Consider the following 57,023-nt stretch of genomic DNA (forward strand, 5'->3'; position numbering starts at 1 on the left):
GAGGCAGGATGCCGAATTTGCCGGGAAGTCCGCCGGAGCTTGAGGCTGAGTGATAGTTTGGCCTGCGAGGGTTTCCGGAGCGAGCTGAAGCCAAGCAGGCCTAGAAGCCAAACTGGGGATACGCCAGGACCTCGTGTCGTTGACAGGGCGCCGGCAAATATGCTATACTAACCTTGCCATTACTGGAGGGGTGTCCGAGGGGTTTAAGGAGCTGGTCTTGAAAACCAGTGATGCCCGGGAGGGCACCGTGGGTTCGAATCCCACCCCCTCCGCCAAGGAAAGCGTGGAGAGATGGCCGAGTAGGTCGAAGGCGGTCGCCTGCTAAGCGATTGTACAGGTGTTAAGCCTGTACCGTGGGTTCGAATCCCACTCTCTCCGCCATTTTTAAAACCGGGAAACCTCCTGCCCTTCGGGGTAGGAGGTTTCTAAATGATGTCCTAGAGAATATCCGCGGGGGGGACAAAAGGGAGGGGAAGCAGAGCAGTCCCCTCATCCTTGACTTATGCGTCCATATCTGCTACAATAAACACTGCCGGTTATACCGGCGGATAAAGACACGCGCCCGTAGCTCAACAGGATAGAGTAACTGGCTACGAACCAGGTGGCTGGGGGTTCGAGTCCCTCCGGGCGCGCCATTTTTTATATGAAGGCCAGGTGCGTCCGTAGCTCAGGCGGATAGAGCAGCGGTTTCCTAAACCGCGTGTCGGGGGTTCGAGTCCCTCCGGGCGCACCAGCTTTTTTAAGGCCTTGCCCGCGGGCGAGGTGGCAACCGGGCGGAGAGGAGCAGTTTAAGAGCCGTTGGACCACCGCACTTACATGCAGATGGCCCTGGAGGAAGCCAGGAAGGCCCTCCGGGAAGGGGAAGTGCCGGTGGGCGCCGTGGTGGTACAGGATGGAGAAGTCATCGCCCGCGCCTATAACCGGCGGGAAACGACCCAGGATCCTACCGCCCATGCCGAGATACTGGCCCTGCGCCAGGCAGCTCAGAGGTTAAGAAGCTGGCGCTTGGAGGGTGCCACCTTGTATGTGACTCTGGAGCCCTGTCCCATGTGCGCCGGGGCGGCCGTCCAGGCAAGGCTCAAGCGCCTGGTCTACGGTGCTCCCGATATCAGGGCCGGGGCGGTAGATTCAGTACTCAACCTGGTAGAGCACCCCCATTTCAATCACCGGGTAGAGGTTGTATCTGGTATCTGCGAGGAAGAATGCCGCCTCATCTTACAGGAGTTCTTTGCCAAGTTGAGGCGAGAAGGCATGACGCGGAGAGATGGCCGAGTTGGTTGAAGGCGCTCGACTCGAAATCGAGTAGGCGGCTGATGAGGTCGCCTCGTGGGTTCGAATCCCACTCTCTCCGCCACCAGTGTTCAAAGTGAATACCTGTATTTCAGGAGCAGCCTGCGGGATTTGAAGCTTGGCTAGGAATGTTGCCCTGCGGAGAGATGGCTGAGCTGGCTGAAGGCACTCGCCTGGAAAGCGAGTAGACGGGTGAAAAACCTGTCTCGTGGGTTCGAATCCCACTCTCTCCGCCATTTTTTATTTTAGCCAGATGGACCGTGCTAGACGGGGAGGTAGCGGTGCCCTGTAACCCGCAATCCGCTATAGCGGGGTCGAAGTCCCACTGGCGGGCCCGGTCTGTGGGGACTGCCCGGTGTAAGGGACGAGGAGAGCCGGGTCCTGCGCGGCGAGAACTCATGAACCCCGTCAGGTCCGGAAGGAAGCAGCGGTAAGTGAGCCCTCTCGGGTGCCGCAGGAGTGCCTGGCTGGAGTTACCTGCTCCGGTAACGCCCGGAGGCCGCGGTTCAACAGTGGGTGCACGGTCATCTGATAAATACTTGACGGCCAGGGAAGTGAGAGATTATTCTTTGCACGAGAGAATAATCTCTTTTTTAGTATTTAATGGTGGTGGATAGGATGCCCCAGTACCAGGCCCTTTATCGGCAGTGGCGACCCCAGACCTTTGGAGAAGTAGTGGGGCAGGACCATATCACCGTTACTTTGCGCAACGCCGTGCGGACCGGGAGGTTGGTGCACGCCTATTTATTTTGCGGTCCCCGGGGAACGGGAAAGACCAGCACGGCTAAAATACTGGCTAAAGCCGTCAACTGCCTCGAGCCCAAGGATGGCGAACCATGCAACCTGTGCCCCAACTGCCGGCGGATATCCCAGGGCCTCTCCCTGGATGTGCTGGAAATCGATGCTGCCTCCAACCGCGGCATCGACGAAATCCGGCAGTTAAAGGAGAGGGTGCAGTTTGGCCCCGTAGAAGGCAATTATAAAGTGTACATCATTGACGAAGTGCACATGCTCACTACCGAGGCCTTTAATGCCTTGCTGAAAACCCTGGAAGAACCGCCCCGCCATGTCATCTTTATCCTGGCTACCACCGAACCCCGCAAAGTATTGCCCACCATCATATCCCGCTGCCAGCGCTTCGATTTTCAGCCCTTAAGAGGGCATATCATCGCCCGGCGCCTGCAGGAAGTGGCCGCCGCCAACGGCGTCAGTGTAGAACCTGCGGCTTTAACCCTGCTGGCCCGCAAGGCGGCTGGCGGCCTACGTGATGCCCTGGGCTTCCTGGACCAGATCCTGGCTGGCGGCCGGGAGCGGGTGACGGCCGATGAGGCCGCAGCCCTTTTGGGTGTTCCCCGTCAAGACCTGCTGCAGGAAATGGTCGCCTCTCTCTTGGCTGGCGACGCCGGCCAGATCCTGCGTCTGGTGGATGTTGCCTTAAGGGAAGGGGTGGAGCCCCGGCTGGTACTGGAGGATTTGCTGGACTGGTGCCGTAATCTCCTGCTGTTAAACTTGGACCCCCAGGCGGCGGAGCTGACCGGGCTACCAGAGGATGCCCTGGAGAATATGCGGGCGTCGGCCGGCAGCGTCGACGGAGCCAGGCTTTTCAGGATCATGGAAAGGCTGCAGGGAGCGACGGCCGAATTGCGCTCCAGCACCCAACCCCGCATAGCCCTGGAAATGGCCCTGGTGGGAGTGGTGCTGGAGGAGGAAGGGGTGGATGCCCGCCTGAGGCAACTGGAGGAGCGGGTTAAGGAGCTGGAGGAGCGTTTGGCCTGCGTCGAACACCCACCGAAGGCGGTCCCCGGAGAACGCCCACCGGGGCGGGAAAGAGTGGAGCGCCCGCCCGGGGCCCGGCAGGAGGGCGCGGCCGGACCTGAAGCCTCGGAGGGAAGTAAACCGGCGGCCCGCCGGGAGAGGCAAGGGGCAGCAGCAAGCGCCGTTGCCCGGAGGGAGGTGGAGGCGGCCAGGGCCGAGACGGCGGCTGCCGGGGCCCTCACCCTGGAAGAGGTACAGCGCCTGTGGCCCGAGGTATTGCAGGCAGCGCGAAGAAAAAGCATCCAGCTGCAGGCCTACCTGAAGGGCGGCAGGCCGACCGGTCTGTATAACGGCCGCCTGGTCCTCGCCTTTAAGTCGGCCTTCCATAAGAATATGGTGGAGCAGCCCGCCCACAAAAAAGCCACGGAAGAGGCTTTGCAGGCCGTCCTCGGTCAACCCGTGGAGGTTGTCCTGGTAGACGAAGCCCCATCCCGGCCGGAAGGCAAGATTACCGACGAGATGATCCAGAAGCTGGTGGATTACTTTGGCCCCGATAAAGTCGAGATAAAGGATTGAAGGACGGCAGGCGGGCCCTTAGCTCGCTGTTGCGGTGGTCAATGAATCAAGGAGGGGGAAAATGAACCTGGGTAACATGAACAAAATGATGAAGCAGATGCAGAAAATGCAGAGCCAGCTGGCCAAGGTCCAGGAAGAACTGGCCGAACGCACGGTGGAGGCAACGGCCGGTGGGGGTGCGGTCCGCGTGGTGGTGAACGGCCGCCAGGAGATCGTGAGCCTCGCTATCAGCCCCGAGGCGGTGGACCCGGAAGACGTGGAAATGCTGCAGGACCTCATCGTGGCCGCAGTCAACGAAGGGCTCCGTCGTTCCCAGGAAATGGTAGCGGGGGAGATGGCCAAGATTACGGGCCAGTTTAAACTGCCGGGTCTTTTCTGAGGATGGCGGGAGAGGGTAGATCATGCTGTACTATGCAGAGCCGGTAGCCCGGCTCATTGCCGAATTAAACAAGCTCCCGGGAGTAGGGCCTAAGACCGCCCAGCGCCTGGCCTTCCATATTCTGTACAGCCCTCCGGAGGAGGTTCGGGCTCTGGCCGAAGCCATCCTGGCTGCCAAGGAGAGGACGCGGTACTGTTCCCTGTGTGGCAACCTTACGGAGGAAGATCCCTGCTTCCTGTGCCGCGACGACAGCCGGGACCCTTCGGTGATCTGTGTGGTGGAGGAGCCCCGGGACCTGGTGGCCCTGGAGAGGACGAGGCAATTTCGCGGACGCTATCACGTGCTCCACGGAGCCATTTCTCCCATGGAGGGCATCGGGCCGGAGAAGCTCCGCATCAAAGAACTCCTGGACCGCCTCAAGGACGGTACGGTTAAAGAAGTGGTGTTGGCCACCAACGCCGACGTGGAAGGGGAAGCCACGGCCCTTTACCTGGCCAAAATCCTAAAGCCCCTGGGATTAAAGGTTACCCGGCTGGCCTACGGTATTCCGGTGGGCGGGGACCTGGAGTATGCCGATGAAGTAACCTTGGCCCGGGCCTTTGCCGGCCGGCGGGAAATGGACTAGATCAGGCAAGAATTGGCCACCCCCTGCATATGCTATTTCCAGGAGTATGCAAGGGAGGTGGCTTTTATGCCCTCTTCCTCCAAAGAACTGCCGGCAGACGTAGAAGTCTTGGTGGTCGCCTTAAAGGAGGCCCAGCAGGAGTGGATGGAGGCCCAGAACCTTTTTTCCGAAGTAACCGAACCGGATCTCGTAGACCAAGCCATTTATCGATTGCAGGCGGCCGAACGCAAGTTTATGTACCTCTACAAGGAGGTACAGCAGAAATGGATGGGTGGTGGCTGAAAACATGGGAGCGGCGGATGGCGTCCAATTAATTCTGGCCTTACTTTTCCTGGCTTTCCTGATATATCTGGTAGGGCGGTTGCTCCTCACCCCCTTAAGGTTGATGGCGAAAATCGCCATTAATTCCCTCTTTGGCCTTCTCCTTTTATGGGCTTTTAACTTTGCGGGCAGCTATTTCAGCTTTACTATCCCCTTGAACTGGGTGACCGTCCTGGTAGCCGGGTTTCTGGGAATACCCGGGCTGCTAATGCTCATTTTTTTTCGCCTGGTCCTCTAATCCCGGTCCTCTAAGTTATATTTAACGCTGTAAGAGACAAGCCGGCCTGGGGCCGGTTCTTTTTGTTCCCTTTTCCAGGAGGTTCCTCCGGGGCTAAGAGTAAAGAAGACCACCTGCGCCTATACTAAATTTTGAAAGTGGAAAGGCGAGGAGGCAAGGACTTGGCGACGAAGCCCGTGCAAGGAGAACAGCGCGCCTTTATGACCGGCAACGAAGTTATAGCCTGGGCTGCCCTGGCCGCCGGGGCCGAGGTGATGTACGGCTATCCCATCACCCCCCAGAGCGAGATTATGCATTACTGGGCGCGTCTGGCCCCCAGGTACGGGCGCCGGTTCTTGCAGACGGAAGATGAGCTGGCGGCCGGTTTCACCACCCTGGGGGCGGTTTTGGCCGGCAAGGTGGCCTTCACCGCCACCGCCGGACCCGGCAACGTCCTCATGCAGGAACCCTTGTCCATGGCCGAGATGATGCGGCTGCCGGTGGTGGTAATCATAGCCCAGCGCGGCGGGCCCTCCACGGGGACGGTGATCTATTCCCAGCAGGAGTTCAACCTGACCTGTTTCGGGGGAAACGGCGAGGGCCTGCGGATCGTTTACTCCCCTTCCCACCACCAGGAACTCTTCGATTATACCCTCAAAGCCTTCCATACCGCCTGGAAATACCGCTTCCCCACCTTCATCCTGGGAGACGGTTACCAATCTAAAATGCGCGAGGCGGTGACCCTTTACGATCCGGCCGGGCGAGGCCTGGAAGTGGCGCCATCCCGGCCCCTGGTGGGCGTGCCGGGCACTCCGGGCCGGGACCGGCCTCCAGTCCATCTCCGCAACACATATAATCTGGAAGAAGAGCTCTATGAGGCTTTACAGGAAACCATTGAGGCCTATGACCGGGCAGCGCCGGAAATAGTGGAGTGGGAGGCCTATAGGGCAGAGGACGCCCAATACCTGGTGGTGGCCCACGGCGTGGTGGCCCGGGCCGTCCGCGAGGGAGTGAGGCGCCTCCGGGAAGCCGGCGTGAAGGCCGGTGCCTTTCGTCCCATTACCCTGCGTCCCTTCCCCCAAAGGGAATTAAGGGAGATGGCTTCGCAGGCTAAACTCGTCCTGGTCATGGAGTCTTCTTACGGTCAACTGGAACGGGAGGTCAGGGCCCAGCTTTACGGACTTACCGTGCCCTTAAGGGGCTACCGCCGTCCGGGGCTGGGCATTACTCCTGAAGAAGTAGTTAGGGAGGTGCAAAGGTATGCTTCCCGCTCGGCTGCCCCAGATGCCTGAGGTCTGGCGCTTAGAAAGCAAACCCCACAAGTTCTGCCCGGGCTGCGGCCACGGGATAGTACTTAAATGCCTGGGGGAAGCCGTAGGGGAACTGAGGCTGGCAGATAGAACGGTCTTCGCGTGCGACATAGGCTGTTCCCTGTTGGCCTGGGATTTCTTCAACCTGGATACGGTCCAAACCCACCACGGCCGCACCCTCCCAGTGCTGGCCGGCCTGAAGAGGGTACGGCCCGAACTGGTGGTCGTGGCTTATATGGGCGACGGCGGCGCTTATGCCATCGGGGCCCAGCACCTCGTGGCTTCGGCCGGCCGCGACGACCCCGTGACCGTCATCGTGGTCAATAACACCGTCTATGCCATGACCGGCGGCCAGATGGCCCCCACTACCCTGCCGGAAGAAAAAACGGAAACGAGCCCTTACGGCCGGAGGGTGGAGGAAAGCGGGCCTTCCCTCCGCGGCCCGGAGCTAGTGGCCAGTATAGCCTCCCCGGGGGCCTATGTGGCCCGCGGGAGCGTGGCACGGGTGAGGCAGTTGAAGGACTTCATCAAGAAGGGTCTCCGGGCCCAGGTGGAGGGAGGGCACCTCGCCTTCATTGAAGCCCTCTCCACCTGCCCCACCAACTGGCGTACCAATGCGCGGGAAACCTGGCGATTTTTGGAAGAAAAGATGCATAAGCATTTTCCCCTGGGCGAGTATTCCCCGGCCCAGACGGCGAGGGAGGAAGGTGCCGGTGCTCAACCCGCGAGGAAATCTTAAAATCGTTCTGGCCGGCGAAGGGGGTCAGGGTGTGCAGACGGTAGCCGAGATCATGGCCGAGGCCGCCTACCACAGCGGCTACCAGGCCCTCTACATTCCCAGCTTCGGGGTGGAACAGAGGGGCGGTGTTTCCCTGGCCTTTGTCCAGATCGGCCAGCACCCCATTGGAGCTCCCGTTTTTTACACGGCGGACCTGGCCGGGGCCTTCAGCCTCCGGGCCGTAAGGAAGGTCGGTCGCTACCTGGGGGAGGAAACCTGGCTGTTTTATGATGCCCACCTGGAGGAAGAAGTGAAGGAGCTGTATCCTTCCTTAGAACGCCGGGTAGCCATACCAGCCCTGGAAGTAGCCCGGGTAGAAATGCACCCCCGAGTGTTCAATGTCATTATTCTCGGTGCCCTCGGGGAGGTCACGGGACTCTTACCCCGGGAGGCGGTGGCGGAGGCCATGGAAAAGCAGCTGGGCCATAAATTCGCTCAGGACCCAAGTCTCAGGGAGATGAACTGCAGGGCCCTGGAGAGGGGGCGGGAGCTGTGTCGCCAAGCGCTGGCGGGTGAAGGGGCAGCCGGCGGCAGCCCGGCGGAAGACCGGCAAGGTGTGGCCGGGGAAAGGGGGGCGGAAAAACCGGCCGGCAGGCGGGACGGTTTGGTGCCTGGCTCCCTGGAAGCCATCATTACCGAAGATGGCCAGGGCCGCTTCTATCTCTACCCCGCCCTGTGCAAGGGGTGCGGCCTATGCATTGAAAAATGCCCGGTCCGGACCATCGGCTGGGCCCGGCAGCTGGGGGCCCTGGGCACACCCGTAGTGGAGCCGGGCCACGGCGAGCCCTGCATAGCATGCAGGCAATGCCAGCTGGTCTGCCCCGACTGCGCCATATGGATCGAGGGGAGGGATACGCGTAAGCTGTAGGACGGGGCGACCCGCAGCTTACACAAAAACCTGGAAAAAGGACTAACTTTGGCCTAGTATTGCGATTATTGTAAGTTTATCCTAAGGCAACTAGAACTTAGCAAAAGGAATCTATTGCAACTTTAGATAAACAGTGCTATGATAACATATGGCAGAATAAGTGATAAGTAATAAGTACTACTGCAGTCGCCGAACGGGGGAGCTCAAATGGGGGAAAGGGGAAAAGCCTAATTCCTGATACCGAGAAATTCATTCCTAAAATCGATAATGAAGAGCTGTCCCTTAAGGTTCACCGGGCATTACTGAAAATGCTGCGGGAAGGTCCTTTCGGGAAAAGAGGCAAGTTGCCGGCGGAAGATATCTTGGCCCGTCAACTGGGGGTCAGTAGAAACGTTTTAAGGGACGTCCTGGCCAGCCTGGAGGCCGAAGGATTTATTACCCGGCGGCGCGGCATCGGAACGATGATCAACCAATATGTTTTGGACGCGCCTTCGAGGCTGGATCTGGAGAAAGATTTTGAGGAAATGATAGAGGAGGCGGGATACCGGGCTTCCCTGGGGTTGGTGACCGGTGGCGTAATCCCTGCAGAGGAAGAGGTGGCTAAAGACCTCCACTTAGAAGTAGGGGAAAAGGTTCTGAAGGTAGAGAAGCTTTTACTAGCCGATGATCGGCCGGCCATTTACGTGTTAGACTACATACCCTACCGGTTGATCGAAGGGAACCCGTATACCCCGGAGGAGCTAAAAATACCGATATTTCGTTTCTTGAAAAGAAAGAGTCAAGTTAAAGTGGAAATCGTACTCATGGACGTAGAACCGCGGTTACCGGACGGTATAATCGCCGGGATGCTCGGGGTTGAACCTTCGGAACCCATAATGTACGTTCATGAGATAGGTTATAGTTGTACGCAGACTCCGGTCCTCTTATCCCAGGCTTACTATCGTAACGGCGTTTTCCGGCTAAGCATTCTAAGGAGAAACTACTTGGGATGATTACAGTGGACGTACGGCGGCGGAACACCTTTGACTGGGACAAGGAAAGGGAATATGCTTTAAAGGCTATCGCCATATCCCAGCGAGCCAGGGAACACGGTAATACTCCCTTCGGATGTCTGTTAGTCGATGCCCAGGGGAATATTCTCCTGGAGCAGGAAAATGTCGAGATTACAGAAAGGGATTGCACAGGTCACGCGGAGGCCGCCCTTATGCGTAAAGCCTCCCACCTGTATAGTAAAGATTTCCTCTGGGGATGCACCCTCTATTCTTCCGCGGAACCGTGTGCCATGTGCGCCGGAGCCATTTATTGGGGCAACGTGGGCAGAGTGGTGTATATCATCAGCGAAAAGCGCCTGCGGGAGCTTACCGGCAACCATCCTCAAAATCCCACCCTGGATCTACCTTGCCGCGAGGTCTTCGCTAGGGGGCAGAAGGATATTGTGGTAGTCGGGCCCCTTCCGGAGCTAGAGGAAGAAGCCATAAAAGTACATGAGGGGTACTGGAAGTGAAGGAACTTTTTTCAGCCTTGAGGGGGCGTGCTGGTAGACCCCATAAGAAGATTCAAAAATAAGTATCTTGCTTAGCAGGATTTAAAAAATTTGCGTCGAATAAATAAATATTAAACTTCGACCTTATCATAAAGGGAGTGGTGGGAGATCGACCAGTCAGTCAGGAGTTGGATAATGCAGGTGATCATTCTTTTGGGCGCCCTAGTGGGCGCTCTATTAGCTGGAGCGGTGCTCCTCCTCGCTGCCGGGGCGGACCCTTTTAAAGCCTACGGGGTCATGCTAAGCGGTCCTGTAAGCAGCGAATTCGGGATCACCGAAACCCTCGTTCGCGCTACTCCCTTACTCTTAGTCGGCCTGGGGATCGTCATTTCCTTCCGCGCCGGCATCCTTAACATCGGCGGTGAGGGACAGATACTTATGGGCGCCGTGGCTTCTTCTGCTGTGGCCCTGGCGCTGCCCCACTGGCCGGCAGTGGTGCTGCTACCCCTGGTTTTACTCGTCGGGTGCGTAGCGGGTGGCATTTGGGGAGGAATAGCAGGATGGCTTAAAGCGCGCCTTTCGGTCAACGAGATCCTGAGCACCGTCATGCTCAATTCCATTGCCTTACAGTTGTACACTTATCTCATCCGCGGTCCCCTAATCGATCCTCAAGAGGTGGCTTATGGTACGGGCGTACCCCAGACGGCGGTGTTGCCCGAACACATTTGGCTGGCTCGCCTGATACCGGGAACGCGGTTGCATACCGGCTTTATCCTGGCCATCCTTCTGGCGGTACTGGTGTATATCTTTCTCTGGCGTACGACCATAGGCTACCGTATGCGGGCCGTGGGAGCCGGCCCGGAGGCCGCACGCTACGGCGGAATTAGAGTCGAGTTCTACCTGGTACTCGCCATGGTCCTCTCTGGCGCCTTTGCCGGCCTGGCCGGGACGGTAGAGGTGCTGGGAGTGCATCACCGCTCCCTGGAAGCCCTGTCGGCGGGTTACGGCTTTAGCGGAATAGTCGCCGCACTCTTTGGCCGGTTGCACCCCTTAGGCACCATACCGGCATCCATTCTCATGGGGGCCCTTATACTTGGCGCGGACATGATGCAGCGGGCCGTCAGCGTACCGGCAGCCATCGTTATGGCCGTCCAGGGCCTGGTCATACTTTTCGTGGTATCCAGTGACCTCTTAATGCGTAAGCCGGAGTTGCTGGCGCGCCTTTGGCGCCGGAACGGTGCCCTCCGTTCCAAATCTACAGGGGAGGCAGGGACGAGCGCGTAATGGAGGATGTGGTCGTAAGTCAAGGACTACTCGTCGGGGTTCTAGCTACGGGGATCCGCCTGGCTACACCCTTTCTCCTGGCTGCCCTGGGCGAGATGTTCGTCCAGCGGTCGGGGGTGTTTAACCTGGGTGTAGAGGGTATTATGCTCATGGGGGCCTTCATGGGTTTTTTCCTGACCTTGCAGACGGGGAATGCCTACTGGGGCATCCTAATCAGCCTGCTGGTCGGCGCCTTGATGGGAGCGCTTATGGGTTTGGTCAGCGTAACCTTCAAGGCCGAACAGGGTATCAGCGGCATCGGACTGTATATGTTCGGGTGGGGGTGAAGGTCAGGATCAGCAGTCGGACAAGGTGCGCATTGCTATGGTATGTGCCAGTACAGTGGACGACATGGCTTGGAGCCAGTCCATGTATGAGGCTCTCAAAGCGGTACAACAAAGGATGGGTGAGGATAAAGTAGAGATAGCGGTGAGTGAAAGACTGGGTGATGCCGTGAATGCCGGCGCGGCCATAAGGCAGTATGCGAGCCAGGGTTTCGATATAGTAATTGCCCACGGTGCCCAGTACCAGAGTGTATTAAGGGAGATCGCGGCTGATTTTCCCAAGACAACCTTCGCCTACGGAACCGGATTCCAGACGGCACCCAATATTTTCGCCTATGATCCCCAGGCCCAGGAGGGCGGCTACTTACTAGGCATCCTGGCGGGGCATATGACTAAATCGGGTATCGTGGGCGTGGTAGGTCCTGTGGAATCCGGAGACGCCATTAAGTACAATTACGGGTTCCAGCAGGGTGTGCTGGCCGCCAACCCCAAGGCGCAGGTACGCATTGCTTATACAGGCTCCTTCAACGATATAGTGGGAGCGGGAGAACTGGCTAAGGTGCATATGGATGCCGGAGCCGATATTCTTACGGGATCTTCCCAGCAGTCGGTAGGTGCCATCAAGGCGGTGGCCGAGCGCAGCGGGAGGTACTGGCTGTCTACCGACATGGATCAGAGCAGCCTTGCGCCTGACACCGTCCTGGCGGCCCAGGTTTACAATTGGGAGAAGGTTGTCACTAAAATAATCGAACTGAGAAAACAAGGTGTCCTCGGCGGTGAGCATCTCATGCTGTCCTTTGCCGACGGGACCTTGGAACTTAAATACAACAGCAAGTTAGCCGATAAAATACCGCAAGAGGCTAAGGATGCGGTGGAAAAGGCAAAACAGGAAATTATCAACGGCAGCCTGAAAATAGAACTTCCGAAAGAGCAACCTGGGCAGGCACAGCAAAAGAAGTAAAGGGGAAGCCGGAATGGCACAAGAAATTAAACACCTGGAAATGCGGGGAATTACCAAGAGATTTCCCGGTGTGCTGGCTAACGACCATGTGGATTTGGAGATACGGGCAGGGGAGGTTTTAACCCTCCTGGGCGAGAACGGGGCCGGTAAAACAACTTTGATGAGCATTCTATACGGACTTTACCAGCCCGATGAAGGGGAAATTTTGGTGAACGGGAACCCCGTCAAGATAACCTCTCCCCGGGCGGCAATGGAATTGGGCATTGGGATGGTGCACCAGCATTTTATGCTGGTGCCCACCCTTACGGTGGCTGAAAATGTGGCCCTGGGCTCTCCCCCGCGCAAAGGCGCCTTTGTGGACCTCCAGAAGGTCAGCAGGGAAATTGAGGAAATTTCTAGGACCTATGGTTTAGGTATACAGCCGGATGCATATGTGTGGCAACTTAGCGTAGGGGAACAGCAGAGGGTGGAGATCGTCAAAGCCCTTTATCTGGGCGCCAGCCTTCTCATCCTTGACGAACCTACCGCCGTGCTAACCCCCCAGGAAGCCGGGGAACTTATAGCTCTGTTAAAAAACATGGCCCAGCAAGGCCGCCCTATCGTATTTATCAGTCATAAGCTCAACGAGGTTATGGCAGTGAGTGATAGGGTGGCCGTCCTGCGAGACGGCAGGGTGGTTGCTACCCTGCGTACGGCGGAGACCTCTGCCCAGGAGCTGGCCCGCCTGATGGTGGGGAGGGAGCTGACCTTTAGGCCTACCAAAAGCCAGTCGGCTCCCGGTGAGACGGTGTTAAGCCTGAAGGAAGTGTGGGCCTCCGGTGATAAGGGAACCCCCGCTCTAAGGGGATTGTCGTTGGACCTGAGACGGGGAGAGATAATGGGTATAGCGGGTGTCTCCGGCAACGGACAGAAGGAGTTGGCCGAGGTTATAAGCGGGTTAAGAAGAGTGGTTAAGGGGCAGATCCTGCTAAACGGTAGAGAGGTCACCAACTTTTCGCCGGAAAAAATGATTAAGGAAGGTCTGGGCTTCATACCCGAGGACCGGCTGCACGTGGGGACCATTCCCTCCTTTGCCGTGTGGGAAAACCTCATCCTGAAGGACCACGACCAGCCGCCCTATGCTCGGGGTATTTTCCTCCAGAAGCAAAGCATAAGGTCGCAGGCAGCGTCCTTAGTAGAGAGTTACGGGGTTAAAACACCTACCCTGGATACTCCAACCGGCCGCCTGTCCGGCGGTAACATCCAGCGGTTGATATTGGCCCGGGAGATTACCCGCCAACCTTCCGTCTTAGTGGCCGCCTACCCGACCCGCGGGCTGGATGTCGGGGCTACGGAATACGTCCACATGAAGCTCATGGAGGCCCGGGATAACGGTATGGGCGTGCTGCTGATCTCGGAAGACCTGGAGGAGATAATGAACCTCTCGGACCGAATTGCTGTGATTTACGAGGGCCGGATTATGCGGGTGATGACCGCAGAAGAGGCCGACGAACGCACCTTAGGCCTGCTCATGGCGGGCGTTGCCCAGGAGGCTTCCTAAAGGCCGGGCGCAGCGATAAAGGGTCTTACCCCGCGGCGGGACCGCTTCCGGCGGGGCCGGGCCCTAGGAAGAACAGGTATAAGAGGAAAAAGCTTGAGGTAAAAAGGCTGTCGACCGGGAAGGTCGGCGGCCTTTTTTATCGAATTCCTTATTCAAGGCAAGGTGAGCAATTTAGGACCCTGAAGAGGGGGTGGCTTATGTCTGCTCGTTTGGGCCTCGTGGCTCCCTACGGGGGGCTGGCTGAGCTCGCCCACGAAGTTTGCCGGGAGCTGGGCCTGCAGGCCACGGTGGCGGTCGGTGACCTGGCGGAAGGGGTCAGGGTGGCCCGCGATCTGGTGGCTCGAGGCATTGAGGTCATCGTCAGCCGGGGCGGTACTGCCACAGCCATCGGCCGGGAGCTTGACGTGCCCGTGGTAGAGATCGCCGTCAGCGCCTTCGACCTAGTGCGGGCCCTGGGCGCTGCACGCACTTACGGCAGCCGTATAGGGGTAGTGGGTTTCCGGAATGTTATTTACGGCTGCAAGAGCCTGGAAGAGATTTTGGGGGTGCGCATTCAGGAGATCGAGATTAAGACCGAGGAAGAGGCGCCGGCGGCCATTTCTGCGGCCCGCGAAGCAGGTATCCAGGTCATAGTGGGGGATGCGGTTTCGGTACGGTTAAGTAAAGAGCTGGGCCTCCACGCCATTCTAGTGACCTCGGGTAAGGAAGCCATAGGCCTGGCCCTGCGTGAAGCCGAAGAGCTGGCGGAAGTACGCCGGAAGGAGCGGGCCCGGGCGGAGCAGTTCAAGGTAATTCTGGACTTTACCTACGAGGGCATTATAGCTACCGACCCGGAAGGCCGGATTTCCCTGGTAAACCCGGCGGCGGAAAAGATCTTAGGCGTGGCGGAGGGCCATCTGGTGGGCCGTCCGGCCGGGGAGGTTTTGCCGGGGCTGGCCCTTCAGCAGGTGCAGAGCACGGGTAAGCCGCGGTTGGGCGAACTGCACCGGGCGGGCAGCTCGCTGGTAGTACAAAACGTGGTCCCGGTAATCGCCGACGGGGAGATTGTAGGAGCGGTGGCCACCTTTCAGGATGCGAGTCACCTCCAGGCGGTGGAAGCCAAAGTGCGCCAGGAACTGTATCTTAAGGGGCACGTAGCCCAATTTACCTTTGCCGACATGGTGACCGGGAGCCCGGCCATGCAGCGGGTGATTGCCCAGGCTCGGGAGTTCGCCGCCGTTGAAGGTACTATACTCATCACCGGGGAAACGGGGACCGGGAAGGAAATGCTCGCCCAGAGCATCCACAACGCCAGCCGGCGGAGGAACGGCCCTTTTGTAGCAGTGAATTGCGCCGCCGTGCCCGAGAGCTTGCTGGAAAGTGAACTGTTCGGCTACGAAGAAGGAGCCTTCACAGGGGCGCGCAAAGGAGGCAAGAAAGGCTACTTCGAGCTGGCCCACCGCGGCACCCTCTTTTTGGACGAAATAGGGGAACTGCCGCTTAATTTGCAAGCCCGGCTCCTGCGCGTGCTGCAGCAGAGGGCCGTAATGCGGGTGGGGGGCGACCGGGTCATACCGGTGGACGTGCGCATTATCGCCGCCACCCATCGGGACCTGGAAAAAGCCGTCCGGGAGGGAAGTTTCCGGCAGGACCTATATTACCGTTTGAATGTTTTGCGCCTGTCCCTGCCTCCCCTGCGGCAGAGGGGCGAGGATATCCCCCACCTGGTAGGGCGGCTGGTGGACAAAATCTGCCGGCGCACGGGCCGCCTTCCGCCGCGGATGGGGCCCGAGATCCTGCGGGTCTTTCAGCACTACCCCTGGCCGGGTAACGTTCGGGAGCTGGAGAATGTCCTTGAGCGGCTAGTGGTCCTGCGGAGCGGCCTGGAAGTAACCCCGGAAGATCTGGAAGATCTGTTGGATGCCCGTGGGGTTGTGGAGCAAGTAGATACAGAGGGCCTGAAATTGGAGGTGAGGGGAACCCTGAACGATATGGAGAAGGCCATTATATGTGCTGTCCTGGAGGAAACCGGGTACAACCGCCAAGCAACGTGCCGCCGGCTGGGCATTAGCCCGGCCACCCTTTGGCGCCGCATGAAGGCCTGGGGTATTGCAAAATGAAATATTACATTGCAATATGAAATATAAGGCCCGGATCCAAGAATTTTAAGGAACCGGGCCTTATATTTTATCCCTTAATTATTCAACTTGAAATTCCGCGCAGCCCGGATATTCCTGGGGCCACGGAAAAACGGGGTCTGGCACGCATCTTGCATCGGATAAGCCCGGACTGTGGTACCAGGAGCGAGGGCTTGTATGGAGCGTATTGCTATCATTGCCGACGATCTGACCGGAGCCAGCGACACGGGCATCCAATTTCGCAAATACGGTCTGGAAACCCTGGTCATTGTGGACTACCAGAATATTGACGGTGGGGATACAGGAAAACAAGTATGGTCCGTCAATGCCGACACCCGCTCTCTGTCGGCCGCAGAAGCCTACGGGCGGGTGTACTCCGTGGCTAAAAAATTAAAGGCCCTGGGCTTTAAACGGATTTATAAAAAGCTCGATTCCACCCTGCGGGGGCACCCGGGAACCGAACTGGAAGCGGTTATGGATGCCCTGGTGGCCGACGTGGCGGTAGTAGTACCCGCTTTTCCGGCCAACGGCAGGGTAATGGTCAAGGGCCGCCTTCGTTGGGGTTCCGCCGCCGCACCGGGGATAGCTGGAACTAAGGAGAGCGATGACCCGCAGCAGGGAAGTACCTGTGATGTGCCCGGCCTCCTGCAAGGGAGCATGGGGCGGCAAGTGGGGAGCATCCACCTGGAAACGGTACGGAGGGGAGAAGAAGAACTGGCCCGGGCCATGGAGGCCCTGCGGCAGGAAGGGAAGGAGGTACTGGTGCTGGATGCGGCTGAGGAGGAGGATCTGGCGGCGATTGCCCGGGCTTGCAGTACGTTAAAGGGCGAAATAGTGATAGCCGGGGCAGCGGGACTGGCCGCTCACCTGCCTGCCGCTTGGGGCTTGATACCTCCTGCCTCCCCGGCCGTCCTTCCCGGCGGCCTTACCCTCCTCGTGGCCGGGTCGCGGAACCCCGTTACGGCCGGGCAGGTCCAGCAGGTATTGGGAGGTTGCCGGGCCACCCTGGTGAAGGTGGCAACGGCAGCCGTGGCCGCGGGCCGAGGGGCCGAAGAGGTGGAGAAGGCGGTGGCGGCGGTCCAAACCCTCTTGTCGTCGGAGGGGCCTGCTCTCCTGGTCGTAGCGGTGGACAGCCTGTGGGAGGCCGGCGGCGCGGATAACGTGGAAACCGAGGGGGCCTCACCCCAGAGTAAGGCCGTTGCTGGGGTCCTGGCAGAAATTGCCCGCCGGGTGGTGGCAGGAGGGCGGGTGCGCAGTCTCGTAGTTACCGGGGGGGACACGGCCGTACATATCTGCCGGGCCTTGGGAGCCAGGGGCATTGACCTCGACACTGAACTGCTGCCGGGTATTCCCCTGGGGCGGCTCTTGGGGGGAATGGCCGACGACCTCCCCGTAGTGACTAAGGCGGGGGGCTTTGGTCCGCCGGACGCCTTTGTAAGGGTGGTGGAGTACCTACAGGATCCCGGTCTGGCGGTAATAAGCGGTAATAAAAGGACGAACCTCGAAAGGAGATGATGCTGAGTGACCAGGCCTATTATTGCTATCACCGTGGGAGATCCCTGCGGTATCGGCCCGGAAATAACCGCCAAGGCCCTGGCCTTGGCGGAAATATATGAGCGCTGCCGCCCCCTGGTAGTAGGCGATGCGGGCTTGATGTGCGAGGCAGCCAGGATTGCCGGTGTAAAACTGGAAGTCAGGCCCGTAGAGCATCCGGCCCAGGGGCGCTATGAGTACGGCGTTATGGATGTTCTAGACCTGCAAAATGTAGATTTAAGCCGCCTGGAATACGGCAAGGTTACTTCATTGGGAGGGGAGGCCAGCTTTCAATATATAGCCAAGGCCATCGAGCTGGCCCTGGCCGGGGAGGTGGATGCCGTCACCACCGGCCCCATCCATAAGGAAGCTATAAACCTGGCGGGCCACCACTACGCGGGGCATACAGAAATTTTTGCCGACCTCACCAAGACTAAGGATTACTGCATGATGCTAATCGACAAAAATTTCCGGGTTTCCCACGTGACCACCCATGTGGCCCTCAGCCAGGTGCCTTCCCTGGTAACCAAGGAACGGGTCCTCAAAGTAATCGAACTCACCCATGAAGCCCTCCTCAGAATGGGTATAGCCCAACCCCGCATAGCCGTGTCCGGCCTGAACCCCCATGCCGGCGATGGGGGCCTCTTCGGCCGGGAAGAGATCGAGGAGATCGGTCCCGCCGTGGAAGAGGCCTGCCGCAAGGGTATGGCTGTGGACGGGCCCCTCTCCCCGGATACGGTCTTCGTCAAGCTCCAGGGCGGCCAGTATGACGCCGTAGTGGCCATGTACCACGATCAGGGGCATATTCCCACTAAAATTGTGGGATTTCGCTACGACAATGCTACCGGCACCTGGGGGTCCGTGGCCGGGATAAACGTTACCCTGGGCCTGCCCATTATCCGGACCTCGGTGGACCACGGTACGGCCTTTGGCAAGGCAGGCAAGGGAACGGCTAATCCCGAAAGCATGGTCGACGCCATAAAGCTGGCCGCCGACCTGGCCTGCGGAGGAAGGCCGGCCGACTAAATAACAGCCGACGGGAGGTATAAAAATGAAGGCCGCCGTTGTAACCGAACCTTATAAAGTAGTCCTCCAGGACATTGATGACCCCGTGGTGGGTCAGCGGGACGTGCTAATCCGGGTTAAGGCCACCGGCATCTGCGGTTCCGACCTTCACCTCTATAAGGGAGCCCACGCTTTCCGCAAGTTGCCTGCCATTTTAGGCCACGAAGTAGCCGGTGAAGTGGTAGAGGTAGGCTCCAAGGTAACCCGCTTTAAGCCGGGCATGGCCGTCACCGTGTTGCCCCAGATCAGCTGCGGGAACTGTACGGCCTGCCGCAGGGGATACTTCAACATTTGTCCCCAGAAGACGGTGCCCGGGACCCCTGCCTGGCAGGGCACCTTTGCCGAATATTTTATAGCCCCGGAGGATGCAGTATATCCCCTGCCCGCCGGGGTGGACTACCTTGCCGGATCCCTGGCCGAGCCCCTGGCCGTGGCCGTCCATGCAGCCGGGAGGGCCGAGCTGAAGGGGAGGAAAAGGGTGGCCATTTTGGGTTCGGGCACCATCGGCCTCCTCGTCCTGGCCGTGGCCAAGCATTACGGGGTAAAGGAAATAATAGCCACCGACGCCTATGATTATAATTTAGGCGTGGCGCGGAAAATGGGCGCCACGGTTACCATTAACGCCCTCCGCGAAGACGTGGCGGCTAAAATCGACGAACTTACCTCAGGGGAAGGGGTGGAAGCCGTAATCGTAGCGGCCAGCGCACCCGGCATAATCGACCAGGCCGCTGCCATTGCTGCCCGGAGGGGCACCATCGCCTTAGTGGCTATGATTTCTCAAGCCATTCCGGTAATGACCTACACTTTTGTGTACAAAGAGCTGGAGTTGAAGGGTTCCCAGACGTACACGGCCAGCGATTTCGAGGCGGCCCTCGACCTTCTGGCAGCAGGTGCCGTTCCGGTGGCCGAAGTAGTAACCAAGACCGTTGACTTTAAGGATACGGCCAGGGCTTTAGAGATACTGGACAAGCGCCTGGAAGAAGCCGTCAAAATCGTCGTTACCCTTTAAGCGGTATGGAAAATAAAGACTCTGGAGGAGGCGAGCGGCATGGAAAAGATGAAGGGGCTGGTAAAGGTCAAACCGGAACCGGGGGCTGAACTTCTGCACGACTTGCCGGTGCCCGAAGTCAAGGGGGACGAGATCCTGGTCAAGGTAAAGTGCGCGGCTATCTGCGGCACCGACCTGCACATCTATGACTGGACACCCTACGCCCAGCAGCGGGTCAAGCCCCCCATGGTTTTCGGGCATGAATTCAGTGGGGAAGTAGTGGAAGTAGGTCCGGAAGTAAAAAAATTTAGAGTAGGGGACCGGGTGGCCGGAGAGACTCACATCGCCTGCGGCATGTGCTTCCAGTGCGAAACGGGGAACGCCCATATTTGCGAGAGCATGAAAATCATAGGCGTTCACACTGAGGGGTGCTTTGCCGACTATATTAAAATCCCGGCCGGCTGCGGCTGGAAGCTGGCGGATTCCGTTTCCTATGAAGTCGGGGCCCTCCTGGAACCCCTGGGCGTGGCCGTGCACAGCGTGCTGGCCGACGCCGTAAACGGCATGTCGGTGGTAATTTACGGCTGCGGGCCCATCGGGCTAATGGCCGTCAATGTGGCCAGTGCCTGCGGCGCCACCCGGGTCATTGCCGTGGAGCCGGTGGCCGAGAAGTTGGCCATCGCCAAAAAAATGGGCGCCACCCACACTCTGCAGCCGGGTAAGGATGATGTCATCGCAGGGATCTTAGACCTAACGGGAGGGAGGGGTGCAGATGTAATCGTAGAGTTATCCGGCAACGTACAGGCCATTAGCGAGTGCTTCCGGGGACTGCGCAAGGGAGGTCGGGTGACCCTGGCCGGCCTGCCCAACGGTCCGGTTACCCTGGATTTAGTCGACGGCGTGATTTATAAAGAAGCCAAAATCCTCGGGGTAACCGGCCGGAGGATGTACGACACGTGGTGGCAAATCGAAGCATTGCTGGGGGCCGGCAAGCTGAATTTGGAGCCCGTTATCGGGGGTATCTTCCCCTTGGAGCGGTACCAGGAGGCCTTTGCGGCCCTCCACGCAGGCAGGCCCGGCAAGATGCTTCTCACGATTTAAAGGCTTTAACAAGAAGGCAGTGGCCCGGCAAGGGCTAAACTAGAGGGAGGAGGTTGCAGTTCATGAAGAAGTACCTGAGCTGGATACTAGTTGCCCTGGTGCTCGGCCTTCTGGTGAGCGGCTGCGGCGGCGGCCAGGATACCCAACAGAGCGGGAACGGGGAGGGCGAGCCCATTGTATTAAAACTAGGCCATATCCAGACCCAGGAAGATTTGTGGCAGCTCGGGGCCGAGCGGTTCGCCCAATTGGTGGCCCAAAAAACCGGCGGGCAGGTCAAGATAGAGATTTATCCCAATTCCACCCTCGGTGGGGACCGGGACATGGCCGAGGGAATGCAGATGGGATCCGTAGATTTCGCCCTTATTGCCGGGGTATTGGGCAATTTCGAAAAGTCATTCCAAATATTGGAACTACCGTATCTCTTTGAAAACGAGGAGCACCTGCGCAAGGTCATCTACGGCCCGATAGGCCAGGAGCTTTTGGAAAGGTTGCGTACCAACGCCAACATCCGGGGCCTGGCCTTCTGGGAAAGGGGTTCCCGCCAGCTTACTTCCAACAAGCCCATCAACTCCATAGAGGACATTAAAGGGCTAAAAATCCGGGTGCCGGAAATACCCGCCATGGTAGAGGCCTGGAAGGCCATGGGGGCCAATCCGACTCCGATGGCCTGGTCCGAGGTGTACAGCGCCCTGGAGCAAAACGTAATAGAGGCCCAGGAAAATCCGATACCGTATATTTACGCCGGGAATATCCATGAGGTCCAAAAGTATCTGGCCATAACCAACCACAAGTACGAGTACGTTGTCTTGTGTATGAGCGAGCTGACCTACAACAAACTAACGCCGGAGCAGCGCCAGGCCATTGAGGAGGCGGCGGCTGAGGCCACCGAGTACGAAAACCAGCTGGTGAAGGAGAAGACCGAGGAATACCTGGAGGTCATGAAGTCCAAGGGCATGCAGGTAACCTATCCGGACATCGGGCCCTTTAAGGAGAAGGCCCAGACCGTCCACCGGAGCTATGCCGAGCAATTGGGCCTCGTGGACCTGTATGAAAGGATAGTCAATGCCAAGTAACCCCTGCCAAGTCTTAGCGCCGGGGTCCCCGGGAGGGGCCCCGGCTAAAATTAAGAAGGGTGAGCATGAGCTATGGGTGTCCCGCAATCCAGAGGGCCTTTAGCCGTCCTGGAGACGGCAGCCCGGGGGTTATCCCTCCTCCTGGGGGTCCTGATGCTGTTGATGGTCGTGGTAATCTTCGCCCAGGTTATAGCCAGATACGTGTTGCACAATTCCCTTTCCTGGTCGGAGGAGATCGGCCGCTATCTCTTCATCTGGATAACCTTTTTGGGTGCGGTGATAGGGGTCAAGGAAAGGCTGCACGTGGGGGTGGACGTAGTTGTAAATGCCGTGCCCCCCGGGGTCCGGAGAATCCCGGTACTGGTGGGCAATTTGCTCATGATTGTTTTCGTCGCCTATATGTTGCAGGGCAGCTTTAAGCTGCTGGAGCTCGGTCGGCACCAGGTCAGCCCGGCCACGAGCATTCCCATGCTGTACCCCTACCTGATCTTGCCCCTGGCGAGCATCCTCATGCTGGTTTATCTTCTCGTAAATGCGGTCCTCGACTGGATAAACGTGGGGGGCGGTAAGTCTTGACGGCCATTCTCTTTGGAGCCTTTATTGTGCTCATACTCCTGGGGGTTCCCATCTCCTTTGTCCTGGGTATTGCCGCCACCCTGGGATTGGTAGCGGCAGGGAATTACCCTATGCAGGTGGTTATCCAGCGCATGTTCGCCGCCGTAAATTCATTTCCCTTTATGGCCATTCCCTTTTTTATGGTGGCCGGGGAAGTGATGAGCCGCGGAGGCATTACCAAGAGGATCATAGATTTCGCCCTGGCTTTAGTCGGCAGATTTAAGGGCAGCCTGGCCCATGTCACCGCCGTGACGGGGGTAATCATGGGGGGGATATCGGGCTCGGGAGTGGCCGATACGGCGGCCATCGGCTCCCTCATGGTCCCGGAAATGGCGCGCAGGGGATATGACAAGGCCTTTTCGGCGGCACTGACGGCCGTGGCGGGAAGTATCGGGCTTATAATTCCTCCCAGCATTGCCCTTATCCTGTATGGGGTGACCGCCCAGGTTTCCATAGGGGATCTCTTCTTAACAGGCATAATACCCGGGGTGTTAATCGGACTGGGGCTTATGCTTGTTTCCTATATTGTTGCCAATCGCGAAAATTATCCTGTGGAAGAAGCCGTTTCGTGGAAAGAAAAGCTGGTCCGGTTTAAGGACGCCATATGGGCCCTCATGATGCCCGTTATTATCATCGGCGGTATAAGGGGCGGCATATTTACGGCTACGGAAGGCGGGGCAGTGGCGGCTGTTTACGCCATTGTAGTGAGCCTTTTTGTCTACCGGGAGATGACTTTGAAGGACCTGTTCGCCGCCCTGGTGGAGGCGGGGAAAAAGACGGCCATTATCGGCTTCCTCATCGCCACCTCTTCCTTGTTCAGCTGGATCCTGGCCAGCGAGCGCATTCCGGAGCAAATAACGTCCTTCATCGTTTCCCTGACGGACAACAAATACATGATTTTACTTTTAATCAATATTTTGCTGCTCCTGGTGGGAACGGTTTTGGACAGCGGGCCGGCCATCATCCTGCTGGTGCCCATCCTCGTCCCGGTGGCCAAGTCTTTGGGCATCGATCTGGTGCAGTTCGGGCTTATTATGGTAATCAACCTGACCATCGGCCTCCTGACGCCGCCGGTGGGGACTGCCCTGTATGTGGCCTGCAATATCAGCGGCCTGCCGCTGTTAACCTTAAGCCGGGCAGTGCTAAAATTCCTGGCGGTAATGCTGGTCGTCCTTTTCCTCATGACCTACGTACCGGCCCTCGCCCTCTTGCCCCTCCAGTTGGGTCAATAAAGGGAAGGGGCGGCCCTTAGCCTGGGGAAAAGTTGTAAAGCAAGGGAAAAAGAAACCCCACAGCCTCGAGGCAGCTGTGGGGTTTTGTCGTGTGCCCGGCATGGGCGTTAACCCGGTGGTGAAGGCAGGTGCAGGGGAGGCGACGGCCCAAGTGTAAGCATAGCTTCCGGACCATTCAAGCAGTAGGAAGGGAAAAACAATTGTGATATAATGAAAACAGTTACTGCGGCCGAGGGCTAAAGGAGTGACCGGTTTTGCCTCCTAGGTATCAGGATTGGCTTAAACAAGCAGAGCGCGATCTTAAGGCTGCCCAAGACAGCCTCCGGGCGGAGAACTATGAATGGGCTGTATTCCAAGCCATCCAAGCTGCAGAGAAGTCCCTAAAGGCTGTCCTTCTTTTTTGTGGTAGAGTGGTGCGGGGCCATTCCTTAAAACACCTTTACCACCAGCTAAAATCCGCCGCCGATCTTGGTATCCCGGAGGAGACGTTGGCTGAGCTGGACAGGCACTACATCACTACGAGATACCCGAACGGGTTTGCTGAGGGCTACCCGGGAGAATATTATAGCGAGGCGAAGGCCAGGGAGTGCATAAACTATGCCCGAGCGGTGGTGGAGAAGGCCGTATCGTTCCTATCGGAAACACCCCAACTATAAAGAGCTGGACACCTTTGTACAACAGCTTTGTGCGGAGCATAAACCTGAGCTGATACTGCTCTTTGGTTCAGGAGCGCGAGGAGACTATACCGAGGAAAGCGACCTCGATGTGTTAGTGGTTCTTGACAAATTGAAAGAAAATACTTGGCAGGAGGTATACAAGCATTCTCGGGGGACCGTACTGCCGGTGGTATGGCCGAAAGAGCGCCTACTACAAGAACTGAAGAACAACAATGATTTTTTGAGAACTGTGATAGAGGAAGGCATTTTTTTGGCCGGGGATAGAGATTGGTGGGACGGACTAAGGAAGGAATTTAAGAGTGAATACAGCGGATAAGGCGAAAAACCCCCCACAGCTTGCTTAAGGCTGTGGGGGGTTTACGCTTCTACCAGTAGCTATAACCTATGGCCCTCCATGGGGAGCTCGACAATACCTATCCCTGGGCCAGCTTCTGGTAGACGGCCAGCCTGGCCTTGGCCTCTTCCTCCGCCTGGGCAAAGAGCTCCTCGGCCTGGTCCGGGAACTGCTTCTTCAGGGCGGTGTAGCGGATTTCTCCCATGAGGAAGTCCCGGAAGCTCAAAGTCGGCGCTTTGGAGTCCAGGATGAAGGGGTTCTTCCCCTGGGCCGCCAGGGCGGGGTTGTAGCGGTACAGGGGCCAGTAACCGGCTTCTACCGCCCTCTTGCCCTCCCGCTGGCTCTTGCTCATATCGATGCCGTGGTTGATGCACGGCGCATAGGCGATGATGAGGGAGGGGCCGTCGTAGGCTTCGGCTTCCACCAGCGCCTTGATGAGCTGGTTGGGGTTGGCGCCCATACACACCGAGGCCACATAAACATAGCCGTAGGACATGGCCATGAGGCCCAGGTCCTTCTTCCTCGTCCTCTTGCCCGCGGCGGCAAACCGGGCCACGGCCGCCGAAGGTGTGGCCTTGGAGGACTGGCCACCGGTGTTGGAATACACTTCGGTGTCCAGGACCAAAATGTTTACGTTGGCCCCCGTGGCCAGCACGTGGTCCAGGCCGCCGTAGCCGATATCATAGGCCCAGCCGTCGCCGCCCACAATCCAGATAGATTTCTTGACCAGGTAGTCCTGGAGGTTTTGGATGACAGTGAGAAGCTCCTTGGCCTCCGGTCCGGCGGCCTCCAACTCGCGGGGCAGGAGTTCCTTAATCCGGTTGCCCGCTTCCCGGGAACGGGCGGCGTCTTCCTTTCCTTCCAGCCATGCGCGGCAGGCGGCCTTAAACTCGGGGCTAAAGGCCTCCGCCGCCAAGACCTTCTCCACCGCCCCGGCCAGCTCCTCTCGCCGCTTTTCCACGGCCAGGCTTATGCCGTAACCGAATTCGGCATTGTCCTCAAAGAGGGAATTGGCCCAGGCCGGGCCATGGCCTTGCCGGTTGACGGTGTAAGGACAGCTGGGAGCACTGCCGCCCCAGATGGAAGAGCACCCCGTGGCATTGGCGATGATCATGCGGTCCCCGAAGAGCTGGGTAATGAGTTTTACATAAGGCGTCTCGCCGCAGCCGGCACAGGCGCCGGAGAATTCCATGAGGGGCTTTAGGAACTGGCTGCCCCTGATGGTGGCCGGGTTGAAGTTGACCTTCACTTCCGGAAGGGCCTCGGCAAAGGCGTAGTTCTCGGCCTCCACGGCCAGGGCCTCTTCCAGCGGCACCATGGTGAGGGCCTTGGTCTTGGCCGGGCATACATCAACGCAGTTGCCGCATCCGGTGCAGTCCAGGGGTGAAACCTGGATGCGGAACATGAGGCCGGCAACTTCCTTACCAGTAGCCTTCTTGGTGACAAAGGTTTCCGGAGCCCCTTCCAGGTCTTCGGGGCGGGCCAGGTAAGGCCGGATGGCGGCATGGGGGCAGACCAGGGAGCACTGGTTGCACTGGATGCAGTGTTCCGCCTCCCACCGGGGCACGCTTACCGCTATACCACGCTTTTCATACTTGGTAGTACCGGTGGGGAAGAAGCCTCCGGGCGTAAAGGCGCTTACCGGGAGCTCGTCGCCCTTCAGGGCCAGCATGGGTCGCATTACTTTGCGGACGAACTCCGGTTCTTCTTCCCGGGTGGCCGCAGCCTGGGAAGCATCCTGCCTGCAGTTGAGCCAGCTTTCCGGGTAGCGGATCTCCACCAGGGCTTCGGCGGCCCGGTCTACCGCCGCCTGATTCATCTTGACAATCTTGTCGCCCTTACGGCCGTAGGTCTTCTCGATGGATTCCTTAATATAACGGAAGGCATCTTCCGGCGGTATGATATTGGCGATCTTGAAGAAGGCCGCCTGCATGATGACATTTATCCGGCCGCCCAGGCCTAGTTCCTGGGCTATCTTAACGGCGTCGATGTTGTAGAATTTGAGTTTCTTTTCGGCAATGGTCCGCTTCATGTCGGCCGGCAGCTTTTCCTCCATTTCCTCCGGGCTCCAGCTGGAGTTCAGGAGGAAAATGCCGCCCGGCTTAATACCCTCCAGGAGGTCGTAGCGCCCCACATAGGAGGGGTTGTGGCAGGCTATGAGGTCTGCCTGGTCGATGAGGTAGGCAGACTTAATGGGCGACCTGCCAAACCGCAGGTGGGAGATGGTTACCCCCCCGGATTTCTTGGAGTCGTAGACGAAATATCCCTGGGCGTACATGTCGGTATGGTCGCCGATAATCTTAATGGAATTCTTGTTGGCCCCCACCGTGCCGTCCGAGCCCAGACCGAAGAATTTGCAGCGGTAAAGCCCTTTCGGTGCCGTGTCGATATACTCCTTGATTTCCAGGGAGGTCCCGGTAACATCGTCGGTTATGCCCACGGTGAAATGATTTTGGGGCCGGTCGGCGGCCAGATTGTCGAAGACGGCCTTGACCATGGACGGGGAGAACTCCTTGGAGCCCAGACCATACCGGCCGCCGACCACCAGGATATTGTTCTTGCCTCTTTCCGCCAGGGCGGTGGTGACATCCTGGTAGAGGGGCTCGCCCAGAGCGCCCGGCTCCTTGGTGCGGTCCAGGACGGCAATGCGCCGGACGGTGGGCGGGAGAGCGTTTACAAAGTGCTCGGCAGAGAAAGGACGGTACAGCCGTACCTTAACAAGGCCCACCCTTTCTCCCCGCTCCACCAGGTAATCCACCGTTTCTTCCACCACATCGCAGGCCGAACCCATGCAGACGATGACGCGTTCGGCATCGGGGGCCCCATGGTAATCGAACAGCCGGTAGCGGCGCCCGGTCAATTCCCCGACCTTCCCCATAACCTCCTCGACGATCCCCGGCACTTTCAGGTAATAGGGGTTGGCGGCCTCCCGCCCCTGGAAGAAGATATCGGGATTCTGGGCGGTACCCGCCTGGTGGGGATGTTCGGGATTAAGGGCCCGGCGCCGGAAGGCCTCGATGGCTTGCCAATCCACTAGCTTGGCCATATCCTCGTAAGCGATGACCTCGATTTTCTGCACTTCATGGGAAGTGCGGAAACCGTCGAAAAAGTGGACGAAGGGGACGCTGGCCTTTAAGGTGGCCAGATGGGCCACCAAGGCCAAATCCATTACCTCCTGTACCGAAGCGGAAGAAAGGAGGGCAAAACCCGTTTGCCTGGTGGCCATCACGTCGGAATGGTCCCCGAAAATGGACAGGGCATGGGTGGCCACGGAGCGGGCGGCCACATGAAATACACAGGGCCACAGCTCGCCGGCAATTTTGTACATATTAGGGATCATGAGAAGCAACCCCTGGGAGGCGGTGAAGGTTGTAGTGAGGGCCCCACCGGCCAGGGACCCGTGAACCGCACCGGCGGCCCCGGCCTCCGACTGCATCTCCACTACCTTCAAGGGGCGACCGAAGATATTTTTGCGGCCTTGGGCGGCCCACTCATCGCACAACTCCGCCATGGGGGAGGAGGGAGTTATGGGATAAATGGCGGCTACTTCCGACAGGGCATAGGCCACGTGGGCGGCAGCCGTGTTGCCGTCGATGGTTAACTTGGGCATATATATTTCATCTCCCTTGCCTTAACTTAATAGAGAGTCCTCCTTACCCGCTCTTACTTTAACACTACCCTCCAGGATAGTCAACTCTCCGGTATACAACATACACGACCCCTATAACCTCAAAATTACCCGTCGGGCAGTTGCCGGTTTTTGCCGGGCATCCTTGGGCGGACTTCATCCGGCAGCCTCGCGGAGCAAGGCCCCTCCTCCAGTTGCGGCCCCGGCGTACCCGGTGCCCCCCTTTCTCCTTTCTGCGGCCCGGCCACCGGGCCCTGCTTCTTGCCCCTCCGGCGGGCCTCGGCCCGCTGTTCCGTTTTAGTGAACCCGCTCCCCAGGCCGGAAGCCCCCTGCTTGCGAGGCATACTATCTTAATTACAAACGGAGTACCTCGGCGTCGGCTGGTTGAGGCGTCTGCGGAAGGTTTGCGGCGTCCGGGGAAGAAAACCCACTGGTCTGACAACCAGATGGGCACACCTAATTATTGACAGGTTCCGGCTTCAATGGTATACTCAATTTAAAAATTACAAACCTTAAGGGGAGAACCGTTCCCCGGGCCGCCGCGGCAGCCTTCACGGTAAACACCTGGTGGAAGAAGGCCGGGGAAGGGGAAGGTGCGCACAAAGCCGATATACTACATAGGGGGAGGGGAAGAATTGCGCATTGTTTTTATAGGGCAGGCCCCCTTCGGGCGAGACTGCCTGCAAGCCCTTATTGACCAAGGCGAAAAAATTGTCGGAGTATTAACAATACCCGATAAACCCGACCAGAAAACCCCCAATCCGGTTAAGGAATTGGCCCTGGAGCGGGGGATACCTTTACTTCAGCCCCCCAGGCTTAAGGATCAGGAAGCCATCGCCTGGGTGGCGGATCTCCAGCCCGACCTTCTGGTGCTGGCCTATGTTACCCAATTTGTCCCCAAGGCCATGATCGACCTGGCGACCCACGGAGGAATAAACTTCCATCCTTCTCTGCTTCCCAAGTACCGGGGCGGGAGCGCCATGAACTGGGCCGTTATAGCCGGAGAAAAGGAAACCGGCGTGACCATCCACCAGATTGACGAAGGTGTGGATACCGGCCCCGTCATTCTGCAGGAGAGAGTCCCCATCGATCCCGACGACAGCGTGAAAACCCTTTACTTTGGCAAGATCTACCCCCTGGGCGTAAAACTGGTGGCGGAGGCCGTCCGCCTCATCCGGGAGGGCAAAGCCCGGCCGGTACCCCAGGACGAAAGCCAGGCCTCTTTCCAGCCGGTCATTAAGGAGGAGCACGTGGGCCTGGACTGGTCCCAGCCCACGCCAAAGCTTTATAATTTGATCCGCGGCTCCGACCCCACACCGGGCGCCTGGGCCGTGTTCCGGGGTGAAAAGCTAAAGATCTGGGAGGCCATGCCCTGGGAAGGCGGGGGCACGCCGGGCGAAGTCCTGGACGTCCGGGACGACGGCTTCGTAGTGGCCACCGGTGACGGCGCCCTACTGGTAAAGAGGGTGCAGTTTACAGGCACCGGCAAAATACCGGCCGCCGAATGGGCCAGGTCCCAGGGCCTACGGGCGGGCGATAAATTGGAGCCGGGGCGGGCTGAACTCCCGTTTAATTTGCCTTAATCTTAAGGCAGGACAATTAAATTAAAATACATAGAAGGGGTGGGGTTAGCGAATTAAGTACATTTTAACTGTTGTGAAACACTGCACAAATACGGGAGAGGAGGAACTGATATGGCTAAAATGGTTGAGATCCGCTGGCATGCCCGCGGCGGCCAGGGCGCAGTCTTGGCCTCCCGTTACCTGGCAGCCTCGGCCATACGGGAGAACCTGTATTTCCAGGCCTTCCCCCAGTTCGGTACCGAGAGAATGGGAGCTCCCATTGTAGCCTATACCCGCATAAGCGATGCTCCCATTAATTTACGCTGTGCCATCGAGCAGCCCGACATGGTGGTGGTACTGGACCCCACTTTGCTGAAGGCCGTGAAGGTGACCGCCAACCTCAAAGAAGGCGGGGCGGTTATTGCCAATTATCCGGGCACGGCCGCGGACCTGGCCCGGGAACTGGGAGTAGACGGCCAGTTCAAAGTCTACGCGGTGGATGCCTATAAGATTTCCAGCGAAGAGCTGGGCCGCCCCATTCCCAACACTCCGATGGTAGGGGCCCTGGCACGGGTCATGGGGCTCATTAAGCTGGAAAACATCCTGGCGGAGTTTGAAGAGCAATTCAGCCACCGCTTCAAACCCGAAATCGTGCAAAAAAATCTCAATGCCGTGCGCCGGGCTTATGAGGAGGTGCGGGGTTTATAATGGTCCAGATCAACAACGCCATCCGCAGGCTGGACAAAACGGCCTTTCCCGCGTGGTATGAGATTCCCCTGGGAGGAACCCTGGTTTCCGAGGGCTCCACGGAATACAAGACGGGGGGCTGGCGGACCAAGAGGCCCATCTGGGATCCCGAAGACTGCTCCCATTGCCTCATCTGCTGGATTTACTGCCCGGAAATGGCCATTCAAGTTAAGGACGGGAAAATCACCGGCATCGATACCACCCTTTGCAAGGGCTGCGGTATCTGTGCCCAGGAATGTCCCAGGGAAAAGGCCATGACCATGGCCGAAGGTGGGGATTACTAGGCCCTTGCCCCGGGGGACAACAAGCCGGGATAATCGGGAAGGAGGAACAAGGATGCGGAAAACCATCGGGTTGACCGGGGACGGCGCGGCCGCCGAGGCCATGCGCCAGATCGACCCGGATGTGGTGGCGGCCTATCCTATCACACCCCAGACCGAGATTGTAGAACGCTTTGCCGAGTTCGTGGCCGACGGTTCGGTGAAAACGGAGCTGGTGGCCGTGGAGAGCGAGCACAGCGCCATGAGCGCCTGCTGCGGCTCCTCGGCGGCTGGGGCCCGTACCATCACCTGTACATCCTCCCAGGGCCTGGCCCTCATGCACGAGGTCCTGTATATTGCCGCCGGCAATCGGCATCCCATAGTCTTGATCAATGTTAACCGCACCCTGTCGGCCCCCATTAACATCCACAACGACCAGAGCGACAGCCTGGGCTCCCGGGACTGCGGCTGGATCCAGCTCTACTGCGAGGGCGCCCAGGAAGTATACGATACCGTGATCCAGGCGGTACGGATCGCGGAGAATCCTTCGGTTCTGCTGCCCGTAATGGTTTGCCTGGACGGGTTTGTGGTCAGCCACAACGTGGAACCCATTAACGTCCTCGATGACCAGGAAGTCAAGGATTTTGTGGGCGAGTTCCGGCCGGCCTACAGCCTGTTGGATACGGAAAACCCCGTCTGCCTGGGCAACCTGACCTTGCCTGAGTATTTCTTCGAACATAAGTACTCCCAGGCTTACGCCTTAGAGCAGTCTAAGGGAGTCATAGAGGCCGTGGACAAAGAATTCGGCGCGAAGTTCGGCCGCAGTTACGGGATTGTGGAGGGCTACCGCCTGGAAGATGCGGAAATCGCCATCGTGACCCTGGGTTCCATGGTGGGCACGGCCCGCGCGGTGACCGATGAACTCCGCGGCCAGGGCGTGAAGGCCGGGGTCCTCAAGATCCGCTGTTACCGGCCCTTCCCCATAGAGGAGGTGGCTGCGGCCCTCAAGGGCGTCAAGGCGGCGGCGGTTATGGAGAAGGCCCTCTCTCCCGGCGCTCCGGGACCGGCCGTCTTCAGCGATGTGTTGGGCGCCCTTTATCATAAAGGAGTACAGGTCAACCTGATAAGTTACGTAGCCGGCCTCGGCGGGCGGGATGTACCGGCCCGGAGCATACGCAGGGTATACGAGCACCTGCAGAGGATCGCTTCGTCCGGCCAAGTAGACCGTATCCTCAACTACCTGGACCTGAGGGGGTGGCAATAATGGCGAGCCTTAGGGAACTCAGCCAGAAGGAAGTACTCTTCACCGGCGGCCACCGCCTGTGCGCCGGCTGCCCCGCGCCCATCGTAGTAAAGCAGGCCCTGCTGGCCGCGTCCCAGGCGCCCATTGTAGTCCAGCCCACCTGCTGCCTGGAGATTTCTTCGGCCGTCTTCCCCTATACGGCCTGGAAGACCCCCTATTATCACAATGCCTTCGAGAACGCGGCGGCGGTAGCCTCTGGCATCGAGGCGGCCGTCAAGGCCCTTAAGAAACGGGGCAAACTGGACCAGCAAAAAGAGTTCGCCATTATCGCCATCGGCGGCGACGGCGGCACCTACGATATCGGCTTCCAGGCCCTCTCGGGCATGCTGGAGCGGGGGCACCGGGTTCTCTACATCTGCTACGACAACGGAGCCTACATGAACACCGGTATCCAGCGTTCCGGCGCCACCCCCTACGGCGCCTGGACCACCACCAGCCACGTTGGGGAAGCCCAGAAGGGTAAACAACAGCACCGCAAGGACCTGGCCTGGATTGCCGCCGCCCACGGGGCCTACGTGGCCAATGCCTCCCTGCACAACTGGCGGGATTTTATGCGCAAAGTAGAGAAGGCCCTGAACTACGAGGGCTCCTCCTTTATTAACATCCAGGCTCCCTGCCCGCGCGGCTGGCGCTTCCCCGAAAACATGACCGTGGAAATCGCCCGCCTGGGTACCGAAACCTGCTTCTACCCCCTCTTTGAAGTGGAGGACCGTGGCCAGAAGTGGGTCATCAACTACACTCCCAAGAATAAGCTGCCCGTAACGGAGTACCTGAAGCCCCAGGGCCGCTTCGCCCACTTCTTCCAGAAGGGCAACGAATACCTTATCGAAGAATTCCAGGCGGAAGTGGACCGGCGCTGGGAGCACCTGCAGCGCCTGGCCAAGGTGAGCGCCGAGTAACGCCCGAAGGGGGAGGCTGCTGCCGCCCGCGGTGGCCTCCCCATCCTTTCTTGGTCTATTGGCTTGACCATAGGATAGGCGGATAGGGCGGCCGAGGCCCGAAGGGGCCCGGGGCTGAGGGAACCCCGGCTATGGGGACCCCCGTGACGCGGCCTTCCCGGAGGTCCGTAAGGGTCTTCCGGGCCAGGCCGGCAAGGACCGGCGAGTTTTAGTAAACTTATTAATCTTTTGAAGGGGTATGTAGTCAGGAGCGGGGACCTTTAGAAGACCCCGCCGGATTGGAGCGGGTGAATTCCCAGGAAGGAGGTCTGGCATGCTGGATCGCGACACCCTGTCTCAACTGGTGCGTATCGTGGGCGAGGGGAACGTACTGACCTCCGAAGTATCCTTGGCCACCTACATGTATGACGCAACCCTCCTTTACGGCAGGCCCGATGCTGTGGTCTTTGTCCAGAAGGCCGAAGAGATAGCGGCCATCCTGAAACTGGCCAACGCCAAAAAGATTCCCGTAACCCCCCGGGGGGCCGGCATGGGATTGAGCGGCGGCACCGTGCCCCACCGCGGGGGTATAGTTGTGGTCATGACCCGTATGAACCGCATCCTGGAAATCGACCCGGCTAACCGGGTGGCGGTGGTGGAGCCCGGGGTTACCAACATGGAGCTCCAGAAGGCCGTGGCCCCCTACGGGATGGTTTATATGCCCGACCCGGCCAGCCAGAAGGTCTCCACCATGGGAGGCAATTTCGGTGAAAACGCCGGCGGCATGCGGGGGATCAAGTACGGGGTTACCAAGGACCATATCCTGGGCGTGGAGCTCGTCTTGCCCACGGGCGACATCGTACAGATAGGAGGCAAATGGGAGCCCATTGCCCCGGAACTGAACCTGCTTTCCCTCCTCATCGGGTCCGAAGGTACTCTGGGCATAGCTACTAAGATAATCGTCCGCCTTACTCCCCAACCCCCGGCCATTAAGACCATGCTGGCCGTCTACAACACCCTGGAGGAAGCGGGGAATTCGGTATCCCAGATCATAGCCCACGGCATCATCCCGGCCACCCTGGAACTCATGGACAATAAGGTCATCCAGGCCGTGGAGGACTGGCTGCATATAGGCCTGCCCCTGGAGGCCGGCGCCGTGCTGCTGATTGAAGTGGATGGGTGGGAGGCCGGCCTGGACCGGCAGGCGGAAAAGATCATCGAGCTCTGCCGGGCCAACGGGGCTATTGAGGTGCAGCTGGCGAGAAATGCCGCCGAGCGGGATAATCTGTGGCTGGCCCGCAGGACGGCCATCGGGGCCATTGCGCGCCTGCGGCCCTCCTACGACCTGGAGGATGCCACCGTTCCCCGCACCAAACTGCCGGAGATGCTACGCCGGGTGGCGGCCGTGGCCGAAGAATATAACGTCCCCATCGGGATGCTGGCCCATGCCGGGGACGGGAACCTCCACCCCCTTGTGCTCTTTGATGAGAGGGACCGAGAGGAAATGGAGCGGGTCCACAAGACGAGGGGAGAGATCTTTAAGGCCGCCCTGGACCTGGGCGGGACCCTCTCCGGGGAGCACGGCATCGGCCTGGCCAAACTGGACTTTATGCCCCTGGCCTTTACGGAGGCCGATCTGGATTTCATGCGGCGGGAACGCCGGGCCTTTGACCCCAATGGCATCCTTAACGCCGGAAAATTCATACCCGAGGCTTAAGTTTGGCAAGACCGGGGGGTTAAAAGCATGGAGGCCAAACTCATTAAGGAACTGGCAAACTTTCTGGGACAAGAGCACGTCATAGAGGACCCGGCCGTGCGCCGGCAGGCCTCCCTGGGAGGGGATTATTTACCCGACGTGGTGGTCTACCCGGGCAACAACGAGGAGGTAGCCCGGGTGGTGCGCCTGGCCAACGAGGAGGGCGTGGCCGTCATTCCCTGGGGAGCCGGATTGCAGGCCTGGCGCGGGCTCCTTCCTTACAGGGGCGGCATAGCATTGAGGCTCACCCGGCTGCAGAAGATTATCGAATTCGACCAGGATAATCAAACGGCATGGGTAGAGACGGGGCTGTCCCTGGCGTCTTTAAACGAGGCCTTCCAGAAAGGAGGCCTCTTTTTACCCCTTGATCCCCTGGAGGGCGAAGCCTGCACCCTGGGCGGGTGTATTGCCGCCAATGCTTCGGGCCCCCGCAAATTGGCCTACGGCACCACCAAGGACTATCTCCTGGGGCTGGAAATTGTTTCCCCTACCGGGGAAATCGTCCACACCGGGGGGAAGACGGTCAAGAATGTCCAGGATTACGACAACACCCGTTTCCTGGCCGGCTCCTGGGGTTCCCTGGGAGTGGTTACCAAGGCCATACTTAAGCTGAAGCCTTTACCGGAAAAGGAAGTCTCCCTTTGCCTGGGCTTTCCTCGCCTGGAAGAAGCCTGCGAGGCGGCCTTCAACCTGCGCCAGGACCTGGGTCCCGTAGCCCTGGAACTAATGGACGCCGCTATTATGGAAGCCCTGCAGGGAAGCGGCCATCCCCTGCCGGTACGGGGCGAGGCCTGCCTCCTGGTGGCCTTTGCCGGTTTTACGGAGGCGGTGGATTGGCAGGTAGGAGAAGTGCGGACTAAGTACGGGGCAAGGGCCGAACTGGCGGTGGCCGGAGAGGATGATGCCGCGGCCCTCTGGGAAGCCAGGCGCCAAGCATGGAGGGTCATGGCCGGCGGGGAGGGGGCCATCTTGGGCAGCGCTTCCCTGCCCTTTACCGCTACCGGGAAATTTATCCGGGAAGCCCGTTCTCTGCTCGACTCGGGGCAGCAGAAGGTCGCCCTGGTGGCCCACTTCGGTAACGGCCATGTCCACGTTTTTCTCAAGCACTCGCCGGCCGACTACGGAGCAGTTCGGGAGGTACTCGGCCGGCTGCAGGATTTGGCGGCGGGAGCCGGAGGCCTTTTCCTCGTGGAAAACATTAATGATTTGACCATGGTCCGCCGGTGGGTGGAGGCCCGCGGTCCGGCCCTCATCCCCCTCCTCCGGAGGATTAAAGAAGCCTTGGACCCCCGCCGGGTCTTAACACCCAATAGCAAAGTGCTGGCCTATGTGCTGGACGCTGCCGAGGCTACTGAAACTGCGGGGTAGGAAAGGAGAGGCGAGGATGGTTAGAGCTCTGCGCGACATGAGGGAAGAAGTGGTGCGCTGCAACAAGTGCGGGTTTTGCCAGGAGGTTTGCCCCACTTATAAGGCTACTGGGGAAGAATTCTCCGTGGCCCGCGGCCGTAACCGCCTAATCCGCCTGTCCCTGGAAGGCACCTTTGATCTTACCCGTAGCCCCGAGATTAACCACCACATCTATTCCTGCCTCCTCTGCGGGGCCTGCGTCAATGCCTGCCCCTCTTCCGTCCTTACGGATACCCTCGTAAAAGCGGCCCGGGCGGAAATCACCAGGGCCAAGGGGCAGCCCTTCCCCCTGCGCCTGGCCTTAAGGGGCGTCCTGGCCGACCAGCGCCGTTTAAGCCTGGGGGCCAAGGCCCTCCGCTTCTACCAGCGGAGCGGCGCCCGCTGGCTGGCCCGCCAGATAGGTTTCCTCAAGTTGCTGGGCGCCCTGGGCAAGGCCGAGGGGCTCCTGCCGGACGTGCCCGCCTATACCCTGCGGCAGCGCCTGCCCCAGCTCCTCAAGCCGCCGGCTCGTCCCCGGCACACGGTGGCCTACTTCATCGGGTGCGTAATCAACAATTTTTTCCCCGCTATAGGCGAGGCTACCCTCCGGGTGCTGCAGCACAACGGTTGCGAAGTGGTAGTACCCCCCACCGGTTGCTGCGGGATACCCCACGAGGCTTACGGTGACACGGAGACTCTTTTACGCCTGGCCAGGCAGAACTTGGAGGTATTCAGGCGATATCAGGTGGAAGCCATCCTAACCGACTGCGCTTCCTGTGCCCACGGGCTCCAAAATTACGCCGAGCTGTTGGGAGAAGATCCCCACTACGGTCCCCTGGCCCGGGAGATGGCCGCTAAAGTAAGGGATGCCTTGGCGTACCTGACGGAAATAGGCATAAGAAAGGAAATGGGCAGCCTGGATATTACGGTTACCTATCACGATCCCTGCCACGCAATACGCGGGCTCAAGATCAAGCAGCAGCCTCGGGAAATCCTAAGGAGCATTCCGGGCGTCCGCTTCGTAGAAATGAACGAAGCCGACTGGTGCTGCGGCGGGGCGGGCTCCTACAACGTTACCCATTATGACCTGTCCCGCCGGATACTGGAGCGCAAAATGAACAATTTCCGCAGTACCGGTGCCCAGTACCTGGCCACCGCCTGCCCGGCCTGCCTCCTCCAACTGGCCCACGGCCTAAGGGTCCAGGGCCTGCCGGGCAAAGCCGTTCACGTTATCCAGCTGCTGGACCAGGCCTACCAGAAAGCTTAAAACCTTAAACAAAGACATATCCCATCCCCCGGCCGAATAGGATTATCCAGGAGGTGCGGGGGATGTTTATTCTTTTGCGGCGAAGGGCCTTCCGGCAGGTACTTGCCGGTCTTTTGCTCTTTTTTGCGGGCATGTTGGCCGGAGGGTATCTGGCCGACCGGCCGCCCCTGGCCGTATTGGTGGGCCGGGCCAGGAGGTTGCTGCCCATCTACAGCGTGGCGACTACGGAGAAAAAAGTGGCCCTTTCCTTTGATGCCACCTGGGGAGCCGAGTACACGCCCAGGATCCTGGAAATCCTGCGGCAGCACAACGTAAAGACCACCTTTTTCCTCACCAACATCTGGCTTAACAAATACCCCGACGTAGCCAAGAAAATTGCCGCCGAGGGCCATGAAATCGGCCTCCACTCGGCCACCCATCCCCACTTTACTTCCCTATCGGAAGAGGAGATGGAGCAGGAGCTCCGGGAAAACCACCGCATGGTAGAGGAAATTACCGGCTACAAACCGGAGCTCTTCCGGCCGCCCTTTGGCGACTACAACGACACTGTCATCCGCGTGGTCCAGCGCCTCGGGTATAAGGCCATCCAGTGGGATGTGGACTCCCTGGACTGGCAGGAACACTTGTCGGCCGACGACATTTACCGGCGGGTAGTGGAGGGCATTAAACCCGGCTCCATCGTTCTTTTCCATAACAACGGGAGGTACACGGCGGACGTCCTGGGCCCCCTCCTGGAGAAGCTCAAAGCCGACGGTTATCAGGTGGTGCCGGTGTCCCAAATGTTAATTAAGGGCGACTACTACGTGGACCATGCCGGCGTGCAGCGGCCGGCACAATAAGCGCAGCATCCCGGCCAAGGCCGGTCCTGCGGGGCTCACAGAGCGAGCGGAGCTAAATCGCTCCCGGGCGAAAAGTGGGGACACGCTAAGGGAAAATTGCCTTGGAGGCCCTATTTTATCGTGCTATAATAAGCACCAAAGGACCAAAGAGACGGGAGTTTAACAAAGTGGGACTTAAAGGTCGCCGCCGGGCGCCCCTGTGGGAGGCCATGAAAGCATATCTGGAGCAAGGATTGGCTTCCTGGCACACGCCGGGACACGGGGGCGGCCGGGCAACCTGGCGGGACTTTTACCGCCGCCTGGGGCCGGAGGTCTTCCAGATGGATTTGACCGAGGTTCCCGGCCTGGACAACCTCCAGGAGCCCCGGGGCGTCATCAGGGAAGCTCAGGAGCGGGCGGCAGCCTTCTTCGGGGCGGGCTCCACCTTTTTCCTGGTCAACGGTGCGAGCGCCGGGATCGCGGCCGTCTTCCTGGCCACCTGCCGTCCGGGGGACGTGGTCCTCATGCCCCGGTATGCCCACCGCTCCGCCTTTGCCGGCCTGATTTTAAGCGGTGCGCGGCCTGTCTACCTGGAAACCGCCTGGCTCCCCGGCCTGGGCATGGTTTTAGGGGTCGAGGCGGCGGCGGTAAAGAAAGCCCTGGAGGATAATCCCCGGGCCAAACTCCTTTTGCTGGTACACCCCACTTACGAGGGATTGGTGCCGCCAACCTGGAGCCTGGTGGAGCTGGCCCACGGGCGGGGGGTAAGGGTGCTGGTGGATGCCGCCCACGGAGCCCACTTCGGCCTTGACCCCCGGCTGCCCCCTTCGCCCCTGGCCTTGGGGGCCGACTATGTGGTCCACGGCACCCACAAGACCCTGGGGGCCTTTACCCAGGCGGCCATGCTCCACCTGCGGCCGGGGATGGAGGGCCGCGAAGTTGAGCAGGCCCTCGGCCTTCTGCAGACCACCAGCCCTTCCTACCTGCTCCTGGCTTCCCTGGATGCGGCGCGCTTCTGGGCGGAAGCGAGGGGAAGGAGAGATTGGGCCTGGGCCGTGGATAGGGCCCTGGAGTTGCGCCAAGGATTGAAGAACCTCGGCCTCCCGTGTCTGGAACTGGAGGATGTGCCGTCCGCGGCCGTGGCCGGCCTGGATGTCACCAGGCTGGTCGTTGCCGCGGCGCCCCTGGGCATGACGGGACCGGAGTTGGACCGGGCCCTCCGGGAGCGGGGCCAGGAGATGGAGTTGGCGGCCGATAAATATATCGTCGGGATCCTTACGCCGGCCCAGGGGCAGGCCGCCGTAAAGGGGCTCATCCGCGCCCTGGAACAGATCAAGAAGGATGCCCGCCGGGCGTCCGGCCGCCCGGCCGGGGCCACGCCCGCGGTGCCGAAGGCAGGGCCCTGGCCCCTACCGCCGGTGGCCCTAACGCCCCGAGAGGCCTTTCAGGCCGCCCACCGCAGCCTGCCCCTTGAGGAGGCGGTGGGGCGGGTGGCGGCCGAGCTGGTAGCACCCTGCCCGCCGGGGGTGGCTCTGGTGGTGCCGGGGGAAGTGCTGACGCCGGAAACCATCGAAAGGCTGGCCCTCCTGAGGGGGCCGAGAACCGAGATACGGGTAGTGGACGCATGAAGGGCATTTTCATCACCTTTGAAGGGCCGGACGGCTCCGGGAAGACCACCCAGATGGGGCTCCTGGCCAGGCATCTTGGGCTTAGAGGCCTGAGGGTACTGTGTACGAGGGAGCCGGGGGGTACCCCCATGGCCGAAGCCATACGCCAGCTTTTGTTATCGTCGTGGCCGGAGCAAGTGCTGGGAATTACCGAGGTCTTTCTGTACGCCGCCAGCCGGGCCCAGCATGTCCGGGGCAAGATACTGCCGGCCCTGGAGGCCGGACGGGTAGTGCTTTCTGACCGCTTTGTGGATTCCTCCCTGGCTTACCAGGGGTTCGGACGGGGACTGGACCCCGAACTCGTGCGCCAGGTCAACGACCTGGCTACCGGAGGATTAACCCCCCACCTCACCCTCCTTCTGGACCTGCCGCCGGAAGAGGGTTTGCGGCGGAGCAGGGGCGAGGGAAGGCATGGCGACCCGGACCGCTTTGAACAGGAAGACCTGGACTTTCACCGGCGGGTGAGGGAGGGCTACCTGGAACTCGCCCGCCGGGAGCCCGGACGCTTCAAAATTATTGATGCTACGGGCCCTCAGGATGAGGTGTTCCGGCAGGTCTGGGAGGCGGTGGAGCCCCTCCTCTGAGGGCCCTTAAAGGGTCGGGAAAACCGGCCGGACTCGGGGACGGCAGGGGGCGGCCAGCAGGCCTCCTCGGGCCTTCCGAGGGTTAAAAGCGTTTTTTAGGAGCTGAAGCCCGGTGACAGTGCAGGAACGGCTGGAGCGGGCCCTGGCAGCCGGACGCCTGAGCCATGCCTACCTTCTGGTGGGCGGCGAGGCAGAAGAAAAATTAAGAACGGTGCGGCAGATTGCGGCGGCTTTAAACTGCGCCCACCGGGAGGGGGGGAGGGCCTGCGGCCGCTGTCTTTCCTGCCGCCAGCTGGAGGCCGGCTGTCACCCCGACTACCACTTTATAGAACCCCGCGGTGCCAGTATTAAAATCGACCAGGTGCGGAAACTAGAAGGAGAGCTCCGCCTCAAGGCCTTCCAGGGAGGAGCCCAGGTGGTGGTGTTCCACCCGGCGGAAAGCCTCACCCTGGAAGCGGCCAACTGTCTGCTCAAAATCCTGGAGGAGCCGCCGGGGGGCGTTTATTTCTTCCTCCTGGCCGCCCAACCAGCCCTCCTCCTCCCCACCATTGTGTCCCGCTGCCAGGTTTTATCTTGCGGCGGGGAACAGAGGGGGGAGGCCGGGGTCCGAACCCTGTGGGAGGAAGTGCTGGCCTCCGATCTGGGCCGGCTGATGACGTCCGTCCTCCCGCGGCTGGAAAAGGAAGAAGACGTGCTGTCCGCGGTGGATGGACTCATGGTGGCCTGCCGGGAGCAGCTGGTGTGGCAGCTCACCGGGGAAGAGGGGCTGCTCCTGGAGGCAGGCCGGATTCCCGCCCACCTGGTGGGGATTTCCCTGCCCCCGGCCGCCCTCTGGAGGTGCTACCGCCACCTCCGGCGGACCCGTACCTTTTTGGAACAGAACGCCAACCGCCACCTGGCCCTGGAGGTGCTCCTCCTCAACCTCCACCGCGAGGTGCATTCTCTGTAGGGCCGCCGAAAGGTTTCCCAAAGACCCGGTTCTTGCCGGGTGCGTGGCCGGAAAAGGGCCGGGGCGATACCGCCCCCGGGGGGTTATCTTAGGGTGAGAAAGAAGGGAAAGCAAGATTGTCCACGGTTGTGGGAGTACGCTTCAAGAAGGCGGGGAAAATCTATTACTTTGATCCCAACAACTTGGAGCTTAAAATAGGGGACAAGGTTATTGTGGAAACAGCCCGGGGACTGGAATACGGCGAAGTAGTGGTCGGTCCCCGGGAAGTGCCGGAGGAAACGGTGGTCCAACCCTTAAAACCGGTAATCCGGAAGGCCACCCCGGCCGACGAGGCCCAGGTGGACTTCAACCGCCGGCGGGAGAAAGAGGCCTTTGCCATCTGCCAGCAGAAAATCGCCGAGCACGGTCTGCCCATGAAATTAATCGATGTGGAATTTACCTTCGACGTGAGCAAGATCATCTTCTACTTCACAGCCGAAGGGAGGGTGGATTTTCGCGAGCTGGTGCGGGATCTGGCTTCCGTCTTTCGCACCCGCATCGAGTTGCGCCAGATAGGGGTGAGGGACGAGGCCAAAATGCTGGGGGGCCTCGGCTGCTGCGGGAGGGAGATCTGCTGCGCCTCCTTTTTGGGGGAATTCGAGCCGGTTTCCATCCGCATGGCCAAAGACCAGTGTCTCTCCCTAAACCCCGCCAAGATCTCCGGAGTGTGCGGGCGCCTCATGTGCTGCCTGCGCTTCGAAAACAATATTTATGAAGAGGCCAAGCCCCTCTTCCCCGAAGTGGGCGACCGGGTGAGGACGCCCGCAGGGGAGGGCAAAGTAACGGGCCTCAACATCTTGAGGGGCAAGGTGGCCGTGGAACTGCCCGAACGGGGGGTTATGGAATTCCGGCGGGAGGAAGTGGAGAACCTTGAATGAAGAACGGGAAATCCGGGTGGCGGAAGACCAGGGGGGCGAAAGCCTGGTCGCGGCCCTGGCGGCCTTGGAGCTCAAAGTGATGGAGGTCCAGCGGGAGATAAGGCGGCTCCGGAACTACGCCCGGGGCCTGGAAGAAGAAAACCAGCGCCTGCGGACCATGATGGCCGAAACCGTCTTCGGCGGGCAAGGGCAAGAAAGGCTGCGCCTTTTCTACGACCAGGGATATCACGTTTGCCCGGCCCAGTTCGGCCGGGTGCGGGGGAGCCAGGGCTGCCTTTTTTGTCTCAGCTTTCTGGAAAAGAGGGGTTGAAAAGGTGGCGGGCTGTCTTTTCCTGGTGGGAACTCCCCTGGGGAATCTCGAGGACGTCACCCTGAGGGCCCTCAGGATTCTAAAGGAAGTGGACCTGATAGCCGCTGAGGATACCCGCCATACCCGGAAGCTGCTGAACCATTACGGCATCGCCACTCCCCTGACCAGCTATCATCAGCACAACCAAGGGCCCAAGGGCGAGGCCCTTCTGCGCCTCCTCCGGGAGGGTAAGAAAATAGCCCTGGTGACGGATGCCGGTATGCCGGGTATCGCCGATCCCGGGGAAGAACTGGTCCGGCAGGCTGCGGAGGCCGGAGTGGAGATAGCCGTTGTCCCCGGGCCCAGTGCCGTCATTGCGGCCCTGGCCGTATCTGGCCTTTCTACCCGGCGTTTCCTTTTCGAAGGCTTCCTACCACGGAGAAGAGGGGAAAGGAGAGAGAGGCTGGAGGAGCTGGCCCACGAAGAAAGAACCCTGGTCTTCTTCGAGGCGCCCCACCGGTTGGTGGAGACCCTGGAGGATATGGTCGAGGTTCTCGGACGGCAACGCAAAGTGGCCGTGGGGAGGGAACTGACCAAGAAATTTGAAACGGTCCTGCGCAGCAGCCTGGAGGGTGCCCTGGAGCATTTTCAACAAGAGCCGCCCAGGGGCGAGCTAACCCTGGTGGTGGAAGGCGCGCCGCCCCACCGGCCGGTCTTCGTACCCCGGGAAGCGGCCCTCCTGGTGGAGGCTCTGGAAAAAGCAGGGCGACCGCGCAGGCAAGCCCTGGCCGAAGTAGCCAGGTTCTACGGTCGCCCTCGCCGGGAGATTTACCAAGCCTCTCTGGCCGACGAGCCCTAAACGGCAATAGAACTCATAGCCATGGCGCAGTCGCGGCACACGTTCTTGCCCCGGAAATTGGTCACATTTTCCGCATTGCCGCAGAAAACGCAGGCGGGCTCATACTTCTTCAGGATGATCTTTTCCTGATCCACATAGATTTCCAGGGCATCCTTTTCTTCAATACCCAGGGTGCGCCGCAACTCAATGGGAATAACAATGCGGCCGAGCTCGTCCACTTTGCGGACAACGCCGGTGGATTTTAACAAGACTTTCCTCCCCCTTTTCTACACGTTTCGACAGGCTAGCTATATGGTACCACCTTTTCCAGTTCTAGTAAAATCTAAGAATCCGGGAAAAACGGTTATTTTGCCCCTTTTTAGGCAAAACTTGACATATTGCTTGCTTTTTTAATATAATACTCCTGAATTTGCAGAAAGGGGACGGCCTTTAATGGGGGATAAGGTTTTTTATGTAACTACCCCGATCTACTATCCCAGCGACAAACTCCATATTGGCCATGCCCTTACCACCACCATGGCCGATACCCTGGCCCGCTACAAGCGGATGCGGGGTTATGATGTTTTTTTCCTGACCGGTTCAGACGAACACGGCCAGAAGATCCAGCGCAAGGCCCGGGAGGTCGGCCTCGAGCCCCTGGAATACGTGGACCGCATTGTGGCCACCTTCCGCGAGCTGTGGCGGCGGCTGGATATTTCCTATAACGACTTTATCCGCACCACCGAAGAGCGCCACAAGAAGGTGGTGCAGGATCTCTTCCGGCGGATTTACGAAAAAGGGGATATATATAAAGCGGAGTACGAGGGCTGGTACTGCACACCCTGCGAAACCTTCTGGACGGAGCGCCAGCTCCAGGACGGGAAGTGCCCTGACTGTGGCCGGCCGGTGGAGCTTCTGCGGGAGGAGAGCTATTTCTTCCGCATGAGCAAATATGCCGACCGGCTTCTAAAGTACATCGAAGAGCATCCCGAGTTTATCCAGCCGCCCTCGCGGCGCAACGAAATGATTAATTTCATTAAGGGCGGCCTGGAGGACCTGTGCGTGTCCCGCACCACCTTCGACTGGGGCATACCCGTGCCCATAGACCCCAAACATGTGATCTATGTGTGGTTCGACGCCCTGACCAACTACATCTCGGCCCTGGGCTTCGGCACCGAAAACGACGAGCTCTTCCACAAGTACTGGCCGGCGGCTGTGCACCTGGTGGGCAAGGACATTGTGCGCTTTCATACCGTCATCTGGCCGACCATCCTCATGGCCGCAGGCATTGAGCTCCCGCGGCAGGTTTTCGGCCACGGCTGGCTGCTGGTGGACGGGGGTAAGATGTCCAAATCCAAGGGCAACGTAGTGGATCCCATGGTCCTCATAGACCGCTACGGTTCCGACGCCATCCGCTACTTCCTGCTGCGGGAAATGCCTTACGGCGCCGACGGGTATTATTCCGAGGAAGCCCTGGTGAACCGTTTAAACAGCGACCTGGCCAACGACTACGGCAACCTCCTGAGCCGGACCGTGTCCATGATAGAGAAGTTCTGCGGCGGCCTGATCCCTGCCCCGGCCGGGGAGGAGCCCCTAGACCGGGAGCTTAAAGAGCTGGCCGCCCGCCTCCCGGATGAGGTAGATGAAGCCCTGGAGCGCTTTGAGTTCGCTCGGGCCCTAACCGCCATCTGGCAGCTCATCAACCGGGCCAACAAGTATATCGAAGAAACGGCTCCCTGGGCCCTGGCCCGGGACCCGGAGAAGAGGCCCCGGCTGCAGACCGTCCTCTATAACCTCGCCGAGGCCCTCCGCCAGGCGACGGTCATGTGTTCTCCCTTCATGCCGGGGCTACCGGCCCGGGTGTGGGAACAGCTGGGAATGCAGGATGCCTTCCACGCCCAGACCTGGGACAGCTTGAAGGAATGGGGAGGGGTGCCGGCCGGCAGCCGGGTGAAGCGGGGTGCACCCCTCTTCCCTAGGGTAGAATGGAAGGCAGAGGAGGAAGGGGAGATAGCGGTGAGGAAGGAAGAGCGGATCCCGGGGCCGGGTCAGGAAGCTCCGCCGGACGGGGCAACCGCCGAACCCGAGATTAGCCTGGAAGAATTTTCCCGACTGAGGCTGAGGGTGGCCCAGGTGGTAAAGGCCGAAAGGGTACCCCAGACCGATAAACTCCTCAAGCTGGAGGTAGACCTGGGGGGAGAGACGAGGACGGTGGTGGCGGGCATCGCCCGTTACTATCAGCCCCAGGACCTCATAGGCAAGAAGGTAGTGCTGGTGGCCAACTTAAAGCCGGCCAAATTGCGCGGGATCTGGTCGCAGGGCATGGTGCTGGCGGCGGTGGAGGGAGAAAATCTAAGCCTTATCACCCCGGAGCGGGATATTCCTCCCGGAGCCCAGGTGCGCTAATAAGGGGGACCGGGGATGAGCTCCCAGATCATCGATTCCCATGCCCATTTGAACGATCCCGCCTTCAGCCGCGACCTCCCGGAGGTCATCGCCCGGTTGCAGGACGCCGGGGTGGCGGCGGTCATTAACGTAGGCTATGACGTCCGGTCTTCCCGGGAAGCGGTCGCCCAGGCCCACAGCTGGCCCTTCCTTAGGGCGGCGGTGGCCGTCCATCCCCACGATGCCGCGACCTTTGATGAGGAGAGCGCCCGCATCATACGGGGCCTGGCCCTGGACCGCCGGGTAGTGGCCATCGGCGAGACGGGGCTGGACTATTACCGCAACCTGTCACCCCGGCGGCAGCAGGAAGAGGTATTCCGGTGGCACCTGCGGCTGGCCAAGCAGCTAAACCTCCCGGTTATCATCCACGACCGCGACGCCCACCAGGATGTGCTGCGCATCTTACGGGAAGAGGGCCGGGATCTGCCGGGGGCGGTTATGCACTGCTTTTCGGGGAGCTGGGAAATGGCCCGGCAGTGCCTGGACATGGGCTTCTACATCTCCCTGGCCGGGCCCATCACCTTTAAGAACGCCGTGAAGGTGCGGGAGATCGCTGCCCGAGTGCCCCTGGACCGGCTCCTGATCGAAACCGATGCCCCTTACTTAACCCCCGAGCCCCACCGGGGCCAGCGGAACGAGCCGGCCAACGTGCGCCTGGTGGCCGAAGGGGTGGCGGCGGCCAGGGGGGTGCCGGTGGCGGAGATTGTAGAGGCTACCTTCAACAATGCCCGACAACTGTTCCGCCTGAGTTGAATCCGCGCCTTCGTCCGGGGCCCGGGCCCACCGTAAAGGGGGGCCGGGCCCCTCCATTTTTGCACCGGCCACGCCCCGCTATGGTTGGCCGCTCCGGTCTAAGGGGGACGGTATTATGCCGGGGCGCTTCCATGGAGCAGCTGCGAAGGGGGAGCTGTTTACCGGCTGGCGGGGGATGCCGCAGGAAGTACCTGGAGGTCGGCGCGGGTTTCCGGCAAAATGGGGCCATCCCTACCGCCCTTCCGGGGGCGGCGAGGATGGCCCGAACGCCTTTCAGCTCCCGAAGCCCTGGGGACGGGTTTAAAGTGAGAATAATATGGCAACAATTATCGCCAGGAGTAAAATCGTGTCCTCAAGGCAAAAGGGAGTGAAAGCAATTGGTACCGGATCTTCGATACCGGGCCTTAAGGGCCAGCTTCTTGCTGGTCCTGACCCTCTGGTCCCTGGTGTCGATAGGATGGGCAGAGCGAGAAATACAGATACATGTTGACGGGCGGGTCATGGAGATGGCCACCCGCAGTTGGACGGTGGCTGGCGCCCTGGAGGAAGCCGGAATACGCCTCGGGCCGGAGGACCTGGTTATCCCCGAGCCTTCCAGCCCCGTCACTCCGGGTTTAGTGGTCAGGGTTGAGCGGGCGGTACCGGTGCGCGTTCAGGTCGACGGCCGGGAACAGCAGGTATGGGTAGCGGTACCCACCGTGGCCCAGGTGCTGGCCGCGGCGGGAATTACCCTGGGTCCCCTGGACCGGGTGGAGGCCGACCTCGCCGGCACGGAAGGAGAGGCCTCCTTGCGGGTTTTCCGGGTCCGGCAGGAAATCGAAGTAGAGCGGGAGGCCATTCCCTACAAAGTGGAGCGCCAGGCCGATTTCCGGCTGGAGCGCGGCGAGCAAAAAGTGGTGCGCGAAGGGCGGGAAGGGATACGCTGCTATAAGTACCGGGTGACCAAAGAAGACGGCCGGGTGGTAAAGCGGGAATTGCTGGACACCTGGGTGGAAGCCCAGCCCCGGTCCAAAGTCATCGCCTACGGTACCCGGACTCCCGAAGCCGTGGCTGCCATGGCGGGGACGGGCAAAATCCTGGAGGTAGAGGCTACTGCTTACACCCATACCGGCAACCCCACGGCCACAGGCATTTACCCCTACCGGGGAATCGTAGCCGTGGATCCCAGGGTTATCCCCTTGGGGACCCGGTTGTACGTTGAGGGTTACGGGTATGCCTGGGCCCAGGATACGGGAGGGCTCATCAAGGGCCACCGCATCGACGTCTTTATGGAAACCGAAAAGGAAGCCCTCCAGTGGGGACGGCGCCGCGTGAGGGTGCATATCTTAGAGTAGGGGATGTTTTTCTTCCAGAAATTTACCAGAAGCGGCGGCAGGAAAATATTGCTCCGGTGTCGAAGTTATTATGGCCACTCTTTTTGGTAGCAAGGAGGTGGCCCCTTGGACGGGTGGATCACCACCTGGAGACAGAAAAAACAGGCGAGGTCACGCCGCCGCTTCTTTTTTTTGTTTTTGCTGGTCTTTCTTCTCCTGGTGGCCGGCACCGCCTGGGGAGTGACCAATTTCGGGTGGAGAAAAATAGCCCTTAAAGTCGATGGAGAAGAAAGGGTGCTGCGGACGTGGGCCCGGGATATCCGGCAGCTGCTGGAGGAGCAGGGGATAACCCTTTACCCGGGGGATGAGGTCGTCCCTTCCCTGCAGACCCCCTTGGCCGGGGGCATGGCCGTGGAGATCAGGCGGGCAGTAGAGATTACTATTCTGGCTGACGGGAGGGAGAAAAGGCTGCGTCTGGTGCCCACCACCGTGGAGGCGGCCCTGGCCCGGGCCGGCATTGCCTTAGGCCCCGAAGATAGGGTCGAACCCGGCCGGGAAAGGATCATCGGCCAGGGAGACACCATAAGGGTGGTGCGAGTAGCCACCAAGACCGAGACGGTGGAAGAAGAGCTGGCCTATCGGGTGGTCCGCCGGCCGGATCCGCAGCTCGAGAAGGGCATCACCCGCCTGGTCCAGCGGGGCCAGAAGGGGATACAGCGGACGGAGTACCGGGTTACCTACGAAGACGGGCGGGAAGTTAAGCGAGAGCTGGTGAGCCAGACGGTCCTCAAGGAGCCGGTGGCCGAAGTAGTGGCGGTGGGAACCCTGAGCAAGGTTTCCCGCGGCGGCCGTGTTTTTGGTTTTAGGCGCGTACTGTGGGCTACGGCCACGGCCTACACCCATACCGGCCGCCGGACGGCGACGGGGACGGTTCCCCGGGTCGGTACGGTGGCCGTGGATCCCTCCGTCATCCCCCTGGGCAGCAGGCTCTACATCGAAGGTTACGGCTACGGCCGGGCCGAAGATGTGGGTAGCAGCATAAAAGGGGACCGCATTGATGTCTTCCTGGACAGCGAAGAAGCGACGCGGCGGTGGGGAGTAAGGCGCGTTAAGGTTTATGTCCTGGAGTAAAATAGCCTTTTCCTTGGTCTTGCCGGGGCTTTTGTAGTATAATTAAGATCGACGGAGGGAAGAAGAGTGCATCCGGTCGCCAGCCCCGGCAGGCTCATATCTTTCATGCAGGGCAGGGGGCTCAGCCCCCGGAAGTCCCTAGGCCAGAATTTTCTTGTAGACGCCAATATAGCCCGCAAGATGGCGAAAGAAGCCCGGCTTCGGCCGGAGGACGTGGTGGTAGAGATAGGGCCGGGTTTGGGAGCCCTGACCCTGGAATTGGCCCGGCGGGCGAGGATGGTCGTGGCCCTGGAGATAGACCGGGGCCTGGTGAGGGCCCTGCAGGAAATATTGGTAGACCGGCCGAACGTGCGCCTCGTGGAGGGCGACGCCTTAAAGGCCGACTTCGACGGGCTGGTGGCGAAAGCCCTGGGGTTGCAGGATAGGGGGAGGTTGCCCGCTTACAAGGTGGTGGCTAACCTTCCCTATTATATTACTTCCCCCCTTTTACGCCGCTTATTAGAAAGCGGCTTTCACATCGGGTGTATGTTGCTTATGCTCCAGGCCGAGGTAGCCCGTCGCCTTGTGGCGCCTCCGGGCGGCAAGGAATACGGGGCCCTGACCGTGCTGGTCCAGTACTATGCGCGGCCTGAAATCGTCATGCAGGTTCCGCGAACGGTCTTTTTCCCCCGGCCAGAGGTGGATTCGGCGGTGGTGCGCCTTGATCTCCATGCCCGGCCGCCGGTGGAGGTAGGGGATAGGGACTTTTTCTTCCGGGTTGTCAGGGCGGCCTTTGCCCAGCGGAGGAAAACCCTGGCCAACGCCCTGCGCAGCCTGGTCGGCGCGCGGGGGCCGGTGGAGGAGGCCCTGGCGGCGGCGGGGATCAACTCCTCCCGCCGGGGAGAGACTTTGTCCCTGGAAGAGTTCGCCTACCTTAGCCGCTGCCTGCAGGCCTGTGTGGGAAGAAGGTGACAAAGGTGTATTTCATCAGTCCCAGCAAGGGTCGCCTTAGCGTGGAGGAAATGTTCCAGGACATCATGACCTTCATCGAGGCTACTCCTGAGGCCCAGTACAAGGTAATCATCGGTACGGATTCCCAGGCTAGGCTTAATACGTGTTTTGTAACGGCCATCATAATTCACCAGGTGGGCAAAGGGGCCCGGTATTACTATCGAAAGAAATACCAGCGGAAGATTACCTCCCTTAGACAAAGGATTTTTTACGAAACGGCCCTCAGCCTGGAAATCGCCAGTTTCCTGGCCCAGAAGCTGGCGGCCAACGGTCACCCGGAACTCAACGTAGAGATTCACCTGGATGTAGGGCCCAACGGCGATACTAAGGAGCTCATCCGGGAGGTCGTAGGAATGGTGGTAGGGAGCGGTTTTGCGGCCAAGATAAAGCCCTATTCCTGCGGCGCCTCCAAGGTGGCGGATAAATATACCAAGAGCAGCTAATAGAGGACGGGGGCGGCTGGCCCTGCCCCCGTCTTCTCCCGCCTCTAGAGACCCGATGGGTCCCTGGAGGGCTGCGACCAAAAAAGCCGGCTAATTACAGCCGGCTTTTTGGTCGCGGTATTGTTCTCCGACTCCCTATTAACCTCCGTTCCTCTGTGCCGCCTTCCCTTTTTAGATGGCGAAAACATGGTTGCCTATGACGGTGGTTATCTGCCGGGTCCATACCCAGGGGCTGGTGGCGGTAGCCGGGTTCCAGAAGAAGAGGGCCCCTCCGCTGGGATCGCTTCCCGCCAAGGCTTCCCTGACAGCCTGGTAGGCGGTGGTATTGGGCTGGAGCCAAAACTGGCCGTTGGTTACACACTCAAAGGCGTCCGGCTCATAGATTACCCCAGCAATGGTGTTGGGGAAGCGCCCGTCCCGCACGCGGTTGAGGACCACGGCGGCCACGGCTACCTGGCCGGCATAGGGCTCACCCCGGGCTTCGGCATATACCAGCCGGGCCAGCAGGTCCACGTCCTGGGCCGAATAGGTTATACCCCCCCGGGAGGCCGTGCTCCCCCTGGAAGCCGGTGATGGGGAGGCCTGGGTTCCGCCGGTGGGGATCCACAGGGCTTGTCCGGGATAAATATAAGAATCGGACAGGCCGTTAGCCCACATGATATCCTGGTAGGGGACGCCGTACCACTGGCCGATTAGGAAGAGGGTATCGCCAGGGCTCACTACATGTACTCTACCCTGCCCGTCGGGTATCCAGAGGACCTGGCCGGGATAAATCCACGTATCCGGCAAACCGTTTAGCAGCTGCAGCTCCCACGCCCCGATTTTATAACGCTGGCCGATCAAATAGAGGGTATCTCCCGGCTGGACGGTGTAAGTAGCTGCCTGGGCGGGGCGGGAAGAGAGAAGTAGGGCGAAAAGGAAGGCAAGCACCACACTGGCAAGAAGGCACTTTCTTTCTGTCCTAATGGCTATCCACTCCTTTGCTTTTGGATACCAACTGCCAGCTTGGATATTATTATACAGGTTGACTCCGGGCCCGTCATTGAAAAATAGTTGCCAGCGCAGGTACTTTATGTAAACCAACTGCACTATATCTTAGAACCTTCCTTTCCTTGAAGCATAAACTAATAACAGGCAGGAAAGGGAGGGAGGGGGGAGAATGCCGGACATCAAACCGGGGGATATTGTAGCTCGCAAATCCTACGGCAAGGACATTTTTTTTAAAGTAAAGGCCATCACCATCACCGACAAGGGGAAGTCCACAGCCCTTCTCCGGGGACTGGACGTCCGCTTGAGCGCCGATGCCCCCCTGGAGGACCTGGAAGTACAGCCGGCAGAGCAGGTGTTGCGCTACCGCCACCGGGATATCGAGAAATTTCGGTGCTGTTTCCAGCGGGTGCTGGCCCGGCGGGCGGCGCGGCTGGACGTCGGGCTGGCCCGGGCGGGTAGTGGGGGAGGATACGGCTACTCCCTTGCCGGAGAGGACGGAGGCGAGACAGAAGGAGGCCGAGATTTTTTTGAACTTCCCGGCAGGGTAGTGCACCTGGACGGTGATGAAGAGTATCTGGAACGCTGCCTCCACGCCTACAAGCAACTACGCCTGCCGGTGGCGGGTTTTTTCGTGGCGGAAGAGGAGCAGGCCGAAAAAGTACCCCACTTCCTGGCCCAATACACTCCTGACATCCTCGTACTCACCGGGCACGACGGTTTGATCCGGGAGAAAAAAGGCTTCACCAATTTAGACAACTACCGGCATTCTAAACATTTTGTGGCTGCCGTCCGGGCGGCCCGGAAGTTAAGGCCCAGCCACGATGACCTGGTTATTTTCGCGGGGGCCTGTCAATCCCACTACGAGGCTCTCCTGGAGGCCGGGGCCACCTTTGCCAGCTCTCCCGGCCGCATTCTGATCCATGCCTTTGATCCTATCCTGGTAGTGGAGCAGGTGGCCTACACCTCCATCCGGGAAATCGTACGCCCCGATGAAATAATTAAGGATGTCGTTACCGGGGAGGGCAGTATAGGAGGGTTAGAGATCAGGGGGAAATTTAGGCTAGGCTACCCCTCTTCTTCCTATGAAGAGTTGTCCAACTTGACAGGGAAGGAAGGATAGCACTGATAAATATAGAAAAATACCGGTGGGCTTTAAGAAAATCCTAATCAAACCGCAATAAAGCCTTAACATAAGGATGGCTACCCTTGACAGACGGGCGTGGGGTTTAGTAAAATAAACGTTTACCTTGACACCCTGTCCCCGGCATAGTATAATATAGTATGTATGCCGGGAAGGGGTGGTTTTATGGCTGGTAAGGAAGTTTTGGCTACTATCAGACAGGATTTGGAAGCCCGGGTGGGCCAGAAAATTAAACTCCGGGCCAACCGCGGGCGTAAGAAAATTATAGAGAAGGTCGGCATTCTAGAAAAGACCTATCCCAACATCTTCATCATCCGCCTCGAAGAGCAGAAAATCCCGGAACGCCGCATTTCCTTCAGCTATGCCGACGTCCTCACCGATACCGTGGAACTCATGGTGGAGGGAGAAGAAGGGGATATCAAAATAGGTGCCAAGTCCTGAGGAGCTTTGGGGAAACCCGGAGCTCCTCTCCTTTACTTTCCAGGGGCCTCCGGGGCCCTTTATTTTTATTGCCGGGCCCCGGGGAGGGCGGTCCGCCCCCGCGGGGGGAGCATAAACATGTTATAAGAAGGGTAGAGGCGAGACTCCGTGCGCAGGGAACAAGAAGTCGCAGACGTGCTGGCCCGGTGGCAACCCGTGCTCCTCGAGAAGGATAATGTGGTGGCCGTGGGCGCAGGCTACAAAACCCGTGGCGGCCGGCCCACGCCCATCCCGGCCATAGTTGTTTACGTAACGCGCAAAGTTCCACTTCGACACCTGGCGCCCCACCAGCGTATTCCGCCCCAGCTGGAAGGCATACCTACCGATGTGGTGGAAGCAGGCGAGGTGCGGGCCCTGGAGGCCGGGGCCTCCCGCCCTGGCGGCGAAAGGGTTGACCCGTCCTAGGGTTGCAGTTGCCAGGGGCCAAGGGAAAGCCGGCCTCCCTTACCCTCACCCTTACGGATGGCAAGCTGCCGGAGGCCGCCCTGCGGCGCCAAAGGGAAAGGGGAAAGGGAAGGCCTAACGACGATGGCCTCCGGCCGGCGGCCTTTATACAATGAAAGTGGCCTTCTCCATTAACCGGCGAAAAGGGGTGGGAATCATGACCAAGCGCATCGGCCTGGATCCCGGCCACGGCGGCTCCGATCCGGGAGCCGTGGGGGTGAACGGTCTCCGGGAAAAGGAAGTAACCCTGGCCGTGGCCCTGCTGGTGGCAGAACTCCTTTCCAGGGCGGGGATAGAGGTGGTACTGTCCCGCGAGAAGGACGTGGATGTGTCCCTGGCCGAGAGGGCGGCCCTCTTTAACCGGGCCGGCCTAGACCTGGTGGTCAGCCTCCACATCAACAGCTCGGAGAATCCCCGCGCCGACTACCTTAGCACTTATATCCTGGGCCCGGGCGGCCAGGCGGAAAGGGTCGCCAGAACCATCCAGGATGAGCTGGTCCGGGCTCTGGGGTGGCCGGACGGCGGGGTGCGGCAGGCTGGCTTTTACATCCTGCGGGAAACGGAAGCCCCGGCGGTGCTGGTGGAGATGGGCTTCCTCAGCAATCCCCAGGAAGCCCAGGCCTTAAAGAAGGAGGAAGTGCGCCAGACTCTTAGCCGGGCCCTGGCCCGGGGTATTGCCCTCCACTTGGGGCTCGATCCCGCAGTATTTTCACCCGGCAGCGATATTGCCGGCCACTGGGCCGAAGCCACCATCAGGCGATGTCTGGAACTGGGCCTCATGCACGGTTACCCCGACGCCACCTTCCGGCCGGATAATTTCGCCACCCGGGCGGAGCTGGCGGCCAGCCTGGTAAATCTCCTGGACAAAGTAAAGGCCAACAACCTATAATTAAGGTTGGAGAATGAACGTCCCGAGGTGATCCAGTCTCCTTGCAGGCGCGCTACAAGATATGGCTGGAGGAAGGAGAGCATATTTTCGGGGAGGGGTTATTTGCCCTTCTCCGGGAAATAGACCGGCGGGGCTCTATCAACCAGGCTGCCCAGCAGATGCACATGTCTTACCGTCAGGCATGGGGCCGGATAAAAAAGGCCGAAGAGCGGCTGGGTTTTCGCTTGCTGGTAACCCGGATCGGTGGCGAGGCCGGCGGCGGCGCCGAACTGACCCCAGAAGGGCGAAGGCTAGTGGAAAACTTTCACCGTTTCCTGGAAGAAGTAGACCGGGCCATCGGGGAAGCCTTTGCAAGAAATTTTGGTTATCCCCGGTAGGGGGTATTTATTTTTAGGGGTTCGTTATGTTATTATGAGCATAAAGGCTATCAAGTACATAGAGGGAAGGGGATGACCGTGTACTTACCTAGCTGGCTAAGAAGGTATTTAACCCCCTTGGTAGTGGGAATTTTGCTAATAGGTCTACTCGCCGGCTGCGGTCAGAAGGCCGAAGGGGAAGCCCCGCCGGTAGCTTCTGCCAAGAAACCGGTGATCCTGGCTACTACTACCAGTACCATGGACACCGGCCTGCTGGATGTACTGATCCCCTTGTTTGAAAAAGAAACGGGCTATACGGTGAAGCCCCATGGCGTAGGTACGGGCCAGGCCCTGGCCATGGGAGAGCAGGGCAATGCCGATGTGCTTCTGGTGCATGCCCCGGAAGACGAGAAAAAGCTGGTGGATAAGGGCGTAGTGATAAATCGCCAGCTGGTCATGCATAATGATTTCGTTATCGTAGGTCCGCCGGAGGATCCGGCCGGAGTCAAGGAGGCCGGGAGCTCCGCCGAAGCCTTCCGCAGAATTGCGACCCAGGAGGCCCTCTTTGTTTCCCGGGGAGATGATTCCGGAACCCATAAGAAGGAAAAGGCCATCTGGAGCCAGGCCGGGATCCAGCCTTCCGGCCGCTGGTACCAGGAGGCCGGGGCCGGCATGGGCCAGACTCTGAATATCGCTTCGGAGAAGGGGGGCTATACCCTCACCGACCGGGGGACCTATCTGGCCCTCAGGAAAAACCTGAAGCTGGACATCTTACTGGAGGGAGAGAAGTCACTCCTTAACATATACCATGTCATGCAGGTCAATCCCGACAAGTTTCCGGATTTGGAAATCAATAGCGAGGGAGCCAAGGCTTTTATAGACTTCCTTCTGGCGCCGGAAACCCAAAAGATAATCGGGGATTTCGGCAAGGATAAGTATGGCCAGCCCCTCTTCTTCCCGGATGCCGGTAAGGACGAAAACAGTCTCGGGATGTGAGCGCAGTGGGAACGGCCTGGCAGGGGCTGGTCAGGGGGGTTGAGCTCCTTGTAGGCCTGGATCCCGGAGTGCTGGAGGTGGTGTGGCTCACCCTGAGGGTCTGCGGCCAAGCCACCGTCTTAAGCGTTCTGGTAGGCGTGCCCCTGGGTGCCTTCCTGGCCTTTCGCAGATTCCTCGGCCGGGGGCTGGTGGTAAGTGTAGTAAACACTTTGATGGGGATACCGCCTACGGTGGTCGGCCTGTGGGTGAGCTTCCTCCTGTGGCGCAGCGGTCCCCTGGGACGGCTGGAATTGATCTACACCCCTACGGCCATCGTCATAGCCCAGGCGGTCATCGCCGCGCCGCTGGTCACGGGCCTGTCCATGGCGGCCTTCCAGCAATTGCCGCAGAAACTGCCGGCCCAGATCCTGGCCCTGGGGGCTTCCCCAGTACAGCTTTTCTGGACCCTCCTCAAAGAAGCCCGGCTGGGGCTGCTGGCAGCAGTGATAGCCGGGTTCGGCGGCGTAGTCTCCGAAGTGGGAGCGTCCATGATGGTGGGGGGGAACATCCTCCACCACACGCGGGTGCTGACTACGGCCATCGTTATGGAAGTGAGCCGCGGGAATTTTGCCATGGCCTGGGCTTTGAGCTTTATCCTCCTGGGTTTGAGTTTTACGGTTACGGCCGTTCTTACCTTGTTGCAGCAGGGGAGGCGCAGGTATGGGGATTAGCCTTAGGGCAGAAGGCATTAAGGTAGTCAAGGGGCGTTTGCAGGTATTGGCGGTGGATGAATTCGACATTGCCCCGGGTGAGATCTGGGGGATCATCGGCCCCAACGGCGCGGGCAAGAGCACCCTGCTCCACGTATTGTCCCTACTGGAACGGCCCGACGAGGGCACCGTCTATTTCGACGGCCGGCCGGTAAACTGGCGGCGTCAGGAGATAATGAAGCTGCGGCGGCAGCTGGCGGTGGTTTTTCAGGAGCCCCTCTTGCTCAATACTACGGTGTATCAGAACGTAGCCCTGGGCCTGCGCTTCCGGGGAGTAAAGGGGCCGGAAATGGGGCGGCGGGTACAGAAGTGGCTGGAAATCCTGGGCATAGCCCACCTGGCCCTGAGGAAGCCCTGGGAACTCTCGGGCGGTGAGGCCCGGCGGGTCAGCCTCGCCCGGGCCCTGGTGCTGGAGCCCCAGGTTCTTCTCCTGGATGAGCCCTTTGTGGCCCTGGACGCGCCAACGCGGGCGGCCCTCATGGTGGAGCTCCGCAGGCTCTTGCAGGCCAGGGGTATTACCGCCCTCTTCGTTACCCACGATTTTACTGAGCTCCCCCTGCTGGCCGACCGGGTGGCGGTCCTCCTGGAAGGCAGGATAGTACAGACCGG

General features: G+C 59.7%; 57 protein-coding genes, 6 tRNA genes and 1 other RNA gene (1 of these 64 running past the window's edge). 61 read left to right on the top strand and 3 right to left on the bottom strand.

From position 1 onward, the window contains the following. Positions 1-184 precede the first annotated feature (184 nt). The 32 genes from TAMC210_RS00005 (at position 185) to TAMC210_RS00160 (ending at position 24,427) form a co-directional block, all read left to right on the top strand. A tRNA-Ser gene (locus tag TAMC210_RS00005) sits at positions 185-275 on the top strand. Between the two features lie 10 nt (positions 276-285). Further along, positions 286-381: transfer RNA gene (locus TAMC210_RS00010), tRNA-Ser, on the top strand. 177 nt (positions 382-558) lie between these two features. Next, positions 559-635: transfer RNA gene (locus TAMC210_RS00015), tRNA-Arg, on the top strand. Positions 636-656: 21 nt separating this feature from the next. Next, a tRNA-Arg gene (locus tag TAMC210_RS00020) sits at positions 657-733 on the top strand. Between the two features lie 65 nt (positions 734-798). After that, positions 799-1,281, top strand: a complete 483-nt coding sequence (tadA, locus tag TAMC210_RS00025) for a tRNA adenosine(34) deaminase TadA (RefSeq protein WP_173296775.1) — start codon at positions 799-801, stop codon at positions 1,279-1,281. Then, positions 1,259-1,354, top strand: a tRNA-Ser gene (locus TAMC210_RS00030). The genes tadA and TAMC210_RS00030 overlap by 23 nt, the downstream gene beginning before the upstream one ends. Positions 1,355-1,430: 76 nt before the next feature. Continuing rightward, positions 1,431-1,526, top strand: a tRNA-Ser gene (locus tag TAMC210_RS00035). 22 nt (positions 1,527-1,548) lie between these two features. Further along, positions 1,549-1,814: signal recognition particle sRNA large type (ffs, locus tag TAMC210_RS00040), an RNA gene on the top strand. Positions 1,815-1,908: 94 nt separating this feature from the next. After that, positions 1,909-3,621 (top strand): DNA polymerase III subunit gamma/tau, encoded by a 1,713-nt coding sequence (gene dnaX / locus TAMC210_RS00045; protein WP_173296776.1) that lies wholly within the window; start codon positions 1,909-1,911, stop codon positions 3,619-3,621. A gap of 61 nt (positions 3,622-3,682) precedes the next feature. Then, entirely contained in the window at positions 3,683-4,000 is a 318-nt protein-coding gene (locus tag TAMC210_RS00050; protein ID WP_173296777.1) for a YbaB/EbfC family nucleoid-associated protein, read from the top strand. Positions 4,001-4,022: 22 nt separating this feature from the next. Continuing rightward, complete coding sequence (recR, locus tag TAMC210_RS00055; protein WP_173296778.1) at positions 4,023-4,625, top strand: recombination mediator RecR; 603 nt, start codon at positions 4,023-4,025, stop codon at positions 4,623-4,625. A 66-nt stretch (positions 4,626-4,691) separates the two neighbouring features. Beyond that, complete coding sequence (locus TAMC210_RS00060; RefSeq protein ID WP_173296779.1) at positions 4,692-4,907, top strand: DUF2508 family protein; 216 nt, start codon at positions 4,692-4,694, stop codon at positions 4,905-4,907. Positions 4,908-4,911: 4 nt separating this feature from the next. After that, positions 4,912-5,184, top strand: a complete 273-nt coding sequence (locus tag TAMC210_RS00065) for a pro-sigmaK processing inhibitor BofA family protein (protein ID WP_173296780.1) — start codon at positions 4,912-4,914, stop codon at positions 5,182-5,184. A gap of 161 nt (positions 5,185-5,345) precedes the next feature. Then, the gene (locus tag TAMC210_RS00070) at positions 5,346-6,455 is read left to right on the top strand and encodes a ferredoxin oxidoreductase (RefSeq protein ID WP_173296781.1); all 1,110 of its coding nucleotides are present in this window, start codon (positions 5,346-5,348) and stop codon (positions 6,453-6,455) included. After that, positions 6,424-7,212: a thiamine pyrophosphate-dependent enzyme gene (locus TAMC210_RS00075; RefSeq protein WP_173296782.1), complete on the top strand. Its 789-nt coding sequence runs from the start codon at positions 6,424-6,426 to the stop codon at positions 7,210-7,212. Before TAMC210_RS00070 ends, TAMC210_RS00075 begins: the two co-directional genes overlap by 32 nt. Continuing rightward, entirely contained in the window at positions 7,187-8,119 is a 933-nt protein-coding gene (locus TAMC210_RS13390) for a 2-oxoacid:acceptor oxidoreductase family protein (protein ID WP_254388436.1), read from the top strand. The genes TAMC210_RS00075 and TAMC210_RS13390 overlap by 26 nt, the downstream gene beginning before the upstream one ends. 275 nt (positions 8,120-8,394) lie before the next feature. Further along, complete coding sequence (locus tag TAMC210_RS00085) at positions 8,395-9,111, top strand: GntR family transcriptional regulator (protein WP_256366474.1); 717 nt, start codon at positions 8,395-8,397, stop codon at positions 9,109-9,111. Continuing rightward, positions 9,108-9,623 (top strand): nucleoside deaminase, encoded by a 516-nt coding sequence (locus TAMC210_RS00090; protein WP_173296786.1) that lies wholly within the window; start codon positions 9,108-9,110, stop codon positions 9,621-9,623. The genes TAMC210_RS00085 and TAMC210_RS00090 overlap by 4 nt, the downstream gene beginning before the upstream one ends. 174 nt (positions 9,624-9,797) lie before the next feature. Further along, entirely contained in the window at positions 9,798-10,886 is a 1,089-nt protein-coding gene (locus tag TAMC210_RS00095; protein WP_173296789.1) for an ABC transporter permease, read from the top strand. Next, positions 10,886-11,212: an ABC transporter permease subunit gene (locus TAMC210_RS00100; RefSeq protein WP_173296791.1), complete on the top strand. Its 327-nt coding sequence runs from the start codon at positions 10,886-10,888 to the stop codon at positions 11,210-11,212. Before TAMC210_RS00095 ends, TAMC210_RS00100 begins: the two co-directional genes overlap by 1 nt. Before the next feature lie 25 nt (positions 11,213-11,237). Next, positions 11,238-12,170 (top strand): BMP family lipoprotein, encoded by a 933-nt coding sequence (locus TAMC210_RS00105; protein WP_217267202.1) that lies wholly within the window; start codon positions 11,238-11,240, stop codon positions 12,168-12,170. Between the two features lie 13 nt (positions 12,171-12,183). Then, positions 12,184-13,710, top strand: coding sequence for an ABC transporter ATP-binding protein (locus TAMC210_RS00110; RefSeq protein WP_254388437.1), 1,527 nt, complete (start codon positions 12,184-12,186; stop codon positions 13,708-13,710). Positions 13,711-13,907: 197 nt separating this feature from the next. Continuing rightward, complete coding sequence (locus tag TAMC210_RS00115) at positions 13,908-15,809, top strand: sigma 54-interacting transcriptional regulator (RefSeq protein WP_173296793.1); 1,902 nt, start codon at positions 13,908-13,910, stop codon at positions 15,807-15,809. A gap of 195 nt (positions 15,810-16,004) precedes the next feature. After that, entirely contained in the window at positions 16,005-17,342 is a 1,338-nt protein-coding gene (locus TAMC210_RS00120; RefSeq protein WP_173296795.1) for a four-carbon acid sugar kinase family protein, read from the top strand. A gap of 6 nt (positions 17,343-17,348) precedes the next feature. Continuing rightward, entirely contained in the window at positions 17,349-18,386 is a 1,038-nt protein-coding gene (gene pdxA / locus TAMC210_RS00125; RefSeq protein ID WP_173296797.1) for a 4-hydroxythreonine-4-phosphate dehydrogenase PdxA, read from the top strand. Positions 18,387-18,411: 25 nt separating this feature from the next. After that, positions 18,412-19,434, top strand: coding sequence for a zinc-dependent alcohol dehydrogenase (locus TAMC210_RS00130; RefSeq protein ID WP_173296798.1), 1,023 nt, complete (start codon positions 18,412-18,414; stop codon positions 19,432-19,434). Between the two features lie 39 nt (positions 19,435-19,473). Then, positions 19,474-20,514, top strand: a complete 1,041-nt coding sequence (tdh, locus tag TAMC210_RS00135) for an L-threonine 3-dehydrogenase (RefSeq protein WP_173296799.1) — start codon at positions 19,474-19,476, stop codon at positions 20,512-20,514. Positions 20,515-20,576: 62 nt separating this feature from the next. Then, entirely contained in the window at positions 20,577-21,587 is a 1,011-nt protein-coding gene (locus tag TAMC210_RS00140; protein WP_173296800.1) for a TRAP transporter substrate-binding protein, read from the top strand. Between the two features lie 72 nt (positions 21,588-21,659). Beyond that, complete coding sequence (locus tag TAMC210_RS00145; protein WP_173296801.1) at positions 21,660-22,163, top strand: TRAP transporter small permease; 504 nt, start codon at positions 21,660-21,662, stop codon at positions 22,161-22,163. Then, positions 22,160-23,434: a TRAP transporter large permease gene (locus TAMC210_RS00150; RefSeq protein ID WP_173296802.1), complete on the top strand. Its 1,275-nt coding sequence runs from the start codon at positions 22,160-22,162 to the stop codon at positions 23,432-23,434. Before TAMC210_RS00145 ends, TAMC210_RS00150 begins: the two co-directional genes overlap by 4 nt. 254 nt (positions 23,435-23,688) lie before the next feature. Next, positions 23,689-24,090 carry a HEPN domain-containing protein gene (locus tag TAMC210_RS13800; protein ID WP_173296803.1) on the top strand — a complete coding sequence of 134 codons (402 nt, stop codon included), beginning with the start codon at positions 23,689-23,691 and terminating at the stop codon, positions 24,088-24,090. Then, complete coding sequence (locus TAMC210_RS00160) at positions 24,032-24,427, top strand: nucleotidyltransferase domain-containing protein (RefSeq protein WP_173296804.1); 396 nt, start codon at positions 24,032-24,034, stop codon at positions 24,425-24,427. Before TAMC210_RS13800 ends, TAMC210_RS00160 begins: the two co-directional genes overlap by 59 nt. A gap of 97 nt (positions 24,428-24,524) precedes the next feature. Here TAMC210_RS00160 and nifJ read toward each other — a convergent pair whose 3' ends face one another. Continuing rightward, positions 24,525-28,055 carry a pyruvate:ferredoxin (flavodoxin) oxidoreductase gene (gene nifJ, locus TAMC210_RS00165; RefSeq protein ID WP_173296805.1) on the bottom strand — a complete coding sequence of 1,177 codons (3,531 nt, stop codon included), beginning with the start codon at positions 28,053-28,055 and terminating at the stop codon, positions 24,525-24,527. A gap of 653 nt (positions 28,056-28,708) precedes the next feature. Here nifJ and fmt point away from each other — a divergent pair. The 15 genes from fmt to rsmI all read left to right on the top strand — a co-directional run bounded on the left by fmt (position 28,709) and on the right by rsmI (position 43,315). Next, positions 28,709-29,656 (top strand): methionyl-tRNA formyltransferase, encoded by a 948-nt coding sequence (fmt, locus tag TAMC210_RS00170; protein WP_173296806.1) that lies wholly within the window; start codon positions 28,709-28,711, stop codon positions 29,654-29,656. 111 nt (positions 29,657-29,767) lie between these two features. Further along, positions 29,768-30,343: a 2-oxoacid:acceptor oxidoreductase family protein gene (locus tag TAMC210_RS00175; protein WP_173296807.1), complete on the top strand. Its 576-nt coding sequence runs from the start codon at positions 29,768-29,770 to the stop codon at positions 30,341-30,343. After that, positions 30,343-30,666 carry a 4Fe-4S binding protein gene (locus TAMC210_RS00180; protein ID WP_173296808.1) on the top strand — a complete coding sequence of 108 codons (324 nt, stop codon included), beginning with the start codon at positions 30,343-30,345 and terminating at the stop codon, positions 30,664-30,666. Before TAMC210_RS00175 ends, TAMC210_RS00180 begins: the two co-directional genes overlap by 1 nt. A gap of 52 nt (positions 30,667-30,718) precedes the next feature. Next, a complete protein-coding gene (locus TAMC210_RS00185; protein ID WP_173296809.1) occupies positions 30,719-31,906 on the top strand; it encodes a transketolase C-terminal domain-containing protein in 1,188 nt (395 codons plus the stop codon). Further along, a complete protein-coding gene (locus tag TAMC210_RS00190) occupies positions 31,906-32,844 on the top strand; it encodes a thiamine pyrophosphate-dependent enzyme (RefSeq protein ID WP_254388438.1) in 939 nt (312 codons plus the stop codon). The genes TAMC210_RS00185 and TAMC210_RS00190 overlap by 1 nt, the downstream gene beginning before the upstream one ends. A 313-nt stretch (positions 32,845-33,157) precedes the next feature. After that, on the top strand, positions 33,158-34,540 hold the full coding sequence (locus TAMC210_RS00195; protein WP_217267203.1) for an FAD-binding oxidoreductase: 1,383 nt from the start codon (positions 33,158-33,160) through the stop codon (positions 34,538-34,540). A 27-nt stretch (positions 34,541-34,567) separates the two neighbouring features. Beyond that, positions 34,568-35,947: an FAD-binding oxidoreductase gene (locus TAMC210_RS00200; protein WP_173296810.1), complete on the top strand. Its 1,380-nt coding sequence runs from the start codon at positions 34,568-34,570 to the stop codon at positions 35,945-35,947. 16 nt (positions 35,948-35,963) lie between these two features. Beyond that, positions 35,964-37,232 carry a (Fe-S)-binding protein gene (locus TAMC210_RS00205; RefSeq protein WP_173296811.1) on the top strand — a complete coding sequence of 423 codons (1,269 nt, stop codon included), beginning with the start codon at positions 35,964-35,966 and terminating at the stop codon, positions 37,230-37,232. 62 nt (positions 37,233-37,294) lie between these two features. After that, positions 37,295-38,071, top strand: a complete 777-nt coding sequence (locus tag TAMC210_RS00210; protein WP_173296812.1) for a polysaccharide deacetylase family protein — start codon at positions 37,295-37,297, stop codon at positions 38,069-38,071. A gap of 167 nt (positions 38,072-38,238) precedes the next feature. Further along, a complete protein-coding gene (locus tag TAMC210_RS00215; RefSeq protein ID WP_173296813.1) occupies positions 38,239-39,678 on the top strand; it encodes an aminotransferase class I/II-fold pyridoxal phosphate-dependent enzyme in 1,440 nt (479 codons plus the stop codon). After that, a complete protein-coding gene (gene tmk, locus TAMC210_RS00220; RefSeq protein ID WP_173296814.1) occupies positions 39,675-40,301 on the top strand; it encodes a dTMP kinase in 627 nt (208 codons plus the stop codon). Before TAMC210_RS00215 ends, tmk begins: the two co-directional genes overlap by 4 nt. 112 nt (positions 40,302-40,413) lie before the next feature. Continuing rightward, positions 40,414-41,250, top strand: coding sequence for a hypothetical protein (locus TAMC210_RS00225; RefSeq protein WP_173296815.1), 837 nt, complete (start codon positions 40,414-40,416; stop codon positions 41,248-41,250). Between the two features lie 116 nt (positions 41,251-41,366). Continuing rightward, positions 41,367-42,167, top strand: coding sequence for a PSP1 domain-containing protein (locus TAMC210_RS00230; protein WP_173296816.1), 801 nt, complete (start codon positions 41,367-41,369; stop codon positions 42,165-42,167). Continuing rightward, positions 42,160-42,477, top strand: coding sequence for an initiation control protein YabA (locus TAMC210_RS00235; RefSeq protein ID WP_173296817.1), 318 nt, complete (start codon positions 42,160-42,162; stop codon positions 42,475-42,477). Before TAMC210_RS00230 ends, TAMC210_RS00235 begins: the two co-directional genes overlap by 8 nt. A gap of 4 nt (positions 42,478-42,481) precedes the next feature. Further along, positions 42,482-43,315, top strand: coding sequence for a 16S rRNA (cytidine(1402)-2'-O)-methyltransferase (rsmI, locus tag TAMC210_RS00240; RefSeq protein WP_173296818.1), 834 nt, complete (start codon positions 42,482-42,484; stop codon positions 43,313-43,315). Here the strand turns inward: rsmI and TAMC210_RS13775 are convergent. Further along, positions 43,312-43,563: an AbrB/MazE/SpoVT family DNA-binding domain-containing protein gene (locus TAMC210_RS13775; protein ID WP_173296819.1), complete on the bottom strand. Its 252-nt coding sequence runs from the start codon at positions 43,561-43,563 to the stop codon at positions 43,312-43,314. The two genes, rsmI and TAMC210_RS13775, sit on opposite strands and share 4 nt — an antisense overlap. A 184-nt stretch (positions 43,564-43,747) precedes the next feature. On the opposite strand from TAMC210_RS13775, the gene metG reads away from it, so the two are divergent. The 6 genes from metG (at position 43,748) to TAMC210_RS00275 (ending at position 50,369) form a co-directional block, all read left to right on the top strand. Beyond that, positions 43,748-45,700: a methionine--tRNA ligase gene (gene metG / locus TAMC210_RS00250; RefSeq protein WP_173296820.1), complete on the top strand. Its 1,953-nt coding sequence runs from the start codon at positions 43,748-43,750 to the stop codon at positions 45,698-45,700. A 15-nt stretch (positions 45,701-45,715) separates the two neighbouring features. After that, positions 45,716-46,492, top strand: coding sequence for a TatD family hydrolase (locus TAMC210_RS00255; RefSeq protein WP_173296821.1), 777 nt, complete (start codon positions 45,716-45,718; stop codon positions 46,490-46,492). 377 nt (positions 46,493-46,869) lie between these two features. Beyond that, entirely contained in the window at positions 46,870-47,826 is a 957-nt protein-coding gene (locus tag TAMC210_RS00260) for a 3D domain-containing protein (protein ID WP_173296822.1), read from the top strand. Positions 47,827-47,931: 105 nt separating this feature from the next. After that, positions 47,932-48,936, top strand: coding sequence for a ubiquitin-like domain-containing protein (locus TAMC210_RS00265; RefSeq protein ID WP_173296823.1), 1,005 nt, complete (start codon positions 47,932-47,934; stop codon positions 48,934-48,936). Positions 48,937-49,002: 66 nt separating this feature from the next. After that, positions 49,003-49,887, top strand: coding sequence for a 16S rRNA (adenine(1518)-N(6)/adenine(1519)-N(6))-dimethyltransferase RsmA (gene rsmA / locus TAMC210_RS00270; RefSeq protein ID WP_173296824.1), 885 nt, complete (start codon positions 49,003-49,005; stop codon positions 49,885-49,887). A 5-nt stretch (positions 49,888-49,892) separates the two neighbouring features. Continuing rightward, positions 49,893-50,369 carry a ribonuclease H-like YkuK family protein gene (locus TAMC210_RS00275; protein WP_173296825.1) on the top strand — a complete coding sequence of 159 codons (477 nt, stop codon included), beginning with the start codon at positions 49,893-49,895 and terminating at the stop codon, positions 50,367-50,369. A gap of 171 nt (positions 50,370-50,540) precedes the next feature. On the opposite strand, the gene TAMC210_RS00280 is transcribed toward TAMC210_RS00275, so the two are convergent. Continuing rightward, positions 50,541-51,458: a cell wall hydrolase gene (locus TAMC210_RS00280; RefSeq protein WP_254388439.1), complete on the bottom strand. Its 918-nt coding sequence runs from the start codon at positions 51,456-51,458 to the stop codon at positions 50,541-50,543. Positions 51,459-51,528: 70 nt separating this feature from the next. On the opposite strand from TAMC210_RS00280, the gene yabG reads away from it, so the two are divergent. The 8 genes from yabG to TAMC210_RS00320 form a co-directional block, all read left to right on the top strand. Then, positions 51,529-52,479: a sporulation peptidase YabG gene (gene yabG, locus TAMC210_RS00285; RefSeq protein WP_173296826.1), complete on the top strand. Its 951-nt coding sequence runs from the start codon at positions 51,529-51,531 to the stop codon at positions 52,477-52,479. A gap of 186 nt (positions 52,480-52,665) precedes the next feature. Further along, positions 52,666-52,941 (top strand): Veg family protein, encoded by a 276-nt coding sequence (locus tag TAMC210_RS00290; RefSeq protein WP_173296827.1) that lies wholly within the window; start codon positions 52,666-52,668, stop codon positions 52,939-52,941. A gap of 147 nt (positions 52,942-53,088) precedes the next feature. Next, positions 53,089-53,385 carry a hypothetical protein gene (locus tag TAMC210_RS00295; RefSeq protein ID WP_173296828.1) on the top strand — a complete coding sequence of 99 codons (297 nt, stop codon included), beginning with the start codon at positions 53,089-53,091 and terminating at the stop codon, positions 53,383-53,385. Between the two features lie 196 nt (positions 53,386-53,581). Continuing rightward, on the top strand, positions 53,582-54,313 hold the full coding sequence (locus tag TAMC210_RS00300) for an N-acetylmuramoyl-L-alanine amidase (protein WP_173296829.1): 732 nt from the start codon (positions 53,582-53,584) through the stop codon (positions 54,311-54,313). A gap of 41 nt (positions 54,314-54,354) precedes the next feature. Beyond that, positions 54,355-54,690, top strand: a complete 336-nt coding sequence (locus tag TAMC210_RS00305; protein ID WP_173296830.1) for a winged helix-turn-helix domain-containing protein — start codon at positions 54,355-54,357, stop codon at positions 54,688-54,690. Positions 54,691-54,762: 72 nt separating this feature from the next. Then, entirely contained in the window at positions 54,763-55,665 is a 903-nt protein-coding gene (locus TAMC210_RS00310; RefSeq protein ID WP_173296831.1) for a substrate-binding domain-containing protein, read from the top strand. A 5-nt stretch (positions 55,666-55,670) separates the two neighbouring features. Next, positions 55,671-56,375: an ABC transporter permease gene (locus TAMC210_RS00315; RefSeq protein WP_173296832.1), complete on the top strand. Its 705-nt coding sequence runs from the start codon at positions 55,671-55,673 to the stop codon at positions 56,373-56,375. Then, on the top strand, positions 56,365-57,023 hold the 5' portion of the coding sequence (locus TAMC210_RS00320) for an ABC transporter ATP-binding protein (protein WP_173296833.1). Its footprint extends 106 nt past the window's final position; only the first 659 of its 765 coding nucleotides appear in the window; it begins with the start codon at positions 56,365-56,367; the stop codon falls past the right edge of the window. Before TAMC210_RS00315 ends, TAMC210_RS00320 begins: the two co-directional genes overlap by 11 nt.

The sequence above is a fragment of the Thermanaeromonas sp. C210 genome, from assembly GCF_013167955.1.
Taxonomy (GTDB): domain Bacteria; phylum Bacillota; class DSM-521; order Neomoorellales; family Neomoorellaceae; genus UBA12545.

Bases quoted from the DNA above. Each gene is read 5' to 3' on its own strand.
- dnaX (WP_173296776.1), top strand. From the start codon at position 1,909: ATGCCCCAGTACCAGGCCCTTTATCGGCAGTGGCGACCCCAGACCTTT.
- TAMC210_RS00050 (WP_173296777.1), top strand. From the start codon at position 3,683: ATGAACCTGGGTAACATGAACAAAATGATGAAGCAGATGCAGAAAATG.
- recR (WP_173296778.1), top strand. From the start codon at position 4,023: ATGCTGTACTATGCAGAGCCGGTAGCCCGGCTCATTGCCGAATTAAAC.
- TAMC210_RS00060 (WP_173296779.1), top strand. From the start codon at position 4,692: ATGCCCTCTTCCTCCAAAGAACTGCCGGCAGACGTAGAAGTCTTGGTG.
- TAMC210_RS00065 (WP_173296780.1), top strand. From the start codon at position 4,912: ATGGGAGCGGCGGATGGCGTCCAATTAATTCTGGCCTTACTTTTCCTG.
- TAMC210_RS00075 (WP_173296782.1), top strand. From the start codon at position 6,424: ATGCTTCCCGCTCGGCTGCCCCAGATGCCTGAGGTCTGGCGCTTAGAA.
- TAMC210_RS00090 (WP_173296786.1), top strand. From the start codon at position 9,108: ATGATTACAGTGGACGTACGGCGGCGGAACACCTTTGACTGGGACAAG.
- TAMC210_RS00095 (WP_173296789.1), top strand. From the start codon at position 9,798: ATGCAGGTGATCATTCTTTTGGGCGCCCTAGTGGGCGCTCTATTAGCT.
- TAMC210_RS00100 (WP_173296791.1), top strand. From the start codon at position 10,886: ATGGAGGATGTGGTCGTAAGTCAAGGACTACTCGTCGGGGTTCTAGCT.
- TAMC210_RS00110 (WP_254388437.1), top strand. From the start codon at position 12,184: ATGGCACAAGAAATTAAACACCTGGAAATGCGGGGAATTACCAAGAGA.
- TAMC210_RS00115 (WP_173296793.1), top strand. From the start codon at position 13,908: ATGTCTGCTCGTTTGGGCCTCGTGGCTCCCTACGGGGGGCTGGCTGAG.
- TAMC210_RS00120 (WP_173296795.1), top strand. From the start codon at position 16,005: ATGGAGCGTATTGCTATCATTGCCGACGATCTGACCGGAGCCAGCGAC.
- TAMC210_RS00130 (WP_173296798.1), top strand. From the start codon at position 18,412: ATGAAGGCCGCCGTTGTAACCGAACCTTATAAAGTAGTCCTCCAGGAC.
- tdh (WP_173296799.1), top strand. From the start codon at position 19,474: ATGGAAAAGATGAAGGGGCTGGTAAAGGTCAAACCGGAACCGGGGGCT.
- TAMC210_RS00140 (WP_173296800.1), top strand. From the start codon at position 20,577: ATGAAGAAGTACCTGAGCTGGATACTAGTTGCCCTGGTGCTCGGCCTT.
- TAMC210_RS00145 (WP_173296801.1), top strand. From the start codon at position 21,660: ATGGGTGTCCCGCAATCCAGAGGGCCTTTAGCCGTCCTGGAGACGGCA.
- TAMC210_RS00160 (WP_173296804.1), top strand. From the start codon at position 24,032: ATGCCCGAGCGGTGGTGGAGAAGGCCGTATCGTTCCTATCGGAAACAC.
- nifJ (WP_173296805.1), bottom strand. From the start codon at position 28,055: ATGCCCAAGTTAACCATCGACGGCAACACGGCTGCCGCCCACGTGGCC.
- TAMC210_RS00175 (WP_173296807.1), top strand. From the start codon at position 29,768: ATGGCTAAAATGGTTGAGATCCGCTGGCATGCCCGCGGCGGCCAGGGC.
- TAMC210_RS00180 (WP_173296808.1), top strand. From the start codon at position 30,343: ATGGTCCAGATCAACAACGCCATCCGCAGGCTGGACAAAACGGCCTTT.
- TAMC210_RS00185 (WP_173296809.1), top strand. From the start codon at position 30,719: ATGCGGAAAACCATCGGGTTGACCGGGGACGGCGCGGCCGCCGAGGCC.
- TAMC210_RS00190 (WP_254388438.1), top strand. From the start codon at position 31,906: ATGGCGAGCCTTAGGGAACTCAGCCAGAAGGAAGTACTCTTCACCGGC.
- TAMC210_RS00195 (WP_217267203.1), top strand. From the start codon at position 33,158: ATGCTGGATCGCGACACCCTGTCTCAACTGGTGCGTATCGTGGGCGAG.
- TAMC210_RS00200 (WP_173296810.1), top strand. From the start codon at position 34,568: ATGGAGGCCAAACTCATTAAGGAACTGGCAAACTTTCTGGGACAAGAG.
- TAMC210_RS00205 (WP_173296811.1), top strand. From the start codon at position 35,964: ATGGTTAGAGCTCTGCGCGACATGAGGGAAGAAGTGGTGCGCTGCAAC.
- TAMC210_RS00210 (WP_173296812.1), top strand. From the start codon at position 37,295: ATGTTTATTCTTTTGCGGCGAAGGGCCTTCCGGCAGGTACTTGCCGGT.
- tmk (WP_173296814.1), top strand. From the start codon at position 39,675: ATGAAGGGCATTTTCATCACCTTTGAAGGGCCGGACGGCTCCGGGAAG.
- metG (WP_173296820.1), top strand. From the start codon at position 43,748: ATGGGGGATAAGGTTTTTTATGTAACTACCCCGATCTACTATCCCAGC.
- TAMC210_RS00255 (WP_173296821.1), top strand. From the start codon at position 45,716: ATGAGCTCCCAGATCATCGATTCCCATGCCCATTTGAACGATCCCGCC.
- yabG (WP_173296826.1), top strand. From the start codon at position 51,529: ATGCCGGACATCAAACCGGGGGATATTGTAGCTCGCAAATCCTACGGC.
- TAMC210_RS00290 (WP_173296827.1), top strand. From the start codon at position 52,666: ATGGCTGGTAAGGAAGTTTTGGCTACTATCAGACAGGATTTGGAAGCC.
- TAMC210_RS00300 (WP_173296829.1), top strand. From the start codon at position 53,582: ATGACCAAGCGCATCGGCCTGGATCCCGGCCACGGCGGCTCCGATCCG.
- TAMC210_RS00310 (WP_173296831.1), top strand. From the start codon at position 54,763: ATGACCGTGTACTTACCTAGCTGGCTAAGAAGGTATTTAACCCCCTTG.